This is a genomic window from Sphingobium sp. OAS761 (genome assembly GCF_024168485.1).
Lineage (GTDB): Bacteria > Pseudomonadota > Alphaproteobacteria > Sphingomonadales > Sphingomonadaceae > Sphingobium.
On the sequence record NZ_JALJVY010000014.1, the window covers coordinates 55,689 to 106,885 of the forward strand.

Sequence of the window (51,197 nt, forward strand, 5' to 3'; positions counted from 1 at the left end):
GCACCGCGTCGGTGACCGCCCTGGCGCCATGCGGCGCGGCTGCGTCAGCCGCTTGCGTGCGCCATGGCCGGGCGCCGATGCCACCGAACGCGAAGCGCGCCGTCCCGTCCTCGCCGAAGATCGCGCCGACCGACACCAGCGCGAACGCATAGGAGGCGCGATCGCGAACCTTGCGATAGACATGGGTGCCGCCCACCGGCTTGGGCAGGGTAACGGACGTGATCAGTTCCCCCTGTTTCAGCACCGTTTCCCGATTCGGCGTGTCGCCCGGAAGCAGGTAAAAATCGGCGATCGGGATAGACCGTGCGACGCCGTCCGCGTCCATCGTGTCGACCTGGGCATCCAGCAACCGCATGGCGACCGCCATGTCGCTGGGATGCTGCGCGATGCAGGCGTCGCTCACGCCCAATATGGCCAGGCTGCGGCTCATCCCCTCCATCGCGCCGCAACCTGTGCCGGGCTTGCGCTTGTTGCAGGGCATGCGCGTGTCGTAGAAATAGGGGCAGCGCGTCCGTTGCAGCAGGTTGCCGCCGGTCGTGGCCTTGTTGCGCAGCTGGCCCGACGCTCCGGCCACCAGCGCGCGACTGAGCACCGCATAGTCGCGGCGCACCGTCTTGTCCGCCGCTAGGTCGGTGTTGCGCACGAGCGCGCCGATCCGCAGCCCGCCCTCCGTCGTCCTTTCGATCCGGTCGAGCCCGAGATGGTTGACATCGACCAGATGCGTCGGCGTTTCGATCTGCAATTTCATCAGGTCGATCAGGTTGGTGCCACCGGCGATGAATCGCGCGCCCTGCACCGAAGCCGCCGCCTTTGCCGCCGCCTCTACGCTGGCAGCGCGCTCGTAGGTAAAGCTTTTCACGCCTGCGTCTCCCCGGCGACGTCGCGCATCGCGGCGATGATGTTGGGATAGGCGGCGCAGCGGCAGATATTGCCGCTCATCCGTTCCCTGTATTCCGCCTCGCTCGGCACGATCCTGTCCAGATCTTCCGTGGCATGGCTGGGGATGCCCGCCCTGATCTCCTCCAGCACCGACACGGCGGAACAGATCTGCCCCGGCGTGCAATAGCCGCATTGATAACCGTCGTGGGTGATGAAGGCCCGCTGCATCGGATGCAGCGCCTCGGGCGATCCCAGTCCCTCGATCGTGGTCACGCTGTCGCCGTCATGCATGACCGCCAGCGTGAGGCAACTGTTGATGCGCCGCCCGTTCAGCATCACGGTACAGGCACCGCACTGGCCGTGGTCGCAGCCTTTCTTCGTGCCGGTCAGCCGCAGATGCTCGCGCAGCGCATCCAGCAGCGTCGTGCGCGGATCGAGCTGGAAATGGACCTCCCGTCCGTTGACTGTGAGTTCGATCGGGATCATCGCGCTGCCTTTCTCGCTCCTGCTGCCATTTTCGGCCGCAACCGCGCGCCCCACCAGCGGCGACGCCGCCGCGACGGCCGCTGCGCTGCCCAATATGCCACGACGCGTGACCTCGTTTGCGGACATATGTTCCTCCTGATGGGACAGTTACGAAGCGCGGTCCAATTCGATCCTGCGCAGCCGCAAATATACATGAGCGCATCCCGTTCGCCGACACGCTCTGCCGCCGGATGCATCCGCGTCAACCCTGCCGGAAGCGCCCACAGCTTCTCTCATCGGAGGAATATCATTTTTGTGCGATTCCGCTCTTGCCCATCCCGGTTTCCACTGCTAGTTGCCCGCCTCACCCGCCGAGAGGGACATTTCCTCCGGCCGCCAGAGCGGGCGTAGCTCAGGGGTAGAGCACAACCTTGCCAAGGTTGGGGTCGAGGGTTCGAATCCCTTCGCCCGCTCCAGTTTTCCTAGGGAAATCCACGAATTAGCGGCTTTATGCCGCTTTTTTGTTGGAGACAGCACTCTCGGCAATGCCTGTTGTCTCCATAATGTCTCCAGAAAATAATCAAGGATGGGCCACTTCTGGCGTTGTCTGGCGAAGGTTGCGCCCGGTCCCTTGCGGTGCCCAATCGCTTTTTCGCCCGTGCAAGCAACCCGTCGTTTGAAGACAATGGCTCTGCCGGCTGGGGACAGTCGTCGGTGAAGTGCAAACAGCGCGTGCGTTAGTGCCGGTGCGACTGAGTGACAGCACACGATTTGAGCCCCCTCTCAATCTGTGGGGAAGAACGCCTGATTGGCTGCCGTTCAGCGGTTCAAGTTGGTTCCCCAAGAGCTGCCGCTTGTTCAGACGCGGGCTCGGGGCAGCAACTGGGCCGAAAGCGGAAATTCGGCTCTTTGAGCCGTTCGCTGAAGAAGCTGTCATAGCCCCAGCCGAGGGATTGGCGCCTAGTCTATTGCGGGCAAAAGATTTGCAGTAGTGCCCCGTAGAAGCGGAAGGCTCCGCACTGGTCGTCCCGACAGGGCGAACATCGCATTTGCAACCGCAGGTGCTATCGGTGCCACCCCGGGTTCGCCCATACCTGTCGGCAATTCCGCGGACGGCAAGATATGGGTCTCGATAGCGGGCATCTCGTTCATGCGGACAACGGGGTAATCATCGAAGTTCGATTGCTGGACCTGACCATCATTGATCGTAATGCAGCCGTACAGCGCGGCGGAGAGGCCAAACCCGATCCCGCCCTCTACCTGCGCTGCGATCTGATCAGGAGAAATCGCGATACCGCAATCGACCGCGGCAACCACTCGCCTCACGATCGGGCGTCCCTCAGTTAGTCTGACCTCTGCAACCTGAGCCACGAAGGAGCCAAAACATTCATGCACGGCAAGACCCCGGGCCCATCCGTCCTCCAGAGGGGTTCCCCATCCAGACTTTGCGCATGCTTCTTCGAGGACTCCCAATCTCCGATCCGCCCCGGCCCTGCGGTAAAGTTCGCGGCGATAGTCAGCGGGATCGCGGCCCGCCCGCGCCGCAAGCTGATCGACGACGTGTTCCATGGTCATAGCGGTGTGCGAATGGCCGACCGATCGCCAGAACGTGACGGGTATGCCGAGGTCGGGACTGGTTACGCGGCAATCGACTGTCGATGCGGTGGTAAAATAGGGTGAGCCTGCAACCCCTTCGCATGCTTCCGCATTGCCGCCTACCGGAAGCAGCGACTGCGAGACGATGTGATGTCGCCAGTCGGCCGGAAAACCGTCGTCGTCAAGAGCCACTGCGACCCGGTGATGTGCAAGGGGCCGGTAGTATCCCGCCGCCATTTCGTCCTCTCGCGTCCAGAACAGCTTGACGGGCCTGCTTTCGACACGGCGAGCAATGCGCATGCATTCGACCAGATAATCGCTCGAGAGTGCGCCGCGCCGTCCGAATGAGCCGCCTGCCATAAGGACATTGAGGTCGACGCGCCCGGGGAGCGTTCTCGCGTTGAAAGCTGCCAGCACCCGGTCAGCCGTCGCGTGATGCGCGCCGGACCACATCGTGACACGCGTACCGTCAACCTGGGCCACGCAGTCGAGTGTCTCCATCGGTGCGTGGGCCAGGTAGGGAAAATCGATGGTCGTTTCGAAAGCCCCCCGGTGCTGCGGAGCTTCGGCATTGCCACGACTTTCGAAGACGAGCGGTTCGACTTCGCCTTGTGCCTCACCGGCGGCGAGTTCGGCGTACCACGTGGAGATTTCGGCCGAGGATCGATGCTCGGCTTCTGCTTTTTCCCATTCGACGCGCAGGGCATCCCGGCCCTTGAGAGCAGCAGCGGTGTTTCGTGCGAGGACCGCGACACCCGTTTCGATCGCAAAGACATCGACCACCCCTGTAACCCTCCGAGCATCGCGGTCGTCGAACCGGGCCAGCTTGCCGCCGAAGCGAGGACTGTGCGCGACGACCGCCACCAGCATGTCGGGCAGTTGGACGTCCTGGGTATATGTTTGCGCACCCGTGCTCTTGGGCAGGCTGTCCTTGCGCTGCACGCGGGGGGTTCCGATCAAGGTGAATTGCTCCGGACGCTTCAGGGTCGGCTCCTGCGGAGGTGTCTGCCGCGCCGCGTCCGCCAGCAAGTCTCCGAAGGTTGCCCTTCGCGCCGATGAGGGATGGGACACGACGCCGTTGCTGACGGAGATTTCGCCTTGCCCGACTCCCCAGCGGGATGCTGCCGCAGCGACGAACATCGTGCGTGCAGCCGCGCCCGTTCGCCGCAGCTTGTCCCAGTGCGTGGCGATGCCTTGCGACCCTCCGGTCAGCTGCGGGCCGTACGCGGAGAAATCGACCGGTGCGGGCAATATCTCGACCTTGTCCCAATCGGCGTCGAGTTCTTCGGCGACGATCGCAGCGAGCCCCGCGTGAATGCCCTGTCCCATCTCCTGCTGTGGATTGACGATGCCCACCCTGCCGTCAGATTCGATGCGGATATACGGACCGAATGGGCCGGGCTCGAAGTCCCGCCCCCCGGCAGAAAGCAGCGCGCCGGCTGTTTCCATGGGGTGGGTGGCGACGTAGCCGACAAGCAGTGCACCTCCCGCGAGCGCTCCGCCGATGAGTAGCCTGCGGCGCGTCAGACCAGAGGCCCGCTTGTCATCCGCAACAGTCTCGCCGTCATCGTCCTGCTTCATCACTGTATCCTCGGTCATGCTGGACATTGCGCACCTGTCTCCAGCCACGCTTCGATGAGGTCGCCGAACTGTTGTTGCGTACCGGGGGCGGGCGTGCGGGTTCCGCCAGGGTGCCAAGCCCAGCCGACGAGGTCGTCGCGCACCATGTGCTCAAGCAGCTCAGCGCGGGTCATGTGGGATCTCGCGGGGTCGAGCAGTTGGCGACAGATTTCGCCCAGCGAACGGCCCTGCCAGGCCATTTCAGCCGGTGCGAGCGCCCATTTCGGATTGCCGGGAGTGCCCGAGCCTTCGAAGTTGCTGGCGTTGTGGCAGGTTGAGCACTGCAACAGCGGATCGCCGCTGCCGTCATCACCGCGAACGACCGCCGGCAAGTGGGGGCGCATGGCATCGGTCTGTGTGGGATGATCGCTGCGCGGGTGGCAGTTGAGGCAGCGGGGATGCTGAATGACGCGACCCGCCTCGATGAACATCGCAATGGAGCGTTCGGAGGGGTCGGCGATCGAAGCAAAGTCGGCAACTGACCTCAGCGCAAGCGCCGGCTGCGGTGTTTCCGTAGCGGGTAAAGTCGTGGCTTCGGGAAGACTGGCTGGACGCAGGGCAACGGCCGCGGAAACGACTGCTAGCGCAAGAGCTATCAATGCCAGAGTGCCGCATCCGGGCCGTCGTCGGCGCGTCATGCTGCGCCGCTCCGGAGACTGGCCGCTGCTGTGTGAATGCCGGCCCTGATGCGCGAATAGGTGGCGCACCTGCAGATGTTGCCGCTCATCGCGCGATCGATGTCCTGATCGGAAGGGTTCGGTCGTTCGCGGAGCAGCGCAATCGCGCTCATGATTTGGCCCGACTGGCAGAACCCGCACTGCGGCACATTTCCATCGACCCAGGCACGCGTAAGCGCACGGGCCTCGGGACCGGCGGGAGAACCCGTCGCGGCCTCGATCGTCTCGATCCGCCTTGACCCGACCGAAGCGACGGGAACCGAGCAGGACCGGACGGGACGCCCTTCCAGGTGGACGGTACATGCGCCGCACTGCGCCTTGCCGCAGCCGTATTTCGACCCTGTCAGGTGCAGACTGTCGCGCAGCACCCACAGGAGCGGCGTCTGCGGATCTTCGTCGACGCGGCGTCGTTCGCCGTTGACGGTCAGTTCGAATTGCATGGTCTCTGATGCCTTGGCGGTGATGAGCTTCCCGATTTCCACTCGAAGCTAGGCGGCGAGCGCGCCAGCACCATGTCGGAAATTCCGAATATCTTGCCCAATCATACAGCGCCGGCGGGAGGGCCGCGAACTAAGAGCTTGTCCACTAGACTGGCTGGGGAGCACCTGGGACCGATTCTAGATTCTGTTTTTCATTTTTCGTCAATTGTTTAGATAATCTTTAGCGCCCAAAGCCGTTCGGCATTGCACGCCGCAACTGCAGGAACTTGGCGGCCTTCTGAACAATGCATCTTGGCGCCGCAACGGGGCCGAGACCTTGCCTCTCCATGTGCGTAGGCTAATTTGCCAGCATGCACGGCACCTCTTCACCCGCGACCACGGAACGTGGTCCCAAGATGCAGGCAGCGCTCGTCGATGCCATCGAAACCTTTCTAGACATGCGCGGCGGCGGTCAGGGGCACTTCGAGACTGCCATGAGCGGTGTACACGTCATGCGGGCGTTTCAGGAAATTCCACCTATCCGGCGCATCTACAGTCCGTCGCTGTGCATCGTGCTGAAGGGGGCGAAAGAGATAGTGTTCGGCGAGACCACGCTTCACTATGCCGAGATGGAATGCCTGGTCGTCAGCATCGAAATGCCCGCGAGCGGGCGAATGATCGGCGCCACGCCAGAAACACCGTTCCTCGGCATCACGGTCGAGCTCGACGTCTCCTTGTTGCGCGAAGTCATGCAGCAGCTGTCCTCACAGCCGCAACGGGACGGCGCATCGGATGCGTGCGTATTTGTCGGTCAGGTGGACGGTCCGCTCGCCGATTGCGTGCTTCGCCTTGCCAACCTGGCTCAGACCCCCGAGGCGGCCCAGATCCTGTTCCCCGCAGTGATGCGCGAAATCTGCTATTGGCTACTGACCGGCTCGCACGGCGGCGAGGTGGCGAAACTCGCGCTCCCGGATACGCAGACCGTTAGGGTGGCGAACGCGATCTATTACCTGCGGGATCACTTTGCGCAGACGGTGCGGATGTCCGGCTTGGCCGATATCGCCGGGATGAGCCTGTCCTCGTTCCATCAGCATTTTCGCAGAATGACCGACATGACCCCGGTTCAGTATCAGAAGCAGTTACGTCTGCTTGAGGCACGCAGGTTGATGGTGTCGAACGGGGCCAGCGTATCCGAAGCCGCGTACGAGGTGGGATACGAAAGCCCATCGCAGTTCAGCCGAGAATACACACGCGCGTTCGGCACCGCGCCAAAGCGCGATGCGATGAACTTCAGGGCGCTCGTCGAAGCGGGAACCCGGTAGTACTGCATCGACCGGGCGCAGGATCGGGCAAGTCTTTCGCATTCCGCGCCATGGAGAAGCGGCGGCACCCCCGTATCTTTCGAACACACCAGATGATGGTTTTCGAAAGGATACAGCAATGTCGCATTGGACCGCAGCAGACATCCCCTCCCAGGTCGGCCGCACCGCGGTCGTCACGGGCACCGGAGGATTGGGCTATGAAGACGCCCTCGCTCTGGCCCGCGCGGGCTGTCGGGTCGTCGTCGCCGGGCGCAATCCAGAAAAAGGCCTTCAGGCTGTCGCCCGAATTCGGGCTGAGTTTTCCCAAGCCGATATCCGGTTCGAGCTCCTCGACCTGGCTCGCATTTCGTCGATACGGGCCTTTGCCGACCGGATGACCGAAATGGGCCAGCTGCACCTTCTCATCAACAATGCAGGTGTCATGGTTCCGCCCACGCTGACCGAAACGGCGGACGGGTTCGAACTGCAGTTCGGCACGAACTATCTGGGCCATTTCGCCCTGACAGGTTTGTTGCTTCCTTTGCTTCGCCAGAGCGAGAGGGCAAGGGTCGTGACGGTTTCCAGTATTGCCGCCCCGCAAGGTGAAATCGACTTTGACAATCTGAACGCCGAGCAATCCTACCACGCAATGACGGCCTATAGCCAATCGAAGCTGGCGTGCCTGATGTTCGCATTCGAACTGCAGCGACGGAGCGATGCACACGGGTGGAATCTCGCCAGCATCGCAGCGCATCCCGGCGTTGCACGGACCGAACTGCTGCATAACGGCCCGGGCCGGTTCAGCATTCATCGCATGGTGCGGGATCTGCTGCCATTCCTGTTTCAACCTGTCGCGCAGGGCGCGCTCCCGACCCTTTTCGCAGCGACCGCGAGCGAGGCTGAGCCCGCAGGATATTACGGCCCCAATCGTCTGGGAGAAACGCGAGGCTATCCCGTCGCAGCCAGGATCCCACCGCAAGCACTCGACGAGGAAGTGGCAGCGCGTCTCTGGGAGGTATCCGAACAGCTTGCCGGCGTGCAGTTCCGAGCGCAACCTTTGCCCCTGCAGGCATGTAGCAAGCCGCGCCGGATCGCGGGCTAGGCCAAACTTCCAGCACCGAGTTTCTGGAGCATTAGGCAACTCTGTTGGTGCTTCAGGCATGGGTAGAGCGGAGGCGAGCCATATAATCGGTCGCAATAAATCGGAGCGAAATCATGTTCTCAACCTGCGCCGGCGCAGACAGCCGCTACCAAGTAAGCGCTGGCGGTGTTTGGCCCACTTCGGCAACCAGCGATAGCGTCCATTTCTTGCGCGAATGGCTTCGCAATCCCACAAGTACCGCTGCACTCGCTCCGTCGAGCAAGGCGCTTGCCGATCTCATCACGAGCGAACTTGACGGTAGCACAGGCAAGGTACTTGAACTGGGGCCCGGAACGGGGTCTTTCACCAAGAGATTGCTCGCTCGCGGAGTTAAGGAAGAGGACCTGACACTCATCGAGCTGAACCCGTCATTCTGTGATCTGCTTCGAAGGCGTTTTCCCAAGGCAGAACTCAGATGCGTCGACGCGGGCTCGCTCGCCGATGGTGAGGACAATGGCACCCATTCCTTCGGTGCCGCGATCTGCGGCCTTGGCCTGAGAAGCATGGGGCAGGTGCAGGTTGAGGCGATCGTAAGGTCTGCATTCTCGCTGTTGCAGCCGGGTTCCGCTCTCTACCTCTTCACCTATGGCTTCCGCTGTTCTGTACCTCTCTCGGTACTTGAGAAGTTGAACCTGGCTTCGGAACGCATTGGGACGACGCTTCGGAACATGCCTCCCGCTTCCGTTTATCGGTTGACGACGTGTTCGGGTCTAGCGTGAATCATAGGAGCTGCGGGAGAATCGCCGAAACTTATACGTCTCAAGGACGATGACGGGATCCCCCTATCTGCTGGTATTCGGAGGCTGCGCTGATCGGAGCAAGGGGTGGGACTGTTGTGCATTTTTCTCGCCTGCGGTCAGTCAAGAAGTCACGGCTTTCGAGCACGCATCGAAAAGTAGGACCGGCTTCGGAAGCGCGCGCCCGCAATGAGAGACCGAATGCATTTGATCCCAACGTCTGCTTTTCGGTCCTGCTAGACACGCGCCCAATGTCCGCGATTGGGGCGCAAAGCCAACCGGCTGGTTTGCGGGACACGAATGGCGGGTTTCAGCAAGAGCCGCCGCTCACGTCAACGACGCTGAATGTCTTGAGCTGGTCGCCAGCGGCCACCGTTCAGTGACAAACGGAACCGCTGCTTACAAGAAACTCGACGTTTCGAAGCCGTCATTGGGCAAGAGAGCAGATAAGATATCAGACTGGTTCTCCGGCATCCTTCCATTCATGCATCGCCCGGATGAGCTCGACAGTGGGGTACTCGCGGATGTCCTCCTCGGATGATCCGGCAGCGATCTCGCGCTCCCAGTACCACTCCTGGAAGGCCAGATATTTCCCCTGGATTAGCGCCGATCCTACAGGCTGCGCACCAGCCTGCGCGATTAGCCAGGTGCGAACGTGGCGGACCGCCTTTTCGTGATCGCCGCTGTGAGCATGGATGTCCCAGCCTGCGATGTCGGAAAGCGCCCGCTGGTAATCATAGCGGGTGTGTTCAAGGATGAGGATCCGCTTGTCCGACAACGGGGGCGGTCCAAACCTGCGACACGCATGGTCAAGGCCAAGTTCGAAAGGCATGTTCATGCGCGCGTACTCATCCTGTGCCACAGACTTGCATCGGCTAAGGTCGTGGATGCCGTACTTTGATCCCCGGACGAGGTCGACAATGCGATCGAGCCGCGCCTCGCCGTTGTCGGCGTTCTCTGGCGCCAGCCTCGGGAAAAACTCCATATAGACGATACAGAACGCTACCGCCTGCAGGATCGGTGCGAAATCTTCATCGAAGGGGCAGTTGACGAAAACCGAGCGGTCGAAGGGTGGCGGCAAGATCAGCCCCTCGGCGGATGCGGGTCGTTTCCGTAGGAGTTTCGCTCTCTGATCCGACCATCACGACCGTGGATGTAGAGCTCGGTTTTCTGGTTCTGCGCGATCTTGGTGGCGGCTGCGATAGCGTCTGCCTGCGTGGCGTGAACGCTAGTCGCTCTCGAAGCGCCTGCCTTCTTCACGGCCCATCCGCCCGAAGAGTTCCGAACCACATGCTGACCCTGCTTTGCCATCGTATCTGACCTCCAACGCTTAAATAGCAGCACGATAGAACGGTTGCTAGGTCCGGGAGAAAACCAGTGCTCCCAAATTTCGTTTCGTCCGAATGAACCCGCCAGCGTGATGGTAGCTTGCGCATCGCCGAAAGGTCAGGGTGCCGCTAACCTCGCTGCTGCAAGATCGATGCTGGCTTGAAATCCGTGGCGCTCAAGCATGTGGAGGAGGTTAGCGCCGTTCATCAGGGTGATCGGCTTGCCGGTGGCAAACTTGTAGGCGTCAGGGCCGTAGTCCGCCGTGGACACAAGAATGCCGCGCGATGCGCCCTCATTCATGATAGTGCCGTACAGATCCCGCACCGCCGACACGCCAACGGTTCTGGTGTAGCGCTTGGCCTGGATGACGATCTTGCCGCCGGTGATCGGATCGGGGTCGAACGCGATGGCATCGACCCCTCCGTCGCTGCTCGATTGTGTGACCTTCACCTCGCCGCCGCGCGAGGCGAACTCCTTTTCGAAAACCTCGCGGACGAGGTGCTCGAAGTCTTCCCACGAGATCGCTGCCAGGTTAGTGCCCTGATCGAGTGCAGCGCCGACTTCCCGCGCCTCGATGAACCGGCGGTCCTCTGTGTCGAGTTCCATGACCGGGGCGATGGGCGCGAGGGAAGCCAGTGATGCTGCCGAGACGCCCTTCAGCGATTTGAAGCATGCCTTGGGATCGACGCGCGTAAGATCGATGGCGCAGAAGGATTCCCGATCGACAAGCAGCGACATTAGGCAGCTACGCTTCTGCTGACCGCTCGCCGGGTCGACGAATTCGACGAAGCCGTTGAAAAGGATTGCATCGATGTTCCCGGCCTCATCAGCCTCGAACAGCTCATGGATCGTGCGCAGGCAGACCTGATAGGCGACAGATTCGAAGTTGGCCTTCCTGTCGCGATCGGAGATGAAGTTCTCCTTCAGCTCTCCCGTCGCCTTCGCGAATTTCACCGCCTTCGTCGATGGCAGGACATCGATTGATGGCAGATCATAGGCGAGCTTCATGAGCTTGCGGACACGATCATACTGCAAGAGGTAGGACTTCTCGAAGAGGCCATCATAGTCCGATCGCTCCAGCACAAGCGAGGTATGCTCGATGACGGCTTCCTCTTCTCCGCTCGCAACCTCGGCCGCGAGCTGATCGACGAGGGCATGCGACGCTGCCTGCTCTGCCTTGAAGGCATCTTCCTTGGCTTTGTGTTCATCCCAGAAAGCCTTGCGACGCTCCTCCCATTGGGCAACCGCGTGAGCCAGAGCAACTTTTCGCCGGTCTTCTACCTCCTTCCATTGCTGTATTGCCGCCGCGTGAATCGCCTCGGCTTCAGCAAGAATGCCCGCTTTCTTGCCGAGGATAACCTGAAAGAAACCGACCTTCGGTTCGACATATTTCGGCTGAGGTGCCGGACTGCTCGCCGGCTTGGGCTCCGGGAAGTCCTTGGGATATTGGTATGCAGACCGATCCTTGAGGGTTTCCCAGTCGATTCTGTCATCGACGAGCGTCGTATGCGTGAGGATGCGGGTCAGCGATTCCAGTCTGAGCGCCGCCTCTGTTGTCATCTCGTCGGCAGCAGCTTGGCCGGAGAGCAAGGACTGGCGCTTAAGGTAGCCTGTATATTTTTCATCCCAGCTAGCGATCAACGCGTCGAGCTTGCTCTGCAGAATGAAGATTTCAGGCGCGCTGACCTCCTTGTGAAGGTTGAGCTTCTTGTGCCGCACGTCGATGTAGTACCGCAGGATCCGGTCTCCGCGCGCATTCCATTTCGTTTGCAGTGATCCCACCGCGATGTTTTCGAGATTGGTCGAATGGATCGTGACGTGTGCCACAGCCGCCCCCTTCTATGCCTGAATAGACAGACTTCTACAAAAAGCCGGATGTCGCGTTCAGATCAAGTGCGATGATCCTAGTTGGTTAGCTCAACACATGCCCGCCTGCTTCGCGGTAGGCAAATGGCCGGTTCCGGCACGAGCGGTCGTTCTTAGACCGGTCACTGAATGACCTGACCTGGTCGAGTGCCGCCATGCCGGGCTTGCTGATCCTAAGGCTGCCGTCGCTCCATACTCGCCAGTTCGGCATCGGCATATCCGGCCCTCTCGTCGTAAAGGAGCGGGCTGGTTATTGCAGCGATGAGGGTGTTTGAATTGGACAAGAATATTCTACCTAACCTTCGGGCACACCGCTATCCTGATGAAAGCGGCTTAATTGCAATCGAGTATAAGCGCCGCCTGTACTAAGCTGAGGGGGTGCGATTTTGAGCAGCGAGGCCACGGCGCCGTCGAGAGACGTGATCTTCCTAAGTCACGCGATGCCAGAAGATACAGAGTTTGCGGCGTGGCTCGGGATGCAGCTTGCGAATGCCGGCTATAGCGTCTGGTCCGAGGCGACGCAGCTGATTGGTGGTGAGCGCTTCTGGGTCGATATTGAAGAGGCCTTCGATACCGTAATCGGCAAGACCGTCGTCGCCATATCGAGCGTTACGCGTGACAAAAACGGCGTCCTCGATGAAATAGAGCGGGCGGTCGCAACGGCGGAAAACATTGGCGTCCAGCATACCGACTTCATTGTCCCGGTGACACTTGGCCGGCTGAAGCGCAGCAATATGCCGATTCAGCTCGGCAGGCAGAATGCAATTCCGTTCGATCCTTCGTGGGCGGATGGCCTCGCTCGTTTGTTGAAGTTACTGGACAAGGAAGGGTTTCCCAAGTCGGCTACGCCGAGCGCGGTCGGGCAATGGGTAGCGAACTGGTTTGAAGGCAGCCATCGCGTCATCGAGCGCGACAGCGAACTCATGACCAATTCCTTGGGAATATCCGAACTTCCTCCACGCGTGCGCTTTTACAATGTCGGCGTTTCGGCGGACGGCCTGAAACATTTGCCAAGCCGCCTTACGGTCCCCAGCGTGATCAATGGCGCGTTGCTAATCACCTTCGCCGCCGAAGACGAGATCCGGGAAATGCTCGGACCGGAAACAGCGCTCAGCTTGCGCGCGGATGTGAGCATCGAGGATTTTCTCGACGCCAGCGCCGAGAGAGGCACACCCATTGTATCGCGGCGCGACGCGTCCAATCATATCGTGAACATGCTTCGGCAAGCCTGGGACCGATTTTGCGAAGCGCGCGGTCTGCAGCCGCTTGAGCTCGCATCTAATCGGGTCGGATGGTTCCTTCCGCTGGGAATGGTCGATGGCCAGTACGTCCGGTTTACCGACTTCGACGGCCGCAAGCGGAAGCGTTATCTCTATGGCGTGAAGACAAAGAAGGTTGGCGACGAACGGGTGATCGGAATGCACTGGCACTATGCGCCGCGCCTCCAGTTCGCATTCGGAGACGCAGATGAAGCGCATGTTGAGGCGCATGTCGCTTTCACAATCAACGGCCGTGAGCTGCTGGGCGATCCCGACAAGGCGCACAAGATTCGCCGCAGCTTCTGCAAGCAATGGTTCAACGAGCAATGGCGCACTTTGTATCTCGCCTATTTCTCCTTTCTGTCCGATGGCACTGAACAGATAGAGCTGGCAGTATCGCGCGATCAAAGCTGCGTGATTGATTGCCGGCCCGAGCGATGGACATGCCCAGTTTCGTTCGACGCTCCGCCGCCAAAATCGAGAAAGAAGGTGGTCGAAGCGGAGGCGAGCCCTCCTTCTGGAGACGACGAAGTTCCCGAGGACGACATCGACGCGGATGAAGATGACAGCTTCGATCCTTGGGATGGTCTGGACGCGGAAGGCGACGAATGAGCGAAATCTGGTATATCCCCGAGCCGCGCTGCGTTTTCGGCTACGATCAGTCAATGGAGCATCCCAAGGACGGGCTGACCGCTTTTGGACCGGTGCATGATCGGCGCCAACCCAAGGAGTTGCGCGTCGGCGCCATCGGAACACCCGATGGGCTTCGCTATTTGCGGCAATGGGTGGCATCGATTCAGGGGCCTATCGCGGTCAGCAAGGCGGACGATCCTAAACAGTCCCTGTTCCCCGGCTTCGCGGCAACTTTTCGCTGTACTTGGTCGGAAACGCCTATCGCGAGCATCGAAATCGATCCCAAGGACATCGACGAGGCGCTGCGCCATGCAGACGGGCACCAGCGCATCTACAATACAGTCAGCCTCTACGAGAGCAGGATCGCCCAATATATCGACGAGGAGGAGTTTCCGGTTTCGCTTTGGTGTGTCGTCATTCCCGAGACGATCTATGAACGCGGACGACCCAAATCGCAGGTTCCCGTCGCCGAACGGACGCACAAGGATCAGGTCCTGTCGCGAAAGCAGGCCCGGTCTTTGAAATCAGAGCCTCTCCTTCCCTTTCTTGACGCAATCAACAAGGGTGCCGAAATGCACCGCTATGCGCGCGACTTCCGCGACCAGCTCAAGGGCAGGCTGCTCGGTTCGCGCGCGGTGATCCAGGTGATCCGCGAGACGACGCTCGCACCCCATGTATTTCCGCAGCGAAGATTGCAGGATCCAGTCGATGTCGCGTGGAACCTCGCGACGGGCGCCTTCTACAAGGGCGGGGGTCAGCCTTGGCGCCTCGACGGAATCCGGCCCGGCGTTTGCTATCTCGGGATGGTTTACAAGCGCCTCGACGAACATTCGGGAAGCCAGGCCTGCTGCGGCGCGCAGATGTTTCTTTCCGACAGCGACGGGCTCGTGTTCAAGGGGGCCATCGGCGATTGGTATTCCGACGAGACGCATGAATTCCATCTTGATCGCGCGCATGCTGAGGCGCTGATGCGCAAGGCGATTGGCGCCTATCGCAAGCAGCATGGCGAGGATCCACGCGAGGTCTTTATCCACGGGCGAGCGCGTTTCAATGATGTCGAATGGGCGGGCTTCGAGACGGCTGTGCCGACAACGACAAAGCTCGTGGGTGTGCGCATCAAACGCAACAGTATGCGCAAGCTCTACCGGGACGACAAATTCACATCGCTTCGCGGGTTGGCCCGCCCGTTCAACGCGAAATCGGGGCTGTTGTGGACCTTGGGCTTCGTCCCCCGGCTACAGACCTATCAGGGGCGCGAGGTTCCGAACCCGCTTCTGATCGACATCTGCCGAGGCGAAGCCGATCTGCGGACCGTGATGGCGGACGTCCTCGCGCTGACGAAGGTCAATTTTAATGCGTGTCTCTACGCCGACGGCATGCCCGTCACGCTCCGGTTCGCCGATCGCGTCGGGCGCGTATTGACGGCGATTCCGCCGGAGCTCGACCCGCCGCCGTTGCCGTTCCGGCATTATATCTAATCATAGCAAGGGAGCAGCCGGATGAATTCACCGCCCTCGCTGTCCGAGGAATCGCTCGTCCAGATGCGCCTCACGCATCTGGAGATGATTCAGGACATCATTGCGCGCCTGTCGGGTTTCAGCGCCAATGCGAAGAATTTTTGCATAACGGTGCTCGCCGCATTGGTCGCCGTGGCGTTTCAGAAACCTGTGCCGGAGCTGGTCTGGGCCGGCGTGGCGGTTCCTTTGCTGTTTGCGCTGCTCGATGCCTATTATCTGGCGCAGGAGAAGCGATTTCGGGATCTTTATGAGTTGACCTGCTCGGCGCCCCTGAGCAGCGCCGACGATATCAGCCTCAAGCCTAGGTCCCTCAATGCAAGGAGGATTGGCGCAGCTTTTTTCAGCTGGTCGGTTGCGGGAGTTTACGCAGCCCTACTGGTTGGCATGTCCATTCTCCTCTACATAGCAAGTCATGGACCAGCCGAACACAGACCTGCTGGAAATCATCGCCCGAGCGCTGGCGAACCCGCCACCTCGGGCGAACCATTTGGCGTCCCCACTCGCGGCGCTGCTGGGCACACCGAAGCCGGCCCCAAACCCGTTTCAACAGGTGGGCGTACCCCCGCGAACTAACGGTCTTTTCGGCAGCAGCGGCCAATCGGCCAAGGCGGCGCACCAGAATTTCCTCGGAGATATCCTCAAGGGTCTTGAGCTACCACCGCTGCAGCAGCCAGCGCGCGCAGCCATTAAGATCCGGAACGTGTTTTATTCGTTTCATTTCGGCGATGTGTTTCGTGTCAATCACGTCCGCAACTCGGGCAAGATCAGACCGGCCGACAAAGGTCGCCTTCTCACTCCGAATGATCGCAGTCTCTGGGAGCGGGTAAAGCGTACGAACCCGGCCAATCTCAGGCGCCTGATCGACAGAGGACTGCTCGGGACGTCTGTCACCTGCGTCCTCGTCGGCACTGAGACCTGGTCCCGCGAATGGGTTCGCTACGAGATCGCGCGCAGTCTCGCACGGGGGAATGGCCTCGTTGCGGTTCATATCGACAAATGTGAATGCCCACGCACGGGGTTTTCGCCGGCTGGGCTCAACCCGCTGGCGCAGATGGCGCTCGGCTGGGACTTTAGAATCTATGAGTTTGTCAACGGCGGCTGGCATCCCTATTCAAAAATTGCCCAGTCGCTGACGCGCTGGCCGCAGTGGTTGCGAAGGCCTTCTCCAGGCTGCGTCATGCCGCTCGATACCGGTACCGCCAGCTATGACTGGAAGCTCGATGACGGATATCGGAACCTGATCCACTGGACGGACGCTGCGGCTAAATCCGCAGGTCACTAATTCGCTCCCCCGGCTCCGCATCAGCAGGCTTAGAATCCTCGGCTTTGTCGCTCGTCACATCCGCCGCCGTGCGAATATCTGACAAAAGGTTCGGATCTGGCGCTATCCGTGACGATCGAATGATGGCTTTCGGGCACCGCCTAATCACGGCCGGAACGACTGACACGGGGCGCCAAACTCACACGCGGGCTCGCCGCATGGAATGTCCGCTATCCCAATCCGCGCTCCTGAAAGTAGACGTTCCGGACTGTCCAACTTTCCGGATGGATGTGTCTTTGCGGTCCCAATGGCCGCACTGATCATGGAAGGATGAGATTTAGTTTGGCAGAAACGGAATTACCGCTGGCGCGACTGTCAGCGCGCCGCTCGCCGGATCGGGCACGAGGATCGGCACCGCCGGATAGAGCGCGGGCCAGGTCGAATAGTTGGCGATCCACGCGGCCGCGCTCGGCGACAGCCAGCCGGTCAGGGTGGTAATGCTCGCATAGCGCTGGGCCAGCGGTTGCGCGACGATCGGCTCGTAATGGGCAATCCGGTTGCGCAGCAGCCGCAGCTCGCGCAGCTCCTGCGCGATCATGCCGCGCTGCACGCCCTTGGCCTGGAAGATCGGCCGCAGTGTCTGCCAGAGATGGTGCGCTTGGCGGCCGAACAATGACGACCAGAATCCGAAATTGAGTTCGGCGATGATCTGCGAGCGCACGGCCGGCTTGTTGGCCTGCTGGAGCGTCTGCCGCGCCTTGGCGATGCACCCGGTCTGATAGGCCGTGGTCAGCACGGCGGGATTGTCGAACCAGCTCTGGCCGTAACGCTGGATCAGCGCGGCATCGGCCATGTTCCGCAGGGCGATTTCCTGCATGTGCAGCGGCCCATAAAGCGCAGCCGAGAGCTGGACATTGTAGGTGTAGAGCCGTTCGGCGAGCGCCTGGTTTCCGCCTGTCCAGTTGAGGTAGGTGTCGAATCGTTCGGCGGAGAGGGCGGCGATGATCGTAGGCACGCGGCGGGTTATTCCTTGATTTTTCCGCCCCGATCGACTACATGGAGCCCGTATCCCCCGGTGGTCCCTGCTTCGCATACCGCCGGGGCACTTTATTTCTAGCCACAGCCGATAGTCTTCGCAACGCGCTTCCAGCGTGCGGATTATGCTGTTGTTGTCCTCATCCTATACAGTTTGAGGGGGAAAGCCTTCCCCTGCTGTCGAGCCCCAGGCGGGTCTCGTCAGACCCCTTTGAGCGGGGACACCCCGCAACGCCCCGATAGTGAGCGCGGGGATCCAGGGAGCGCACTCTGGCGGCTGGCGCCGCGCAGGGGGCGCGAGTCATTTTCCCCAGCGCAGCACTCTCGCTCTGGCCGGAGGGCACGGCGACGGCTGGCCCCCAGGCCCGCGCGCACGCCGCCGCGCCGGCCGTCCGCCGCAAGGGTGCGTCGTTTGTGGCGCCGCAAGCGGCGCGGTTCTTGGGGCTCCGCCCCCGGCGCACTTCGGAACGTCTTCCGCCCAGCTTCCTCCACCCCCGGATCAGGTCCGGGGGCTCCGTGCAGCCGGTTCCCCGCGAAGCCGTCCCTCCGTTTGCACCCCCGGTCTCGCCGACGGGCAGGGTTTCAGCGCGGCGCTTCCCGCTGCGCGGAAACCCAAGGAGTAAGGAAGATGACCGACAGCGTTCAAACCCGATCGACCGGGCTTGCCAGCGGCGAAATCCATGTACCGCTGAACAAGTTGAAGAAGTCCCCGCGCAATGCCCGCAAAGTGCCACACGGCGAAGCCGCCATCGAGGCGCTGGCCGCTTCGATCCAGCATAAGGGGTTGATCCAGAACCTTGTCGTTGAGCCCGAGGTCAAGGAGGACGGGACGCCGACCGGCAATTACCTCGTCACCGCTGGCGAGGGCCGCAGGCTGGCGATGCTGCTGCGCGCCAAGCGCAAGCAGATCAAGAAGTCGGAAGCTGTGCGCTGCTGGCTGGATACGGCGAACGACCCCGCCGAGATCAGTCTGGACGAGAACGTGACCCGGACCCCGATGCACCCCGCCGACCAGTTCGAACGGTTCCGCGAGCTTGCGGACGGAAAGGGCTGGGGCGCGGAAGAGATCGGCGCGCGGTTCGGCGTGTCGGCGGGCGTGGTGAAGCAGCGGCTTCGCTTGTGGGACCGCGATCCGGCGGTCGCAGCCGAGAAGCTGCGGCTCGCCGAGAAGGTCATCCAGGGCCGCGACTTCACCGTCATTCCCGAGGGTATGAACGCGATCGAGGCATGGCTGGGGAGTCTTCCGGGCCACGCCTACGCCAACGTCCGACAGCCACCGATCTCCACCCTCAATCTCGCCCACCTGATCCCCCTGTCAGCGGTGTGGGCGGGGCCGGAACGGGACGAGCACCTGCAAGCGCCCCCCTTGCTGTTCGGCAAGACCGAAGGCTCGACCCCGTTCCGGTTTTCCCTCCATGTCGGCGACGTCGGTCATGCGCTGATCGTCGGCCCGACCGGTGCGGGCAAATCGGTGCTGCTCGCGCTGATGGCGATGCAGTTCTGCCGTTACGCGAACGCCCAGGTCTTCGCCTTCGACTTCGGCGGTTCGATCCGCGCCGCCGCCCTCGGCATGGGCGGCGACTGGCAGGATCTCGGCGGAATGCTGGCGGACGAAGCCGGCGAAGGCGTGCAGCTCCAGCCGCTCGCGCATATCGACGATCCCGCGGAGCGCGCCTGGGCGGCCGAATGGCTGGCCGCGATCTTCGCCTCCGAAGGCGTCGCGGTCGATCCCCAGGCCAAGGAGCATATCTGGTCGGCGCTGGGCTCGCTCGCCAGCGCGCCGGTGTCCGAACGCACCCTGACGGGTCTCGCCGTGCTGTTGCAGAGCCAGCCGCTCAAGCAGGCGCTTGGCACTTATTGCGTCGGCGGTCCCTGGGGCCGGCTGCTCGACGCCGAGGCCGAGCGGATCGGCGAGGCGCGTTGCCAGGCGTTCGAGACCGAGGGTCTGGTCGGCGCCGGCGCGGCGGCGGCCGTGCTCTCCTATCTGTTCCACCGCATCGGCGATCGGCTCGACGGCTCACCCACGCTCATCATCATCGACGAGGGCTGGCTGGTCTTGGACAGCCCGGCCTTCGCGGCGCAGCTCCGCGAATGGCTGAAGACGCTGCGCAAGAAGAACGCCAGCGTCGTCTTCGCCACGCAGAGCCTCGCCGACATCGAAACATCCAGCATCGCGCCGGCGATCATCGAAAGCTGCCCGACGCGCATCTTTCTGCCCAACGAGCGGGCGGCCGAGCCGCAGATCGCGGCGATCTACGAACGCTTCGGGCTCAACGCGCGGCAGATCGAGATATTGAGCCGGGCGACGCCCAAGCGCGACTATTACTGCCAGTCGCGGCGCGGCAACCGCCTGTTCGAGCTGGGCCTGGGCGAGGTGGCGCTGGCCTTCGCCGCCGCATCGTCGAAGTCCGATCAGCTCGCCATCGCCGAAATCATCGAAACCCACGGCGCCGCCGCCTTCGCCGCCGAATGGCTGCGGTATCGCGGCTGCGCCTGGGCCGCCGAGCTGCTGCCCGACCCCGCGTCCGGCCTCCAGCCCGAACTCCCCCTCACGCCAGACATGGAGATCATCCCGTGAAATTGCTTCCGTTCCGCCGCGCCCTGATGACGGGCGTCCTCGCCGTCTCGGCCGTCACGCCGATGTTCATCGCCGCGCCGGCCCACGCGCAGTTCGGCGGGATCGTCTATGATCCCAGCAACTATGCTCAGAACGTGCTGACGGCCGCCCGGTCGCTCCAGCAGATCAACAACCAGATCCAGCAAATCCAAAACCAGACGACCTCGCTCCTCAACGAGGCCCGCAATCTGGCCTCGCTGCCGTTCAGCTCGCTTGCGACATTGCAGCAACAGGTGCAGCGCACCCAGCAGCTCCTCGGCCAGGCGCAGCGCATCGCCTATGATGTCCAGAACATCCAGCAGGCGTTCAACAGCCGCTACACCGGCACGGCGCTGACCGGCGATCACGCCCAGATGGTCGCCAACGCCAACGCCCGCTGGGAGGATAGCGTCGGCGCCTTCGAGGACGCGCTGAAGGTCCAGGCCGGCGCCGTCGGCAATATCGAGGGTGCGCGCACCTTGATGGACAGCCTGGTCACGGCCAGCCAGTCGGCGACCGGCGCCCTGCAAGCGGCGCAGGCCGGAAACCAGCTTCTCGCGCTGCAATCGCAGCAGATCGCGGACCTGACCGCGACCGTCGCCGCGCAGGGCCGGGCGCAGGCGCTCGAATCCGCGCGCCAGGCCGCGGAAGAGGCCGAAGGGCGCGAACGCTTCCGCCGCTTCATGGGCAACTGAGGCGCTCCCCATGCTGTATGGAACCTCGCGCACGGCAAAAATCGCAGGCGTAGCGGCATTGGTCGGTCTGATGATGGCGGTGGCGATCCTCGCCGTCAGCAGGGATCGCGCGCCCACTCCTCCGCCCATGCCTGCGATCGTGCGCGACACCGAAGGGCGCAGCCGGCTCGCCCGCGAGCTTGACCGCTGCGCCACGCTCACCATGCCGGACAGCGGCTGCGAGGCGGCCTGGGCGGAGAACCGCCGCCGCTTCTTCCACCAGGCCGAGCCCGAAGGCGCGGGGCGATGAACGACACCGGCGTCATCGACACATTCCTGGGCGTATTTGGAAGCTACATCGACAGCGGGTTCGGCCTGCTGGGCGGCGAAGTCGGCTTCCTGTCCTCGACGCTGATCGCGATCGACGTGACCATCGCCGGGCTGTTCTGGGCCTGGGGCGCCGACGAGGACGTGCTCCAGCGGCTCATCAAGAAAACGCTCTATATCGGCTTCTTCGCCTTCATCATCGGCAACTTCCACACCCTCGCGACGATCGTCTTCGAGAGCTTCGCCGGCCTCGGTCTCAAGGCCAGCGGCGACAGCCTCAGCCTCGCCGAGTTCATGAAGCCGGGCAGCATCGCGGCGACCGGGTTAGAGGCCGCCAAGCCGCTGCTCGATGCGGCGGGCCAGTTCTCCAGCCTCTGGGCCGTCTTCGCCAACCTCGCGTTGATCCTCGTGCTGCTGATCGCCTGGCTGATCGTTGTCCTGGCCTTCTTCATCATCGCCGTTCAGGTCTTCATCACCCTGATCGAGTTCAAGCTGGTGACATTGGCCGGCTTCGTGCTGCTGCCCTTCGCCTTCTTCAACCGCACGGCATTCATGGCCGAGCGCGTATTGGGCCATATCGTCTCGACCGGCATCAAGGTGCTGGTCCTCGCTGTCATCACCGGCATCGGCACCACGCTGTTCAGCCAGTTCACCGCTGCGGGTCTGGGCGTCGAACCCGACATCAACCAGGTCATGGCCATCGCCCTTGCGGCGCTATCGCTGCTTGGCCTGGCCATCTTCGGTCCCGGGATCGCCAACGGCATCGTCTCCGGCGGCCCGCAGCTCGGTGCGGGCGCGGCGGCGGGTCCGCACCCACCGCCGCGGCCGCTGGCGCCTCCGCATCCGGCCCCGCCGCGCCGCCTGCCTGGGCGGCCGCGATGAAGCGCCGCCAATCCATGACCCACAACGCGACCCTTGCCGCACACACGCTCAAAGCTGGCGACAGCCACGGCGGCGGCGGCGGTCCCGACATCCGGGAGAAAGACTAGATGTCCCGACGCCCTTCGATCCGCTTTGCTCAGACTCCCGAGCCCGTCACGCCCTATCAGGCCGCCCGGCAGGAATGGGATCGCCGCATCGGCGAGCCGGTCGTGCAGGGGAAGAACTGGCGGCTCGCCTTCTTCTGCGCGACGGCCTTGAACTTCGCCTTGACCGGCGGCCTGATCTGGCAGTCGGCACGGGGCCATATCGTCCCCTGGGTGGTCCAGGTCGACCGGCTGGGCGAGGCGCAGGCAGTCGCGCCGGCCGAGGCCGGCTATCAGCCTACCGATCCGCAGATCGCGTTCCATCTCGCGCGCTTCATCGAAAATGTCCGCTCGATCCCGGCCGATCCCGTCATCGTCCGCCAGAACTGGCTCAAGGCCTACGACTTCACCACCGACAAGGGCGCGCTCGCGCTCAACGACTACGCCCGCGCCAACGACCCGTTCACACAGGTCGGCAAGGTCCAGGTCGCCGTGGAGGTCTCCAGCGTTATCCGCGCTTCGCCCGACAGCTTCCGCGTGGCCTGGATCGAACGCCGCTATCAGGACGGCAGTCTCGCCGCCACCGAGCACTGGTCGGCCATTCTCACCATCGTCGTGCAACCGCCGCGCACCCCCGAGGGCCTGCGCAAGAACCCGCTCGGCATTTTCGTCAACGCCTTCAACTGGTCAAAGGAGCTGTCGCAATGACGCCTTTCCGTCGTTCCGCCTCGGCGGTCCTGCTCATGTCCGCTTCCGCCCTGGGCGGCTGCGCGACCACATCGGCCAAGCCGCCGACCATCGCTTATGACAATCCGCCGGCCGAGATCGCCGCAACGCTTGCGCCTGAGGCGCCCAAGCCCGTCGAGGTCGTGACCATCCCCGAGCCCTTGCCGCTGCCCGGCCAGTTGAAGCCGGCGCCGGCTGAACATGCGTCGCCGCCCGAGCCCGCCGATCCGCGCCAGCGGGTCGGTGCGGCCAATGCCGCCGCCCGGATGCAGCCCGTGCGCGATGGCTTCCTCAATGCGATCCAGCAATACCCATGGACCGAAGGCGCGCTCTATCAGGTCTATGCCGCGCCCGGTCAGGTGACGGACATCGCCCTTCAGCCGGGCGAGCAGCTCGTGGGCGCAGGCCCGGTCGCCGCCGGGGACACCGTGCGCTGGATCATCGGCGACACGACCAGCGGCAGCGGGCCGTCGGCGCGCGTGCATGTCCTCGTGAAGCCCACCCGGCCGGACCTTTCCACGAATCTCGTCATCAACACCGACCGGCGCACTTATCACGTGGAGCTGCGCGCGACGGCGGCGACCTACATGGCCTCGGTCTCCTGGACCTATCCGCTCGATGCGCTGATCGCGCTCCGGGCGCGCAACGCTGCGGCGGCCGCCGCTGCGCCGGTTGCGACCGGCGTGGATGTCGCCACACTCAATTTCCGCTACCGCATCGACGGCGACAACGCTCCGTGGAAGCCGCTGCGCGCTTTCGACGATGGCCGTCAGGTCTATATCGAGTTTCCTGTCGGGATTGCGCAGGGCGAGATGCCCCCGCTGTTCGTGATCGGCGCGGCCGGCGGCGCCGAACTCGTCAACTACCGCGTCCAGGGCCGCTACATGGTGGTGGACCGGCTGTTCGCCGCCGCCGAACTGCGGTTGGGCGACAAGCACAGCGAACAGCAAGTTCGCATCGAACGCGCCGACGGACGGAAGCGCCGGCGGTGACCGATGCCATTGAACCGCGGGCCGCTGAAGCGGCGTCGCCGCATCCCGATCCTGGGGCCTTCCAGCTCCGGGGCGATCCGCCGCGCGTCATGCGCTTGTCGCGCAAGGCCCTGGCCGTTGTCGGCGTCGCCGCCGGCCTCGGCATCGGCGGTTCGCTGATCTACGCGCTGCGGCCGCCAGCCGAGAAGCAGGCGAAGGAACTCTACAGCACCGAGACCCGCAACACGGCGGAGACAATCACTTCCGGGCCGAAGGACTATACGCAAGCGCCGCGGCTCGGCCCGCCGCTTCCCGGCGATCTCGGCGGCCCGATCGTCTCGGCCCAGCAACGCGGAACGGACGTGCCCGTGCCGGCGGTTGGAGCGAACGGACAGCGCGATCCGCAGGCGCAGGCCGCCGAGGCGGCGCGCCAGCGCGCCCAGCAGGAGCGCGAAGCCGCGCGCACCAGCTCGGTGTTCCTCGGTCACGGCGCAGCCAGGGCCGGCGCGACCGCGCCGCAGATCGCTGCTGCGCCCGACCAGGCGGTGGCGCCGCCGCAGACCAGCCCGGCCGCCCAAGGCGACCAGGCCGCCAAGCGCGCCTTCATGGCGCAGGCGTCTAGCCAGCGCACCGTCAGCGCCGAGCGGCTGACCGCGCGGGCCTCACGCAACATCGTGCAAGCCGGCAGCATCATCCCCGCCGCGCTCATCACCGGCATCCGTTCCGACCTTCCCGGACAGATCACCGCCCAGGTGACGCAGAATGTCTATGACAGCCCCACTGGCCGCATCCTGCTCATCCCGCAGGGCGCGCGGCTGATAGGCGAATATGAAAGCCAGATCACCGCAGGGCAGACCCGCGTGCTGCTCGCTTGGGATCGCTTGATCCTGCCGGACGGCCGCTCGATTGTTCTTGAGCGCCAGCCCGGTGCTGACGCGGCCGGCTATGCCGGCTTGCAGGACAAGGTAAACCAGCATTGGGGCGGCGTGCTCAAGGCCGCGATGATCTCGACCCTGCTTGGCGTCGGGACCGAACTGGCCACCGACAATGACAGCGACCTCGTGCGCGCAGTTCGGCTCGGCACGCAGGACACCATCAATCAGGCCGGCCAGCAGATCGTTCAGCGCCAGCTCAACATCCAGCCGACCCTCACCATCCGGCCGGGCTATCCTTTGCGCGTGATTGCTACCCGCGATCTCGTGCTCGAACCTATCGGAGGAACACGATGACGAAGCTGAAATTGGGGCCCCTGACCGACGACCGGCCCGTCAAACTGACGGTTGAACTGCCTGCCGCCGTTCACCGTGATCTTGTCGCCTATGCCGCCGCGCTAGCGGCTGAGACCGGCGACTCGCCTGCAGCGCCCGAGAAGCTGGTCGCGCCCATGCTCGCCCGCTTTATGGAAACCGATCGCGGTTTTCGCCGCCACCGCGCGCAGGAGGGCTGACCGCGCCGTCAGTTGCCCATGAAACGTTTGAAGCGATCATAATTTAATGGTCGTGGGGAGCTTCGCTCTCTTCGTGAGCGTGATCATCATGCATCTCTTCGTCATGATGACTGCTGTAGCCCGCATATTGCTCTGCCGGCATTCCGGGCAAGGCTTTCACGAAGGCGACGATGTTCCAGATGGTCTTGTCATCATGCGTGGGGCCGAAGGCGGGCATCCCGCTCATCTTCACGCCGTGTTTAACCAGCCAGAAAACTTCCTTGGGGTCCCATTCCTTGGCGGCCTCTGCCAGCGGCGGCGGTTTAGGGAGCATGACCTCCGCCCATTCGGCTCGGCTTTGCCCGACGCCCCCATGACAATGGGAACACATCGCTTTGTACTCGCCCGCCCCGGCGGCAATCATGGCCGGCGTGAACTCAGACGGAGGCCTGATATCGGCCGCCTGCCGTCGGACGGAATTGCCCATCGTTGTGGTAAGCGCCCACCCAACAATCGGATTGTGCCGATCGGTCGCGGCTACGTTAAAGCCACCGGTCAAAACGACGATCAGAGCGACGACGATCATCAAGATCAGCAGCGCGGCAGCGCCCAATATGGCGCCTTTCAGCGTCGCATTCATGCTTGGCCTCCTTTGAAGCACTGCATGTAACCCCGGTAGCCTATCTCTTCCTTGGCTCCCGGAGGTACGATGATCATTTCCGCAGCCTTGAGCCCGGCATTTCCGACTTCGTCGACCGGGCGAAGGACGACGAGCAGATCATCTGCCTCGAAGCGACCGGAGCTGGTCTTCGGCAGAACGATCAGCTTGCCGTTCAGCTTGATCGCGCCGGCACCATCCTGCCGGTAGAGAAACGAGGGAAAGCCGACTTCCGTCAACTTGATCGCACACCGGCCGGATTTACCCCCGAGTGCCTGCACATCGGCATCACTGATGGTCTCGGGTTTGATGGCGGCGGATTCCACATTCTGCAGGGCAGCGCCCGCTGCGACGATCGGCGCCGAGGTGGGAGCGGGATCGACCCGTGCCTCCCGGTCATTGCCTATGGAGGTGTTCTGATTGCATCCGACCAATGACACACTCAGCAAAGCCAATGGGAAGAGCAGTTTCATTTCTCGATCCCTTCCGGCAGCCGCTCCGTCGTCCGCACGCCGTTCTGTTCGATGTCGGCGATGAGGTATTTCATCTGGGCGATCTCCCGGCGCTGGGCCACTATGATGTCGTGCGCCAGCTTGCGCGCACGGGGATCGCGGATATGGGCACGCTCGCTGGTCATGATCGCGATTGAATGGTGCGGGATCATCGCCTTCATATATTCGGTGTCGGTCACGGTGATCTGACTGCGCACCAGCCAGAGCGCGACCGCGAAGACGAGCGCCGCGATTCCGAGGATGATGAAGTTCTTTTTCCGATCGCGATACATGCCCCACATGAAGAGGAGCATGACCACCATCATCATGGCACCCATGACGAACGTCATCCAGAAGCGGGTTTCGCTCCAGAAGATGTGATCCGCATCATAGGTGTTGGCATACATGAGGAAAAACATGATGACGGTGGATGTCGCCACCATCGCCATGAAGCGCCAGTAATTGGCGCCTCCGCCTCCCTCCATTTTATGACCGTTTGGCATACAGCCTCTCCTCCTTGTTCATGGTCGCGTAAACGAACTGGGCCGTGCAGCTGATCAGCAGAAAGCCGGTCAGGGATTCGATGCCGGTGATCGCGCGTAGGTGACCGGTGGGATAGATGTCGCCCAGCCCGAGCGTGGTGATGTTAATGAGCGAGAAATAGAAGAGGTCCATCCAGCTATCGAGGACCGGGCTTTCGAAGCCGCCGAGTCCCATTTGCGCGGCGAGAAAGAAACCTGCGGCGAAGAGGCCCGCGATCAGCAAATGGCTCGCCAGGATTATGAGGTATGACACACTCAGTCGAACCGCGCCGGGGCGGCTGGAGCGAAGGGTGATCTTGGCGAGGCCGATCAACCAAAGATGGATCCAGGCCGATATCAGGAACAGGGCGGAACCAAGGAGAATGGCGACGGTGATAGCGCGTTACCTCTCAGCCATGATTGTGTGATTGTGAGGCATCTGCCTCGTTGCGGCGAAGAAACACGGACTCGGCGGCGAACACCGCTGCGATGCCGGCAAACGCATAGACAACGATCGAAGGATCGCTTTGCAACTTCACCGCCGTGAAGGCCGCAAGAACGATGGCATTGGCAGCCAGCGCCCCGAGGAGGATCGAAGCCTTCGCGCCGACTTCGTGTCTGAGGCGACGATACACGCCCCAATGCACGAGCATGTCCATGACCAGATAGAAAAAGGCGCCGAGCGAGGCGATGCGCGACAGGTCGAACAGAACGGCCAGCGTTCCGGCAATTACTACCGTGTAGATCAGCATATGGCTGCGGATGCTCCCGCTCATGCCGAAATGGCTGTGCGGGATCATCTTCATGTCGGTCAGCATCGTCAGCATGCGCGAGACCGCAAAGACGCTGGCGATGACGCCCGAGGTCGTTGCGGCGAGCGCGATCACGACTGTGAAATAAAAGCCCGCCCCGCCGAGAGCCGGGCCGGCTGCGGCGGCGAGGGAATAGTCGCGCGCTTCCACGATCTCGCCGATCGTGAGGCTCGATCCCACTGCGACGGCCACCAGCAGATAGGTCGCGACACAGATGCCGATAGCGATCATGATCGTCCGGCCGACATTGTGATGCGGATCCTCGATCTCGCCGCCGCTGTTGGTGATCGTGGTGAAGCCCTTGAAGGCGAGGATGGAAACGGCGACCGAAGCGATAAAGGCTTCGGCGCCCTGCATTCCCACGGGCTCGGCGAACGCTCCGCCGGAGAACCCGCTCGCCCAGATCGCCGCAATGGCAAACAGGGCGATTCCGCTGATCTTCACTGCCGACATGATGAGCGAAATTCCGCTCACCGACCGGTTGCCTGCCGCATTGACGAGATAGGCGAAAACGATGAGCGCAACCGCGCCGATCGAAAGCAGAAGAGCGTTTCCTTCCTGGCCGAATGGCCGCAGCGCATATGTCGCGAAGGTTCGGGCCACCAGGCTTTCGTTGATCACCATCGACAGCGCCATGAGAAGCGAGGCCGAAGCCGCGATCGTACCCGGACCGTAGGCCTTTTGCAGGATCATCGCGATGCCGCCCGACGAGGGCCAGGCATTGGACATCTTGATATAGCTGTAAGCGGCGAGCGCGGTGACGAAGCCGCCCGCGATGAAGGAAAGCGGAAAGAGCGGTCCGGCGAGTTCAGCGATCTGGCCGGTGAGCGCAAAGATTCCGGCGCCGATCATCACGCCGGTGCCCATGGCGACGGCGCCGGTCAGCGTTATCGAGTTCCGGCTGAGATCGCTGTCGCCACCGACGGACAGATTAGATTGGCCGGACTTCACACCTTTACGGCCCTGAGCCTGAGGGAATTGAGCACGACCGAGATCGACGAAGCGCTCATCGCGAAAGCGGCGAACATCGGGCTGATGAGAATGCCGAAGAACGGGAACAGGACGCCCGCGGCGACCGGGACACCCGCGCTGTTGTAGATCAGCGCGAAGAACAGGTTTTGCCGGATGTTGCTCATCGTTGCGTAGGCAAGGCGCCGGGCGCGGACGATACCGTCGAGATTGCCCTTCACCAGCGTAATCCCCGCGCTCTCGATAGCGACATCGGCGCCGGTGCCCATGGCAATGCCGACATCGGCCTGGGCGAGCGCGGGCGCGTCATTCACTCCGTCACCCGCCATGGCGACTTTCTTGCCGTCTTGCTGCAACTCCCGGATGATCCGGGCTTTGTCCTCGGGCAGGACGTCGGCGCGGATCTCGTCGATGCCGAGACGTGCCGCGACCGCCTTGGCGGTTCGTTCGTTGTCTCCGGTCGCCATAATGATGCGGAGGCCCAGATCGTGCAGCGCCTTGATGGCGTCGGGCGTGGTTTCCTTCACCGGGTCGGTGACGCTCACTAGGCCGGCGATGGCACCGTCGAGGATGACGAACATCACTGTTTCCCCTTCGTCGCGCCGGGCATTGGCCTTCTCGGCCAGCCCCGAGCCTTCGAGCCCGAGATCGCGGACAAGCGCAATATTGCCGAGCGCGACGGTCTTGCCGTCCACCGTGCCCTTCACGCCCTTGCCGGTGATCGCCTCGAAATCGCTCGCCTCGTCCATCGCCACACCGCGCTCTTCGGCGCCGCGCACGATCGCTTCGGCGAGCGGATGTTCGGAGCCGCGCTCTAGCGTCGCGGCGAGGCGGAGCACTTCGCCTTCGTCATGTCCCGGCTCGGGCATCACCGCGACGAGCCTCGGCTTGCCTTCGGTCAGCGTTCCGGTCTTGTCGATCATCAGCGTGTCGATCTTCTCGAATCGTTCGAGCGCCTCGGCATTCTTGATGAGAACGCCTGCCTGCGCGCCGCGTCCAGTGGCCGTCATGATCGACATCGGCGTCGCCAGACCCAGCGCGCACGGGCAGGCGATGATCAGCACGGCGACCGCCGCGATCAGCGCATAGGAAAGCGCGGGTGCCGGTCCCCAGACGGCCCAGGTAATGAACGCCAGCACCGCGATGCCGATCACGACAGGCACGAAGAGTCCCGCGACCTTGTCGGCATATTTCTGGATCGGCGCACGCGAGCGCTGGGCATTCGAGACCATCTCGACAATCTGGGACAGCATGGTCTCCGAACCGACGCGGGTCGCCTCCATGACGAGACTGCCCGTGCCGTTGATCGTGGCACCGGTGACGGGATCGCCTGCGACCTTCTCGACCGGGACCGGTTCGCCCGAGATCATGCTTTCATCGACCGAAGAACGGCCATCGACCACCACGCCGTCGACTGGCACCTTGTCGCCTGGCCGCACGCGCAGCCGGTCGCCGACCTGAACATCCTCGAGCGCGACCTCTTCCTCGCTGCCGTCCGCGCCGATCCTGCGTGCGGTCTTGGCGGCGAGATCGAGCAGCGCCCGGATTGCCTTGCCCGTGCCTTCGCGGGCGCGCAGTTCCATGACCTGCCCGAGCAGCACCAGCGTGACGATCACGGCGGCCGCTTCGAAATAGACTCCGACATGCCCTTCCGCGTCTCGGAAGCCGTCAGGGAATATCCCCGGCGCCAGGACCGCGACCACACTGAACAACCAGGCGGCCATCACCCCCATGCCAATCAGCGAGAACATGTTCAGGTTCATCGTGCGGAAGGAGTTCCAGCCGCGCACCAGAAACGGCCAGCCGCAATAGAGCACGACCGGTGTGCCGAGGATCAGTTCGATCCAGAGTGTCGTGCGCTCCCCGAATATCTCCCGCACACCGCCAAGCCCGACATAGGGGCCCATCGTGAACACCAGCAGCGGCACGGTAAGCACCGCGCCAATCCAGAAGCGGCGCATGAAGTCGACCAGCTCAGGGTTCGGTCCTTCGTCCGCCATCGTGGCCGATTCCAGTTCCAGACCCATGCCGCAGATCGGACACGAGCCGGGCCTAGTCTGCCGGACCTCGGGGTGCATCGGGCAGGTATAGACCGCACCGCCATAGCCCGCGGGAACGGTGTCGTACTTGCCGCCCGCCACCGCTGCGGACTGATTCGACTTCTTTTCGCCGCAGCAATGCGAATGGTCGTGCCACGAAGCATTGTCCGCAGGCACGAGGTGCATACCGCATTTGGGGCAGTCGCCGGGACTCTCCTGCCGGATTTCAGGGTGCATGGGGCAGGTGTAGGTCGTCATCCCTGGATTCTCCGGCCGCTGCAGGCCCTCTCAGGCGCGCTCTCGATCATTGCGGCGTGTGTCCCTGATGCTGGCTGTGGTCGCCGCCCTGATGCTGGGCTTGGCCATCGTGACTCGTCGGAGGCTTGTCCGAGTTCCCACCCATCATGCCGCAATGCGCCATGCCGGAATGGTCGCCAGAGGCACCTTCAGTCATCCCCGCGCCACCCATCCGGCTGTGATCCATCGGACCGTTGCCCATTTGCGAGTGATCCATCATCGGACATTGCATTTTGCCATCCTTGTCCTTCTGGCAGCAGGCCATCTGGTCATGCGCTGGTGGCTCGGGCGCCCTTTGGGCCAGCAGCGCCGTGGGGACGGAAAGCGCGAGAGCGGTGGAACCGAAAATGAGCTTCTTCATTGCAGGGATTCCTTGAAAACCTTCGTGCGCGCCTGAAGGTCAGTTGTAGATGTTGAAGACGGAGCGCCCCGCCTTTCCGAAAGCGATGACCTGGTAGGGCTGGGTCTGGCCGCCCATCTCCATCCCCGGCGAACCGAGGGGCATGCCGACGACCGCAAGCCCCCGGACGCCGGCGGGCCGCTCCTTGAGCAACCGCTGGATATCCGCAGCCGGCACATGTCCTTCGATCACATAGCCGCCCACCACCATGGTATGGCAGGATCGCAATTCTTCTGGCACGGCCTTATCGTCCTTGACGGCCGCCATGTCGGCGCTGTCCTTCACGATGACCTGCACGTTCATCCCGTGGTGGACATGCGCGGCCCATCGCTCGCAGCAGCCGCAGTAGGGATCGCGATACATGGTGTACTCGGTGGCCTGAGCCGCATTCGAGCAAGCGCCGAAGGCCAGCAGAAGAGCCGACGCCATTGCGGGTTTCAAGCGGGTCGCGCGCGGCATTTGCACATCATTTCTCCGGCTGAGCCTGCCAAAATCATGGCCCTGTTATCTTCGCTACGCACGAGCCGACCTTGCCCCTCACTTTTTTGAGGGACGCGAGGCGTAGAGGCGTATGAGTGCTATGACGCGCAGATGCGTATGTGATTACAGTTGAAGGCGAGAAACGAGCGAGATGGATCAGGAAAGCCGATTGAACGATGCCCTGCAGTCCCTGGGCGACACGCAGGCGGACGTCGTCCCGGAGGGCTTTATGAACAGCGTCTGGTCGCGCGCCGGGGAAATGGCTGAAGCCGCGAACGCGCGCCGCCGCCTTGCCCTTTTCGCGGTCATCTTTGCTGCCGGAATGGGCGGCGGGATAGGCACGATCCAGACGCCGCCGGTTAAGGCCGAGACAACATCGTACCAGCTTTTTGCCGGCGCTGATCTGTCGCCCGCCGTTCTGCTGCACGTCGAGCCATGAAGCTGTCGGGCCTTCACATCGTTCTTGCCGTACTGCTCGCGGTAGCGGCAGGATGCCTGGGCGCGATGCTCGCGGTACAATGGGGTGGCTCCGCCCAGCGTAGCGGCCTCCATGAGTTCGTGCATGATAAGCTAGACCTCAGCCCGGGCCAGACCAGCAAGCTGGACCAGTTGGAAGCCCGGTTCGCGACGGAACGAGCAGGACATGAAGCAAGGCTGCGCGCCGCCAATGCCGATCTGGCCGCGGCCATGGAGCAGGAGCATAAATACGGTCCAAAGGTGGGTGCGGCGATCGACAGGGTGCATCTGGAGATGGGCGAACTCCAGAAGGCTACCGTGCGCCACGTCTTCGCAATGCGCGCACTACTCAACGAGGAACAGCGGCAGAAATTCGACCGTCAAATCTCGATATCCCTGACCGGCGATGGCCGCGAATGATCGCTCGTGGCGGAGGCAGGGGACAGCACCGAATCTGACCTGATCGTTCAGGTAAAATCAGGCGGACGACGGGCGTTTGATCGACTTGTCGAGCCTCATGCGCCGCGCCTGCTCGCTCTCGCCCGGCGGATGCTCTCGTCGCCATCGGAAGCCGAAGAAGCCGTGCAAAACGCGCTGGCCTCGGTCTGGATAAATCGCCGGCGCCTGGACGAAGGCCGGCCGGTCGGTGGTTATCTTACCACAACCACGCTCAATAAGTGCCGCGACCGCCTGCGGCGGCGCAAAGCGGCGAATTTTCTTGGATTTGGTCGAGGACTGGAAGAAATCACCGCATCTGACGACTCGCCCGGTCCGGAAGACGCCGCGCTGGATCGTCGAGAACTCGCCCGTGTACAGTCTGAGATCGAGCGCTTGCCGGTTCGGTTGCGCGAGGCGCTGGTGCTTGTCGCCATCGACGGGCGTAGCCAGAGTGAGGCGGCAGAGCTGCTCGGCGTGTCGGAAAAGACCATTGAAACCCGCATATACCGGGCACGCAACAGGCTGCGCGAGAGTTTGGAATTTTCCTGAGGGGTAGCAATGCCCGGCGCGTAACGAAGGGCAGAACCTCACGAACGGACAATCGCGATGACATCGATAAACCGCCGCAAATTCCTGCATTATGGGGCATGTGGCGCAGGTCTGGCGGGCCTTGCCGGCGCCATGCCCTCCTGGGCGCACGGCGGGCATGGCGGGACGCTGGCGCGCAAGGGCAGCGATGTTCTTTCCGGCGAACATCTGACGATGACGGTGGAGGACGCGCTGTTCACGACCGGCTCGCGCCGGGGAGCGGCCGTGACCGTCAATGGGACGCTGCCGGGCCCCCTGCTGCGCCTGCGGGAAGGACAGGACCTCACCGTCGACCTGATCAACAACGCCTCGGAGGGAACCTCGATCCATTGGCACGGGATGCTGGTCCCGTTCTTGATGGACGGAGTTCCCGGTATCACCATGCCAGCAGTCGAGCGCGGAGAAACCTTCCGCTACCGCTTCCCCATCCGCCAGGCCGGCACCTATTGGTGGCATGCGCACACGTTACAGGAGCCGATGGGCCATTACGGACCGATCGTGATCGATCCGGCAGAGCCCGATCCGTTTGAATACGACCGCGAATATGTGCTGATGCTGACCGACTGGTCGCCGATGAACCCGCACGAGATCATCCGCAAACTCAAAGTCGGCGAAGGTTATTTCAATTACCAGCAGACGAGCTGGACCGACGACTATCCGCTGACCGGCGAGCAGCGGCGCATGTGGGCGCGCATGCGGATGATGCCGACCGACATCGCCGATGTGACGGGCTCGACCTACACCTTCCTCGTCAATGGTCACGGACCTGAGGACGGCCTAGAGCTTGCCTATAATCCCGGCGAGCGCATTCGCCTGCGGATCATCAATGGTTCCGCCATGACGTTTTTCAACGTTCGGATTCCGGGTCTGCCGATGACCGTAGTGGCTGCAGATGGCCAGAATATCCGCCCGGTCGCAACCGACGAATTCCAGATGGGCAATGCCGAAACCTATGATGTGATCATCCAGCCCAGGGGCGCGGAGGCCTTCACCTTCGTTGCCGAGGCGATGGATCGTTCGGGCATGGGTGTTGCGACCCTGACGAGCAGGCCGGGTGCAAGCGCCGCAGTTCCCGCGCTGCGCAAGCCGCCGCTGCTCACCATGGCCGACATGGGCATGAGCGCTAGCGATCACGGCGCAGGCGGCATGACCGGGATGTCCGAGGGAGGCATGCACAATATGGAAGGCATGTCAGGCATGGCAGAAAAATCTGGCGAAATGGCTGGAATGGACATGTCGGGCGGCATGAACATGCGCGACACCTCACGGCTGCCGGACAATGTGAAGGTCGGCCCCGGGCTCGACATGGTGGCGATGAACCCGATCGACCGGATGGGCGATCCCGGAATCGGTCTGGATGACGTCGGGCACCGGGTGCTCGACTACAAACAGCTCGCCGCAGTGAAGCCGAACCTCGACGACCGCCGCCCGACCCGGATGAAGGAAATCCATCTCACCGGAAGCATGGAGCGCTATATGTGGTCGTTCGACGGCAAGAAATTCTCCGCCGTCACCGATGATCCAATCCGCTTTGCCTACGACGAGCGCGTGCGAGTGAAGCTCGTCAACGACACGATGATGGCGCACCCGATCCACTTGCACGGCCACTTCTTCGAACTCGTCAACGGCGCTCCTCCCGGCCACCAGCCGATGAAACACACGATCGTCGTGCAGCCTGGCGGCTCCGCCCAGTTCGATCTCACTGCCAATGAACCCGGCGACTGGGCGTTTCACTGCCACCTGATCTACCACATGCACACCGGCATGTTTCAGGTGGTCACTGTCCGCCCGCTCGGCGGAGGAGACGAGTGATGCGCCACGCGAGTCTTCTCCTGCCGCTGCTTGCGATCGCGACGCCAGCCCTGGCCCAGGATCATCAGGGCCACCCCGGCGAGCAGCAAAACCCGATGGACCACTCCACCATGGACCACGGCGGGATGGACCATTCCGGGATGGACCATTCGTCGATGGCCGCCCAAGCCGATGAGGCGATTCCGCAGGGACCGCCGCCGCACGAGGCCTTCGAAGGGCCGGCCTTTGCCGCCGACGCTGTGGTCGGTGCGGACCGCATGGCGACCTCCCGCACCAAAGTCGTGAAGCAGGTCAGCGGCGAAATGCCTGTCTATTGGTTCCAGGCCGACCGCGCCGAATATCGGGCGCGCGCAGGCAAGGACGGCTATCTCTGGGACCTGCAGGGCTATTACGGCGGCGATTACGACAAGCTGTGGCTCAAGTCCGAAGGCGAAGGGAGTTTCGGTGAAAAGCCCGAAAGAGCGGAAGTTCAGGCGCTGTGGAGCCATGCTATCGGCCCGTGGTGGGACCTTCAGACCGGCGTCCGGCAGGACCTTACCGGTCCGGCGCGCACGCATGCGGTTATCGGTTTGCAGGGGCTGGTCCCTTATCAATTCGAAGTCGATGCCGCAGCCTTCCTATCCCACAAGGGCGATCTGACCGCACGCGTCGAAGCGGAACTGGACCAGCGCATTACGCAGCGTTTGATCCTGCAACCGAGGGCTGAAGTGAACTTGTCCGCGCAGGACATCCCCGAACTCAGCATCGGCGCTGGTGTCGATACGGCGGAGCTGGGCGTCCGCCTGCGTTACGAATTTGTCCGCGAGTTCGCGCCGTACATCGGTATCGAACAGGAATGGAAGATCGGCAAAAGCGCGGATTATGCTCGCGCGGCAGGCGAAGACCCGGGTGTCACCAACTACGTCGTGGGCGTCCGCCTCTGGTTTTGACCATGCGCTTCTGCCTGAGGCTGAAACTGTAACGAACCGCTGCGGACTGCGTCAATTGATGTGAACGGACGATCATGACGAAGAACGAACGCAGATCGCCTACGTTCGCGCGTTTCATGGTAACCGATTGGGCCTTTCGTCGACATCACGCCCAAGCGACCTGAGGGAGCGGGGCCCCTATTTGCCCATGAAGCGGCGGAAGCGGTCCTTCCCTTCCGCTTCCGTCACCGCCTGCTCGGCATTGGCGCACTCGCTGCCGCGCACGGATCCTGCCTGGCACCCGGCCACGATCTGCCTCGCCTCGTCGAGATGCTTCGCGAAATATTGCGCGGCGCGCGGTTCGGTTGGAAGCGGGGCCGGAGCGATAGCGACGGTCTGCCCGGTCGGCAGGATCACCGGGCGCAGCACGAAGCCCGCAACGAAGCCCACGATCAATGCGACCACCACTATGACGAGAATCTTTCCCTGAATCATGACGTCTCCTTTCCCGGTTTCTCATGGGACGGCGGCGCCGGGGTCGGCGGCAGCGAGTAGCGGGCGACCACGAAATCGAGGAAGCGGCGCAGCACAGGATTGTCATTGTCGGCGCGCCAATAGCCGGAAAAGCCGGTCCGCATGTGGCCGTTGTTCTCATGGACCTCGCGGAAGACGACGCCGGGTATCTCAATCCCGAGCGCCGACTCCGCGACGATCGAGAGATGCTCGCCGAGCGCAACGGTGCTCAGCACCGTCTCGCGTGCGACATCATCAATCTCGATCTTTGGCGTGTAACCGGGCAGACCGAGCCTGCCCAACAGCATGTTGCGCGTCTCGGGGCCGGGATCGCGTTCGGTCAGGAGGAAGCGTTCGCCCACCAGATCGGACCAGTGAAGACGCTCGCGCGCCGCCAGCGGATGGCCCTGCGGCATCGCGACCAGAACGCGCTCGCTCCAGAACGGGCGGCTCGTCAGCCCCCGGTATGACGCTTCGCCGATCATGATGGCGATGTCGAGCAGACCGTTCTCGATCCCGGCCAGCAACAAGGTGCGGTCGCGCTCGCAGCGGCAAATCTTGACCTCGGGGAACTTGTCTTGGAACTCTCCGAGGGTGGCGCGCAGGTTGCCGGCCGAGAAGGAGGTATAGAAGCCAACGCCCAGCCGGCCGGCATGGCCGTTCTTCGTCGCCGCGACCCAGGCATTGATCTCGGCGAACTCTTTGACGACGCGCTGGACGGTGCGCAGATAGGTCTTGCCATTCGCGGTCAGTGTCGCGCCCCGCGTCCTGCGATCGAACAGCACCATGCCCAGCCGCTTCTCCACAAGGGCGATGTGCCGGCTGAGCGTTGCCTGCTTGATGTTGAGGATGCGTGCGGCGCGACTGAAACTGCCCGCCTCAGCCGCAGCAATCAAATACCTCAACTGCCGTAGCTCAATCATGAACAGATATAAGTGTATTTTTATTGGGAGAATGGTTTGGTTCCCGATAGGCGAGCAGTCGAAGTGCATTGAAGACGACAATCAAGGTCGATCCTTCGTGCATCGCTACGGCGGGACCGATGCCCAGGCCGAGAATTGTGGCCGGCACCAAGACCGCCACGACGCCCAAGCTCACGAACACATTCTGACGGATCACAGTGCGCGTTCGGCGGCTCAGCCCGACCGCAAAGGGAAGATGCGACAGATCGTCAGCCATCAACGCAACATCTGCCGTTTCTAATGCCACGTCGGAGCCTGCGGCGCCCATCGCAACCCCCACCGTCGCGCTGGCCATAGCAGGAGCGTCATTTACGCCGTCACCCACCATCGCAACCTTTGTTGCGGCGCGAAGCTTTTTGATCGCTTCCACTTTGTCCTCGGGCAATAGATCGCCCCAGGCTTCGTCAATCCCGACTTGCTTCGCCACAGCCTCGGCGACACGTTGGTGATCGCCCGAGATCATGATCATTCGCGCGATCCCGATGCGACGGAGACGATCGAGCGCGTCTCTTGCGGCCGGGCGCGGCGTGTCCATGAGCCCGATTGCTCCTAAGTCTTGCTGATCCCGCCGGACTACCATGCTCGTCTGTCCGGCAGTCCTCAGCCTTTCGATTGCCTCCTTCATTTCCTGCGACAACGGGGCGATGCCGTCAGTGCCGAACATCTCCGCCTTGCCGATGAGGACCTCGTCCTCACCAACAAGGGCTGAGACGCCGCGCCCAGTCAGGCTCTTCAGACTTTCAGCTCGCGGGATAGAATTTTGTCCGACATGATCGCGTCCATCGCGCGCGATCGCCTGCGCAAGTGGATGGTCGCTCAGACTTTCGACCGCGATGGCGATCGCCATGAGGTCTTCCTTCAGCACGCCATCGGCCGGGATAACTTGTTGGATTCTAGGCTCGCCTAAGGTGAGCGTTCCAGTTTTGTCGAAGGCTATGGCGTCGAGCGATCCAAGCAGTTCGAGTGGAGCGCCGCCTTTGACAAGCACGCCGCCCCGTGCCGCGCGCGCGACACCGGAGAGCACCGCGCTCGGGGTGGCGATCGCCAGTGCACATGGGCTTGCCGCCACAAGGACTGCCATCGCGCGATAGAAGCTGTCCCGGAATGGCTCGTCGACAACGACCCAGGCAAACAGCAGCATGAATGCGACCGCTAGGACCGCAGGCACGAAGAAGCGTTCAAACCTGTCAGTAAATCGCTGGGTCGGCGATTTCTGGGTTTCGGCTTCACTGACGAGCTGAATAACTTTCGCTAGTGTACTTTCGCTCGACGAGCGCGTTACCTCAATTTCGATAAGCCCGCTGCCGTTGATCGTGCCTGCGAAAGCTCGATTTGCAGCATCTATGCGATCGGGATTTGCCCTCGCCGCCGCATCGTCCATCACGGGCCGCTTATCGACTGGCATGCTCTCGCCTGTCACAGGGGCTTGATTGATGCTCGTGGTACCTTTGACAAGAAAGCCATCTGCGGGAATTCGCGTGTCAGGCTTCACCACGATGAGATCGCGAGGGACCAACTCTTCAACAGCGACCTCTTCCGTGCTGCCGTCTTCGAGCCGAAGGAGCGCCGTTCGAGGCGCCAGTTCAGCCAATGCCTCAATTGCGCGTTTGGCGCGGCCCATCGCGTAGTGCTCAAGGGCGTGGCCGAGACTGAATAGAAAGAGCAGGAGCGCGCCTTCGGCGAAAGCGCCTAGCGCTGCGGCGCCGGCCGCCGCCACCAGCATGAGAGTGTCGATCTCGAATTTCCGCAGTCGGAGATTGTCGATCGCCTCGCGCACGGTGAAGAAGCCGCCGGACAGGTAAGCTCCGATATAGAAGGCAATCGGTAGCCACGCGGGTACGCCAGCGTCGAGCTTGTCGATTGCAAAGCCAATCCCCAGCAACGCCCCACAAGCCACCGCAAAGAGTAATTCCGTATTGGAACCGAGAACTCCGCCGTGGCCATCGCCGTGTGCATGGTCGGCTCTCACATCCTCCCGACCTGCGCTATAACTGTTCCCGGCTTGGGCTCCGCCTGGAGCGGCGGTAGACCGCCGGACGCCCAATCGCGACAGCGCATCCACAATCTGCTTTTCGGACACCTGCTCGCGGTCGAACTCCACGCGCACTAGGCCCGAGGCATTGGCATCTGCTTCAAGTACGCCCGGCATGGCGTGCAGTTGCTCGTTGACCGTACGCGCTTTTCTTTGGTGGCCGATCCCGCTCACCGGCCACAGCGCATGACCGTAGCGCTCGGCAATCGCAGCTCCCGCCGAGCGGGTGATCTCGCGGATGCGCGAAAGCGACAGCGTGTCAGAATCATAATGGATACAGAGCAGTGCGGGCTTGTCTCCTTCGGCCGGAACGACATGCGCCTTTTCGATGCCGGCGCGCGCTGAGAGATCGGCCGTCAGCCGAACCACACAGGCATCATCGGCATTGGGGATGTCGGGTAGGATAAGCGGAATTTCGAGTTGCATCTGGTCCGTCATGAAACCTCCTCAATGTTGCTCGGGCCTCGTTCCGCGCCCATGCAGAAGTGCCAAGGCGCGTCCGGGTGAGGGAGGCGGACGCCCGTCTCGTGGCTGATTGGAAGCGGCGCGCTCGCAGACTTGCGCTTTCGCGTGGGCGCGGATGACGGCCAGCATAGATCGCAGCAATTACGCGTGCGTGCGAGCGGCGGCTTGCAGGGCCTTGCCGCCGATCACCTCGACGGCTTCCAGGGTGATGATCCCGATGTCGGGAACGTCCGTGAGCAAAGCGACAAACGCCCGCAGCGCATCCTCGACATCGATGATCTCGATGACCACTACGCGGTTGCTTTCGAGCACATGGCGGCGATGGAGCTGCGCCGAGCCGCCAAAACCCATCAAGGCTTCCAGGACGGTCACACCGGCGATCTTCTGATCACGCGCCAGCGAAGCGACATATTCGAAGACCTTGCGGTCGCCGATATAGGCCGCTTCGTCGGTGTAGATGCGCAGCAGCTTCTGGCCATTCTTTTCCATCATACCTCTCCTTCAGCGGCAGCCGGCGGCTCACCGGCTTCCGGTTCTGTCTCTCTTCTCTTCCATTGGATGTTGAGGCCGAGGACGACCTTGGCGATCGCCGGCAGCACCAGCAGCGTGAGGATGGTCGCCGCGATGAGGCCGCCGATGACGGTCGTCGCGAGCGGCTTCTGGACCTCGGCGCCGGTGCCGTGCGCGAGCGCCATCGGCACGAAGCCGATCGCCGGCACGAAGCCGGTCATCACGACCGCGCGCATCTTTTCGGCCATGCCTTCGCGAATGGCCTCGGGCAGCGCGAGCCCTGCCTCCAGCCGCTCGCGGATGGCGGTCATCACGACGAGACCGTTGAGCACAGCGACACCCGCCAGGCAGATAAACCCGACCGCCGCCGACACGGAGAAGGCGATGCCGGTCATGGCGAGGGTGAACACGCCGCCAGCAAGCCCCAACGGGACTGCGAGGAACACCGCCGCGGCACGGCCGAATCCGCCGAGCGCCATATAGAGCAGCCCAAAGATCGCCAGGAAGCAGAGCGGAACGACGATCGACAGACGGTCAGCGGCGGCCTGAAGATTCTGGAACTGGCCGCCCCACTCCAGATAATAACCTGCAGGCAGCTTGATCTGCGCCACCTTGGCCTGCGCCTCCGCGACGAAGGAGCCGGCATCGCGGCCTTGCAGGTTCGCTTGGATCACGACTCTGCGCTTGCCGTTCTCGCGGCTGATCTGGTTCAGCCCTTCGGTGAACCTGATCTGGGCAACCTGCGACAGCGGAACCGAGCTGCGCGCATGGCCTTCCTCCTTGGGCAGCATCACCGGGAGCGCGAGTACGTCATCGAGGTTGACCCTCGTGGCATCCGGCACGCGCACGGTGATGTCGAACCGTCGGTCGCCCTCGAACAGCAGTCCTGAAGCGCGGCCGCCCATGCCGGCGGCCACGGTATCGGCGACCTCCTGAACCGTGAGGCCGTACCGGGCGATGGCCGCGCGGTCGAACCGGACGTCGAGCGTCGGCGCGCCGCCTGTCTGGTCCGCCTTGACACTGGAAGCGCCGGGGATCGACTGGAGTACACGCACGATCTCGTCGGCAGACGCCGACATCTTATCGAGATCGTCGCCATAGAGCTTGATGGCGACGTCGCCGCGCACACCGGCGATCAGTTCGTTGAAACGCAACTGGATGGGCTGGCTGACCTCATAAAGCTGGCCCAACTTGCTGCCGGCCGCTTTCTCGATGCGCTCGATCACGTCCGCCTTGGACTTGACGTCCTGCGGCCATTGATCTTCCGGTTTCAGGATCACGAATCCATCGGAGATGTTCGGCGGCATCGGATCGGTCGCAACTTCCGCCGTGCCGGTCTTCGAGAACATCAGTTCAACTTCGGGCAGCTGGGTCACGGCCTTTTCAACGCCGCGCTGCATGGCCAGCGATTGTTCGAGGCTGACGGAGGGCACGCGCGTCGACGCCAATGCCAGGTTCTTCTCGTCGAGCTGGGGAATGAACTCAAAACCGAGCAATCCGAACACCGGCACGGCCGCAAGGAAGAAGACCAGCCCTCCGGCGATGAAGGGCCAAGGCCGTGCGACCGCCTTGTCGAGCAGTGGAAGATAGCGCTCCTTCGACTTGCGGATCAGCCACACTTCCTTTTCAGCGACTTTGCCCCTGATAAGCAGGGCGACCAGCGCGGGGACCAGCGTGATGGCAAGGATAAACGCTGCCACCAGCGCGAGCATGATGGTGATCGCCATGGGCGAGAAGGTCTTGCCCTCGACCCCGGTAAACATCAGCAGCGGGGCGAAGGCGAGCAGGATGATCGCCTGACCGAACACGGTCGGTTTGATCATTTCCTGACTGGCGTGCATCGTCTCTTCGAGACGCTCGCGCAAGCTGAGCAAGCGGCCTTCATGCTCCTGGCGATGCGCGAGACGGGCCAGACAGTTCTCGATGATGATCACGGCACCATCGACGATCAGGCCGAAGTCGAGCGCACCGAGACTCATGAGGTTGCCGGGCACCTTGAAGGCATTCATGCCCATTGCCATCATCAGGAAAGAGAAGGGGATGACGAGGACGGCGATGATCGCCGCACGCCAATTGCCGAGCAGGAGGAACAGCGACGCGGCCACCAGCAAGGCGCCTTCGGTCAGGTTTCGCTCGACAGTGCCGACCGTAGCGTTGACCAGCTTTGCGCGGTCAAGCACCACCTTGACCTCGACACCTGTCGGCAGAGTCGACTTCACCTGATCGAGCTTTGCGTTCACAGCCTGCGCCACGACCCGGCTGTTTTCGCCGATCAGCATCAGGGCCGTGCCAACGACTGCTTCCTGGCCGTTCATGCTGGCCGCACCCGTCCGAAGGTCGCCGCCAATTCGTACATTGGCGATCTCGCCAACCGTGATCGGGACCCCGCCGCGTGTTGCGGCAACGGCGTTGCGAATTTCATCGACCGAGCGAATGCGTGCATCGGCGCGCACCAGATAGGCTTCGCCGCCGCGGTTGAAGTAGTTGGCGCCAACCGCGAGATTGGCGGCTTCGAGCGCTTCGCCCAATTCGGTATAGGAAATGCCGTAGCTCGACAGCTTCACCGGATCAGGCTCGACCACGAAGGTCTTCGCATAGCCGCCAATTGAGTCTACGCCGGCTACACCGGGGACCGTGCGCAACTGGGGGCCGATGATCCAGTCCTGCACCGTGCGCAGATAGCCGGCCTTCGCGACTTCGTCGGTAAGGCGGGCACTTTCGGCCGTCAGATAGCTGCCATCAGATTGCCAACCGGGCTGACCGTCAACTTTCTTCGCGCCTTGCCCGTCGGGATGGGTATAGCCGACCGTATACATCACGACTTCGCCCAAGCCCGTCGTCACCGGCCCGATTTGCGGCTGTACGCCCTCGGGCAGATTTTCCTGCGCCTGAACGAGCCGCTCACCGACCTGCTGCCGAGCGAAATAGAGATCAGTCGAATCCGAAAAGATCGCGGTGACCTGACTGAAACCATTACGGGACAGCGAGCGCGTAGTTTCGAGCCCAGGAATGCCGGCCAGCGCCGTTTCAATCGGATAGGTAACGAGTTTTTCCATTTCGACCGGCGACAGACCGCGGTCGACCGTGTTGATCTGGACCTGGTTGTTGGTGATGTCCGGAACTGCATCGATCGGCAGCTTGGTGAGTTGCCAAACGCCAAGCCCGGCGATCGCGAGGAAGAGGAACAGCACCGCCCACCGTGCGCGGACTGACAATGCCATAAGGGATGCGATCATGGCTTAATCCTCCTCGCCCGCGCCCTTGCCGAGTTCGGCCTTGAGCAGGAAAGCGTTGCGGGTGGCGACCGTCGCGCCGGACTTCAGTCCGGAGACGATCTCGACCCGGCCTGCACTGCGCTGGCCGAGCGTTACGAATTGCGCGCGGAAACCCTGGGCGGTGCGAAGGAACACTGCGTCACGACCGTCGACGCTCTGCACGGCATCTTCCGGAACCACGATCGCGTTCGTCGGCGCGCCCTGGCTGGGCATGAGGCGGACCCGCACACCGAGGCCGGCCTGCAGAATGCCGCCCGGCACTTCGATGAGCGCCGTGGCAGCGCGGGTTTCTCCGCTCAGAGTCGGCGTGATGGCACGTATCCGGCCCTCGACCGTTCGACCGTCAATAAGTTCGATGATGGCGCGATCACCGGTCGCGAGACGTGCCACATCGCCGGGATTTATCGCTGCCTCGACCTGAATTTTGCTTGGATCAGCAACCCGAAACAGCTCGGCTTCTGGCTGGACATATGCACCGAGGCTGACATTCTCGGAGGTCACTCGCCCGGCGATCGGGCTTGCCACGATAACGCCGCGGCCGTCCTTGGTTACATTAGCAGCGCCAACCGATACTTGTGCCCGCCTCGCTTCGGCTTGCGCTGCGGCGGCTTCCGCTTCCGCGCGTTCGAGATCGACACGCGCCGAGACTTTCTGCTCGAACAGGTAGCGCTCGCGAGCAAGCGCTTTCTGCGCAAGAACAGCCCTGGCCGATGCGGCCGCGCGATCTGCGGCGATCTGTGCCGCATCGCGGCTTTCGACGATCGCCAGCGCCTCTCCGGCGCGGACCGGATCGCCGAGCCGCTTGAATATTCGCGTCACGGCGCCGCCCGCGCGTGCTGTTACCAGCGCTTCGCCCGTGGGTGAGGCTGTAACCTGGCCTTGCACCAGTATCTCCGAGCCGAGGCCGCCGGCTCGAACAGTCTCGACGGCAATTCCGGCATCGCGGATTGCATCCGGCGTGATCGCCAGACTGTCTGACGCAGTTTCGCTTTCAGCGCTGTCTTCGGCGGGCGCGGATGCCACTGACGGATCAGCTGTACAACGTGCGACGCTGAACCCGCCGATCGCGGCCAACAGAATTGCGCCGGTGACACCGCCAAGGAGTCGCTTGTCCTGTGTTATCATTAAAGATCTCCGAAGCGGATCGAGCAGCGGCCAGTCAGGGGCGCGTTCAGCTCGGAATGGGGAATGGGGAAGGTGAGGATCAGCGAGGCAGACGCGGTCATGGCGTTGTTCCCGCCACATCGGGCGCCGGTGTCGTCAGATGCGCCAGACGCGCCTCGGCGTCGTGATAGGCGACCAGCGCATCGACAAATGCGCCTCTCGTGTCGGCAAGAGTTCTCTCCGCATCGAGCAGATCGAGCTGGCTGAAACGGCCTTGCGCATAACCTATCCTGGCGATGCGGGCCGCTTCGCTTGCTGCCGCGAGCGCGGGTCCACCCGTCGAGCGCGCGGTTGCGGCCGCGTTGGCAAGCTCGGCCTGCGCGGCGGCGAGCGCCTGTTCGGTGTCGAGGACGGTGACCCGTCGCTTTGCATCGACCGCCTGCCGTTCGGCCTGCGCTTGGCTCAATGCAGCACGACCGCTGTTGAACAGCGGAAAGGGAATGCTGACCCCGAATACCGCCGCCGTGTCGCCTGTTGCGGACAGCCGCCGTGCCCCGGCGCTTAACGTGACGTCGGGGATACGTTGCGAGCGAGCGAGACGCACTTGTGCGCTTGCCGTGGCCACGTCGGCTTCGGCGGCGGCCAGGATGAGCGTTCCGTCTGCTGAAGCCGGTCGCGTCGGGCCATATCCGCCGACCTGCTCAAACCATTCGGTATCCAGTGGACCTGCTACCGGTTCTCCGATCAGGCGTCCCAGATTCTCCCGCGCAACCGCCGCTTCCCGCCTTGCCCGGTCGAGCGCGACGTTGGCACTGACTCGCTGGACGTCGGCACGCTGCTGTTCAATCGGAGATGCAGCGCCAGCGGTCACGCGCGTACTTGCAGCGCGAAACCCTTCGTCTGCGAAGCTGGCGAGCTGAACCGCAATCTCAACCCGCCGTTCGGCCGCCGCCGCGGCGATATAGGCCTGCGTTACACGCTCGCGCAGATCGGCGAGTGCAATGGCAGCTTCGAGACGTGCGCGCAGGCTGCGCGAATCGGCAACGGCAATGCGCGCTGATCGTTTGCCGCCAAGTTCGATCGGCAAGGCAAGGCCGGTGGTAATTTCGGCATTTTGCGTGCCGCTATAAGGTCCCGATCCTGCGACATTCTCGACATCCACTTGGACTTCGGGATTGGGTCTGAGACCCGCAACTGTCCGTGCTGCTCTGGCTGCACGAACGCCGGCGTCGGCGGCCTCGAGGGAGGGTGATGACGCCCCGGCTGCGTCAAGGGCACGGTCGAGCGTAAATGGGGGTGCCGAATCCGGCGGCGACGCGACCGTCTGCGCCTGCACGATCGACGCGCAGGACGCCACGGCCAGCAGGGCCGCGACAAAGCGATGCATGATTTAAAGACTCCTGACAGTTTCCAACGAGCCCCACGGAGTGGGGTCAAAAGGACGCTGTCAGGCGCGTGGAGGACGGTAGGCGGGGTCTGTCGGTGTCGAAGGACCAGCGGCAGCCCTGCTCAGAGGAAGCAAGGACTTGATCATGCTGACAAGACCAATCCCGCTATCGCGTGCCGGTTCGGCGAGGTGATGGCCATGGCAAGGTGCATGGTGGTGCGGCGTGCCCTTGTCGGCATCGGAAGGCACTTCGTCGCGATCGCCTTCAAAATGCCCAAGCGCCGAAGCAGACTCACTGTCGATGCAGGTAATTGGCTCTGCGGCATGGGCCATCACACCCGATGTCAGAGACACCGAGAGCAGGACCGCAAGCATGACAGAAAGCCATCGCATGAAAATCCGCTATCACGCATCGGCGCGCGAAGCAAAAACAATGTGCGTTCACAATCATATCTGAGGCACAAAAAGTTATAACATATCTAACTCAAAAGACGTGACATGATTGCAAGCAAGGCTTATGGACACTATCCGTAGCTTGATCCATATTGAAAGCTTTATCCTATATCCCAATTTAATTGAGATGATATTTTTAATACCCGTCGCAATGGCTCCGAATAACTGCGATCTTGTTTTTGTGGCGAGGCTATCACTGGCCTTGATGACTTGGTAGCAATGCGTGGATCAGGCAGCTTCTACAACATGGGCCTCGATCGCAACTCCAAGGCGCTTGCGTACCGCTCCGAAAATGGCCGCGAGATTGTCCATGCTCGGGTTGCCCTTTTCCGACAGCATCCGATGCAGGCTCTTGCTTGGCCGGTTAGTTTCGGCCGCCAAAGCTTCAAAACCCACCGATGCGTTCACCAGGTCACGCAGGATCAAACGCGCGACATGCGGTTCGCCGTTGAGGAAGGCCGTCGCAGCTTCGTCGAGCATGGCCTTGGCGAAAGCGGGATCGCGCGCTGCGCGCTCCTTTACCGTTTCCTTGAAATCCCGTGTCAGCACCATGTTGCTATTTCCTGGCCTTCTTCGCCGTGGCCTTGCGGCCCTTATACTCGCTTAACAATGCAGCGGCCTCGTTGATATCGGCCTGCTGTCGCTTCTTCGTTCCGCCGACGAACAGGATGATCAGCTCATTCCCGTCCTGCGCCAGATAGAGCCGATAGCCCGGTCCCCAATTGATCCGATATTCTCCGAGCCCGCCGCCGATCCATTTGATGTTCGACAGATTGCCCAGTTCCAGCCGGACAATCGCCGTCGCAACCTTTGCCCCGGCCTGAGAATCGAGATCATCGAACCAGGATCGGAACGGGCAGGACCCATCCTCGCGGATATACTCCTGTACGATCAACTCACAGCCTTTCAAGTAACGTATATGTTACCATTTGTCCAGCTCCCATTGTCGCTCAGGCCACGAGCCGCAGCCGGTCGAGCTTGGCGGCGCCTTGGGCGAGCAACTTGGCGATCTCGTCGGACGTACGTCGCACGGCCAGTTTCAGCGCTTCATCGACGTGGATGTAATCCTGCGTCACGTTCTGCGAGGCGTGTCCCAGCATGGCGCGGATCGTCAGTTCCGAGAAGCCAAGTTCAGCGGCGATGCTCGCAAAGGTGTGCCGCAGCACGTGGGGCGTGACACCCGTGATGCCAGCAAAACCGCAAACGCGCTGCAGGCAGGCGCTTACAGCCGTGAAGGGGCCATCGCCCGTGGTCGCCGCAAACACATAGGGATTGCCGGCGATCTGGGGCTGCGCCACGATCATCTTGATCGCTTCCGGCCCGATCGCCCGGATCTGCTCGCCCGTCTTGGTGTCGGGGAAGGCAACGAAGCCGCCCATCGGATTGACCCATTCCCGCTGCATGGCTTGCCCTTCTTCGCGGCGATATCCGGTCAGAAGCAGCAGCCTGATTACAGCGATCCCGGTCGGACTGACGCCTTGCTGTTCCGCATAGACCATCGCCTTGCCCAGCGTTTCGATCTCAGCGACGCTGAGGCGTCTTGTTCGATTGTTTCCGGCGAGCTTTTTGGCGCCCTTGGTCGGATGCTCAGTGAGCAGGCCTTTATGTTTCGCATGCCCCAGGATCGCCTGGATCGTGGTCAGGCAGCGCGCCGCGCCCCCGCGGCCGCCGGTCGCCTTGCCGCCGCGACCCCCGGTGCGAGGCTTTCCGGTCTTTCCCTTCGCTACATCGTCCTGCATCGCTTCGACATCGGCAATCGTCAGATGGCGGGCGATGCGCTTGCCAATCAGTGGGTTGATATGGGTCCGAATCCGGCTCTCATCCATCGCAAGCGACGATTCCTTGATCGGCCGGTTTCGGCGACCAAGGATTCTGCCTGCGCGTGCTTCAGTCAGATACCAGTCGCACAGCTCAGCGACATTCATCTCGTTGCGAGCGCGGCGCGCGTCTTCGGCCGGGTCTTCCCCGGATGCCACCGCACCGAGTTTGATCTTCGCGAGATCGCGAGCCTGGTCCACTGTCAGCACGCCGAAGCGGCCAAGATTGACGCGGCGCTTGATGCCTTCGGCGTTTCGGTACTGGATGATGAACGTCTTGAGCCCAGACGGCAGCACCCGAATACCGAACCCGCGGATCTCATTATCCCACAGGACGAACTGCTTTTCCGCTGGTGGCTTGAGCGCATCGATCGTGCGCTTGTTCAGCTTGGCTGTCGGCATTGCCGCCTCCATTTGGAGACAAAGCTCCGGAGAGCACCTTTTGTCTCCATATTGTCTCCAGAATACGCCGTTTCGTGGCGAATTGCAGGATATGGCGGCGAAGAAGAAAATCAATATCTATTTGAAATTGCGTAGAAAAGCGTATAAACGAAAACTGTGGCGTAAGGTTAGAATCGGATTGCCAAGGTTGGGGTCGAGGGTTCGAATCCCTTCGCCCGCTCCAGTTTTTCTAGGTCATTTCAAGAACTTAATGGGAAATCGTCCCGCTTTCGCAGCGGTGGATCGACCGTATTTTCTGCCTCAGCCACCACCTAGCCACCACCGACGGAGCGTATGAACGGCGGTCTCCGAGTGATATGGAGCGCACGCCTGCAGGTCTGACCGGATTGCGCTGGGTCTCGCAAGGACGAGTCGATCGGCATGCTCGACAACTGGCCGGAACGGTTCCCAATGGACAGGGTCGTGATGTGGTGAGACCTTCAACAAATGCGTGAAGAGCCCGCCTTTGCATCGTGGAGAAGCTATTGGAATTTCGCGCGTGAAGTTTCCCATCAGCGCCGTTACCTCCTGTCTTCATCGAGCCGAGCCTTTCTGGATGAACTGATCCGCACTTCCGAGAAGCGTCAAAGCCGCCTGCCCGCCGGGCATCGGCTATGCCGAGCACAGGTCGCCCACGGCGAGTTAGACGACCCCGATGTCGGACCACTTCCGCGGCCCGCCCCGCCGGCGCGCATGGTCCCGTTGCCCTATTCTGCTTCGGACGGCCGCGCCAACCCGCGCGGAATTCCTTGCCTCTATATGGCCGATGACAGGCACACGGCGATCGCCGAGGTACGGCCATGGATTGGATCATTGGTCTCCGTAGCAATCATGCGGACGCTTAAGGACCAGCGGCTTGTGGACGTACGCGACGACAGCGGCCGCCAGCCAATCTACCTTGAGGGGGAACCCTCGCCAGATGAACGCGAGGCAGCGGTATGGAGTCACGTCGCACGAGCCTTTCGCGAGCCGGTCCTCCGCGAGGATAATCGCGCCGGATATGCGTCGACACAGATCATTGCCGAGGCGTTTCGAAACCACGGATATGACGGCATCGCATATGGCAGCGCCTTTGGTGAAGGCCGGACGAACATCGTCTTGTTCGATATCGGCGCGGCTGAACTAGAGGCTTGCGAGCTTCACGAGATCAAGAATGTGCAACTGATCCACGAAGAGACTGAGAACCCCTATTTTGTGCAGAAGGCAGGGGATGGCACTACATCCTTGGTGCGCAATGTGATCACGGCAATTGGGCCGATCGACGGCCCGATGACTCCGCTGACCTCCGAGCCCGATGCATCATGACCTCTAGGACCGATCAGGTCGCGTCGAACGTCGCGATACGTGACGGAGCGACCGCTGGCCTTCTGGAGCCATGACACGCCCCCCAGCTTGAGAAAGACTTTGTATGGACGAGCAGACCATCAAGCAAATATTGTCGGTCGCAGTGGCTACCCTCCAGGAAGAGGAAGCGACGATCCTGCAATTTGATGTCGGCGAACGAACGATCTGCGCCTGCCTCGCCGCGATCCTGAAGCGTGCGTTCGACAATCACTCGGTTCATGTCGAATATAATCGGCATGGGGTTTATCCGAAGGAAATCGAACTGCCCGATGGGGCAGGCCAACTCACTGACAAACGTATCTTCCCCGACATCATTGTCCACAAACCAGGGCACGACGATGCCAACCTTTTGGTGGTGGAAGTGAAGAAAACCACCAATCCCGTGAGCGACGATCTCGACATCGCAAAGCTTCAGCAGATCAAGCAGCAGATTGGCTATGTTTTCGCCGTATTTCTGCGGTTGCCGACCGGCCCGAATGCCGATTCGGCCGGCCAGCGCATCGTCTGGATCTAGGCTCAGGACTCATTGATCGAGCCAGAAGATGACGGTTGCGGCGATGCAGATAGCGGACATGAAGGTGTGCGCGCAGCGATCGTAGCGGGTG

Annotated in this window: 48 protein-coding genes, 1 tRNA gene and 3 pseudogenes (1 of these 52 only partly in view); 24 read left to right on the forward strand and 28 right to left on the reverse strand. The window is 62.5% G+C overall.

From position 1 onward, the window contains the following. Both J3E64_RS17635 and paoA read right to left on the reverse strand, forming a co-directional pair. Window positions 1-859, reverse strand: partial view of a xanthine dehydrogenase family protein subunit M gene (locus J3E64_RS17635; protein WP_253344355.1) — the 5' portion only. The gene continues 98 nt to the left of window position 1, outside the view; the window shows 859 of its 957 coding nt (coding positions 1-859); it begins with the start codon at window positions 857-859; its stop codon lies beyond the left edge, outside the window. Beyond that, complete coding sequence (paoA, locus tag J3E64_RS17640) at window positions 856-1,491, reverse strand: aldehyde dehydrogenase iron-sulfur subunit PaoA (RefSeq protein WP_253344356.1); 636 nt, start codon at window positions 1,489-1,491, stop codon at window positions 856-858. Before paoA ends, J3E64_RS17635 begins: the two co-directional genes overlap by 4 nt. Before the next feature lie 254 nt (window positions 1,492-1,745). On the opposite strand from paoA, the gene J3E64_RS17645 reads away from it, so the two are divergent. Next, window positions 1,746-1,820: transfer RNA gene (locus J3E64_RS17645), tRNA-Gly, on the forward strand. Between the two features lie 484 nt (window positions 1,821-2,304). Here the strand turns inward: J3E64_RS17645 and J3E64_RS17650 are convergent. From J3E64_RS17650 to J3E64_RS17660, 3 genes are all read right to left on the reverse strand, one after another. Further along, complete coding sequence (locus J3E64_RS17650; RefSeq protein ID WP_253344357.1) at window positions 2,305-4,548, reverse strand: xanthine dehydrogenase family protein molybdopterin-binding subunit; 2,244 nt, start codon at window positions 4,546-4,548, stop codon at window positions 2,305-2,307. Further along, complete coding sequence (locus J3E64_RS17655; protein ID WP_253344358.1) at window positions 4,536-4,991, reverse strand: Isoquinoline 1-oxidoreductase subunit; 456 nt, start codon at window positions 4,989-4,991, stop codon at window positions 4,536-4,538. The genes J3E64_RS17650 and J3E64_RS17655 overlap by 13 nt, the downstream gene beginning before the upstream one ends. Before the next feature lie 203 nt (window positions 4,992-5,194). Further along, complete coding sequence (locus J3E64_RS17660) at window positions 5,195-5,677, reverse strand: (2Fe-2S)-binding protein (protein WP_253344359.1); 483 nt, start codon at window positions 5,675-5,677, stop codon at window positions 5,195-5,197. A 350-nt stretch (window positions 5,678-6,027) separates the two neighbouring features. Here J3E64_RS17660 and J3E64_RS17665 point away from each other — a divergent pair, with 350 nt between their 5' ends. The 3 genes from J3E64_RS17665 to J3E64_RS17675 all read left to right on the forward strand — a co-directional run bounded on the left by J3E64_RS17665 (window position 6,028) and on the right by J3E64_RS17675 (window position 8,817). Beyond that, window positions 6,028-6,978, forward strand: coding sequence for an AraC family transcriptional regulator (locus tag J3E64_RS17665; protein WP_253344360.1), 951 nt, complete (start codon window positions 6,028-6,030; stop codon window positions 6,976-6,978). Between the two features lie 118 nt (window positions 6,979-7,096). After that, window positions 7,097-8,059, forward strand: a complete 963-nt coding sequence (locus J3E64_RS17670) for an oxidoreductase (protein WP_253344361.1) — start codon at window positions 7,097-7,099, stop codon at window positions 8,057-8,059. A gap of 113 nt (window positions 8,060-8,172) precedes the next feature. Continuing rightward, window positions 8,173-8,817 (forward strand): class I SAM-dependent methyltransferase, encoded by a 645-nt coding sequence (locus J3E64_RS17675; protein WP_253344362.1) that lies wholly within the window; start codon window positions 8,173-8,175, stop codon window positions 8,815-8,817. Window positions 8,818-9,289: 472 nt separating this feature from the next. Here J3E64_RS17675 and J3E64_RS17680 read toward each other — a convergent pair whose 3' ends face one another. From J3E64_RS17680 to J3E64_RS17690, 3 genes are all read right to left on the reverse strand, one after another. Then, the gene (locus tag J3E64_RS17680; protein WP_253344363.1) at window positions 9,290-9,916 is read right to left on the reverse strand and encodes a hypothetical protein; all 627 of its coding nucleotides are present in this window, start codon (window positions 9,914-9,916) and stop codon (window positions 9,290-9,292) included. Between the two features lie 2 nt (window positions 9,917-9,918). Further along, window positions 9,919-10,146, reverse strand: a complete 228-nt coding sequence (locus J3E64_RS17685) for a DUF2188 domain-containing protein (RefSeq protein ID WP_253344364.1) — start codon at window positions 10,144-10,146, stop codon at window positions 9,919-9,921. A gap of 135 nt (window positions 10,147-10,281) precedes the next feature. Then, entirely contained in the window at window positions 10,282-11,991 is a 1,710-nt protein-coding gene (locus tag J3E64_RS17690) for a restriction endonuclease (RefSeq protein ID WP_253344365.1), read from the reverse strand. A gap of 425 nt (window positions 11,992-12,416) precedes the next feature. Between J3E64_RS17690 and J3E64_RS17695 the strand changes: the two genes are divergently transcribed. The 4 genes from J3E64_RS17695 to J3E64_RS17710 are packed head-to-tail and all read left to right on the forward strand — an operon-like array spanning window position 12,417 to window position 16,721. After that, window positions 12,417-13,901 carry a toll/interleukin-1 receptor domain-containing protein gene (locus J3E64_RS17695; RefSeq protein ID WP_253344366.1) on the forward strand — a complete coding sequence of 495 codons (1,485 nt, stop codon included), beginning with the start codon at window positions 12,417-12,419 and terminating at the stop codon, window positions 13,899-13,901. After that, window positions 13,898-15,400, forward strand: a complete 1,503-nt coding sequence (locus tag J3E64_RS17700; protein ID WP_253344367.1) for a hypothetical protein — start codon at window positions 13,898-13,900, stop codon at window positions 15,398-15,400. The genes J3E64_RS17695 and J3E64_RS17700 overlap by 4 nt, the downstream gene beginning before the upstream one ends. 21 nt (window positions 15,401-15,421) lie before the next feature. Next, on the forward strand, window positions 15,422-16,012 hold the full coding sequence (locus J3E64_RS17705; RefSeq protein ID WP_253344368.1) for a hypothetical protein: 591 nt from the start codon (window positions 15,422-15,424) through the stop codon (window positions 16,010-16,012). Further along, complete coding sequence (locus tag J3E64_RS17710) at window positions 15,927-16,721, forward strand: TIR domain-containing protein (protein WP_253344369.1); 795 nt, start codon at window positions 15,927-15,929, stop codon at window positions 16,719-16,721. Before J3E64_RS17705 ends, J3E64_RS17710 begins: the two co-directional genes overlap by 86 nt. Window positions 16,722-17,037: 316 nt before the next feature. On the opposite strand, the gene J3E64_RS17715 is transcribed toward J3E64_RS17710, so the two are convergent. Next, complete coding sequence (locus tag J3E64_RS17715) at window positions 17,038-17,715, reverse strand: hypothetical protein (RefSeq protein WP_253344370.1); 678 nt, start codon at window positions 17,713-17,715, stop codon at window positions 17,038-17,040. 648 nt (window positions 17,716-18,363) lie between these two features. Here J3E64_RS17715 and J3E64_RS17720 point away from each other — a divergent pair. From J3E64_RS17720 to J3E64_RS17760, 9 genes and pseudogenes are all read left to right on the forward strand, one after another. Then, window positions 18,364-18,705: pseudogene (locus J3E64_RS17720) on the forward strand (ParB/Srx family N-terminal domain-containing protein); the annotation flags it as partial. A gap of 147 nt (window positions 18,706-18,852) precedes the next feature. After that, window positions 18,853-20,313 (forward strand): annotated as a pseudogene (locus J3E64_RS17725) (conjugal transfer protein TrbE); the annotation flags it as partial. Then, the gene (gene trbJ, locus J3E64_RS17730) at window positions 20,310-21,026 is read left to right on the forward strand and encodes a P-type conjugative transfer protein TrbJ (RefSeq protein WP_253344371.1); all 717 of its coding nucleotides are present in this window, start codon (window positions 20,310-20,312) and stop codon (window positions 21,024-21,026) included. The pseudogene J3E64_RS17725 and the gene trbJ, both read left to right, overlap by 4 nt. Before the next feature lie 10 nt (window positions 21,027-21,036). Further along, the gene (gene trbK-alt, locus J3E64_RS17735) at window positions 21,037-21,315 is read left to right on the forward strand and encodes a putative entry exclusion protein TrbK-alt (RefSeq protein WP_253344372.1); all 279 of its coding nucleotides are present in this window, start codon (window positions 21,037-21,039) and stop codon (window positions 21,313-21,315) included. Continuing rightward, window positions 21,312-22,321 (forward strand): annotated as a pseudogene (gene trbL / locus J3E64_RS17740) (P-type conjugative transfer protein TrbL). Before trbK-alt ends, trbL begins: the two are co-directional and overlap by 4 nt. Beyond that, window positions 22,322-23,005 (forward strand): conjugal transfer protein TrbF, encoded by a 684-nt coding sequence (gene trbF / locus J3E64_RS17745; protein WP_253344373.1) that lies wholly within the window; start codon window positions 22,322-22,324, stop codon window positions 23,003-23,005. Continuing rightward, complete coding sequence (gene trbG / locus J3E64_RS17750; RefSeq protein ID WP_253344374.1) at window positions 23,002-24,015, forward strand: P-type conjugative transfer protein TrbG; 1,014 nt, start codon at window positions 23,002-23,004, stop codon at window positions 24,013-24,015. The genes trbF and trbG overlap by 4 nt, the downstream gene beginning before the upstream one ends. Further along, complete coding sequence (locus tag J3E64_RS17755) at window positions 24,012-25,223, forward strand: TrbI/VirB10 family protein (RefSeq protein ID WP_253344375.1); 1,212 nt, start codon at window positions 24,012-24,014, stop codon at window positions 25,221-25,223. Before trbG ends, J3E64_RS17755 begins: the two co-directional genes overlap by 4 nt. Beyond that, window positions 25,220-25,441 (forward strand): DUF2274 domain-containing protein, encoded by a 222-nt coding sequence (locus J3E64_RS17760; RefSeq protein WP_253344376.1) that lies wholly within the window; start codon window positions 25,220-25,222, stop codon window positions 25,439-25,441. Before J3E64_RS17755 ends, J3E64_RS17760 begins: the two co-directional genes overlap by 4 nt. 43 nt (window positions 25,442-25,484) lie before the next feature. Here J3E64_RS17760 and J3E64_RS17765 read toward each other — a convergent pair whose 3' ends face one another. From J3E64_RS17765 to J3E64_RS17800, 8 genes are all read right to left on the reverse strand, one after another. After that, window positions 25,485-26,060, reverse strand: coding sequence for a cytochrome c (locus tag J3E64_RS17765; RefSeq protein WP_253344377.1), 576 nt, complete (start codon window positions 26,058-26,060; stop codon window positions 25,485-25,487). Beyond that, window positions 26,057-26,551, reverse strand: coding sequence for a DUF6692 family protein (locus J3E64_RS17770; protein ID WP_253344378.1), 495 nt, complete (start codon window positions 26,549-26,551; stop codon window positions 26,057-26,059). The genes J3E64_RS17765 and J3E64_RS17770 overlap by 4 nt, the downstream gene beginning before the upstream one ends. Beyond that, complete coding sequence (locus J3E64_RS17775) at window positions 26,548-27,012, reverse strand: DUF305 domain-containing protein (protein WP_253344402.1); 465 nt, start codon at window positions 27,010-27,012, stop codon at window positions 26,548-26,550. Before J3E64_RS17775 ends, J3E64_RS17770 begins: the two co-directional genes overlap by 4 nt. A 43-nt stretch (window positions 27,013-27,055) precedes the next feature. Continuing rightward, entirely contained in the window at window positions 27,056-27,424 is a 369-nt protein-coding gene (locus J3E64_RS17780; RefSeq protein WP_253344379.1) for a potassium channel family protein, read from the reverse strand. Between the two features lie 76 nt (window positions 27,425-27,500). Then, a complete protein-coding gene (locus tag J3E64_RS17785; protein WP_367398643.1) occupies window positions 27,501-28,853 on the reverse strand; it encodes an APC family permease in 1,353 nt (450 codons plus the stop codon). Next, window positions 28,850-31,168 carry a copper-translocating P-type ATPase gene (locus J3E64_RS17790; protein ID WP_253344380.1) on the reverse strand — a complete coding sequence of 773 codons (2,319 nt, stop codon included), beginning with the start codon at window positions 31,166-31,168 and terminating at the stop codon, window positions 28,850-28,852. The genes J3E64_RS17785 and J3E64_RS17790 overlap by 4 nt, the downstream gene beginning before the upstream one ends. Before the next feature lie 46 nt (window positions 31,169-31,214). After that, entirely contained in the window at window positions 31,215-31,568 is a 354-nt protein-coding gene (locus J3E64_RS17795) for a hypothetical protein (protein ID WP_253344381.1), read from the reverse strand. A 39-nt stretch (window positions 31,569-31,607) separates the two neighbouring features. Further along, window positions 31,608-32,066, reverse strand: a complete 459-nt coding sequence (locus J3E64_RS17800) for a DUF411 domain-containing protein (RefSeq protein ID WP_253344382.1) — start codon at window positions 32,064-32,066, stop codon at window positions 31,608-31,610. Window positions 32,067-32,256: 190 nt separating this feature from the next. Here J3E64_RS17800 and J3E64_RS17805 point away from each other — a divergent pair, with 190 nt between their 5' ends. The 5 genes from J3E64_RS17805 to J3E64_RS17825 are packed head-to-tail and all read left to right on the forward strand — an operon-like array spanning window position 32,257 to window position 36,310. After that, the gene (locus J3E64_RS17805) at window positions 32,257-32,526 is read left to right on the forward strand and encodes a hypothetical protein (protein WP_253344383.1); all 270 of its coding nucleotides are present in this window, start codon (window positions 32,257-32,259) and stop codon (window positions 32,524-32,526) included. Next, on the forward strand, window positions 32,523-32,963 hold the full coding sequence (locus tag J3E64_RS17810; RefSeq protein WP_253344384.1) for a periplasmic heavy metal sensor: 441 nt from the start codon (window positions 32,523-32,525) through the stop codon (window positions 32,961-32,963). Before J3E64_RS17805 ends, J3E64_RS17810 begins: the two co-directional genes overlap by 4 nt. Window positions 32,964-32,969: 6 nt before the next feature. Beyond that, window positions 32,970-33,530 (forward strand): RNA polymerase sigma factor, encoded by a 561-nt coding sequence (locus J3E64_RS17815; RefSeq protein ID WP_253344385.1) that lies wholly within the window; start codon window positions 32,970-32,972, stop codon window positions 33,528-33,530. A 57-nt stretch (window positions 33,531-33,587) separates the two neighbouring features. Further along, a complete protein-coding gene (locus J3E64_RS17820; RefSeq protein ID WP_253344386.1) occupies window positions 33,588-35,381 on the forward strand; it encodes a copper resistance system multicopper oxidase in 1,794 nt (597 codons plus the stop codon). Continuing rightward, on the forward strand, window positions 35,381-36,310 hold the full coding sequence (locus J3E64_RS17825) for a copper resistance protein B (protein ID WP_253344387.1): 930 nt from the start codon (window positions 35,381-35,383) through the stop codon (window positions 36,308-36,310). The genes J3E64_RS17820 and J3E64_RS17825 overlap by 1 nt, the downstream gene beginning before the upstream one ends. Before the next feature lie 177 nt (window positions 36,311-36,487). Here J3E64_RS17825 and J3E64_RS17830 read toward each other — a convergent pair whose 3' ends face one another. From J3E64_RS17830 to J3E64_RS17880, 11 genes are all read right to left on the reverse strand, one after another. Beyond that, window positions 36,488-36,784: a hypothetical protein gene (locus J3E64_RS17830; protein ID WP_253344388.1), complete on the reverse strand. Its 297-nt coding sequence runs from the start codon at window positions 36,782-36,784 to the stop codon at window positions 36,488-36,490. After that, window positions 36,781-37,725: a LysR family transcriptional regulator gene (locus J3E64_RS17835; protein ID WP_253344389.1), complete on the reverse strand. Its 945-nt coding sequence runs from the start codon at window positions 37,723-37,725 to the stop codon at window positions 36,781-36,783. Before J3E64_RS17835 ends, J3E64_RS17830 begins: the two co-directional genes overlap by 4 nt. After that, complete coding sequence (locus J3E64_RS17840; protein WP_253344390.1) at window positions 37,718-40,234, reverse strand: heavy metal translocating P-type ATPase; 2,517 nt, start codon at window positions 40,232-40,234, stop codon at window positions 37,718-37,720. Before J3E64_RS17840 ends, J3E64_RS17835 begins: the two co-directional genes overlap by 8 nt. A 168-nt stretch (window positions 40,235-40,402) precedes the next feature. Then, window positions 40,403-40,750, reverse strand: a complete 348-nt coding sequence (locus J3E64_RS17845) for a DUF190 domain-containing protein (protein ID WP_253344404.1) — start codon at window positions 40,748-40,750, stop codon at window positions 40,403-40,405. Continuing rightward, window positions 40,750-44,007: an efflux RND transporter permease subunit gene (locus J3E64_RS17850; RefSeq protein WP_253344391.1), complete on the reverse strand. Its 3,258-nt coding sequence runs from the start codon at window positions 44,005-44,007 to the stop codon at window positions 40,750-40,752. Before J3E64_RS17850 ends, J3E64_RS17845 begins: the two co-directional genes overlap by 1 nt. Before the next feature lie 3 nt (window positions 44,008-44,010). Next, window positions 44,011-45,171, reverse strand: a complete 1,161-nt coding sequence (locus J3E64_RS17855; protein ID WP_253344392.1) for an efflux RND transporter periplasmic adaptor subunit — start codon at window positions 45,169-45,171, stop codon at window positions 44,011-44,013. Window positions 45,172-45,268: 97 nt separating this feature from the next. Continuing rightward, complete coding sequence (locus tag J3E64_RS17860; protein WP_253344393.1) at window positions 45,269-46,537, reverse strand: TolC family protein; 1,269 nt, start codon at window positions 46,535-46,537, stop codon at window positions 45,269-45,271. Between the two features lie 60 nt (window positions 46,538-46,597). Further along, complete coding sequence (locus tag J3E64_RS17865; protein WP_253344394.1) at window positions 46,598-46,912, reverse strand: hypothetical protein; 315 nt, start codon at window positions 46,910-46,912, stop codon at window positions 46,598-46,600. 306 nt (window positions 46,913-47,218) lie between these two features. Next, window positions 47,219-47,542 (reverse strand): DNA-binding protein, encoded by a 324-nt coding sequence (locus J3E64_RS17870; protein WP_021227775.1) that lies wholly within the window; start codon window positions 47,540-47,542, stop codon window positions 47,219-47,221. 4 nt (window positions 47,543-47,546) lie between these two features. Continuing rightward, window positions 47,547-47,885 carry a type II toxin-antitoxin system RelE/ParE family toxin gene (locus tag J3E64_RS17875; protein ID WP_253344395.1) on the reverse strand — a complete coding sequence of 113 codons (339 nt, stop codon included), beginning with the start codon at window positions 47,883-47,885 and terminating at the stop codon, window positions 47,547-47,549. 55 nt (window positions 47,886-47,940) lie between these two features. After that, a complete protein-coding gene (locus tag J3E64_RS17880; protein WP_253344405.1) occupies window positions 47,941-49,209 on the reverse strand; it encodes a site-specific integrase in 1,269 nt (422 codons plus the stop codon). 486 nt (window positions 49,210-49,695) lie between these two features. Here J3E64_RS17880 and J3E64_RS17885 point away from each other — a divergent pair, with 486 nt between their 5' ends. After that, on the forward strand, window positions 49,696-50,553 hold the full coding sequence (locus J3E64_RS17885) for an RES family NAD+ phosphorylase (RefSeq protein ID WP_253344396.1): 858 nt from the start codon (window positions 49,696-49,698) through the stop codon (window positions 50,551-50,553). Between the two features lie 103 nt (window positions 50,554-50,656). Then, window positions 50,657-51,106 (forward strand): hypothetical protein, encoded by a 450-nt coding sequence (locus J3E64_RS17890; protein ID WP_253344397.1) that lies wholly within the window; start codon window positions 50,657-50,659, stop codon window positions 51,104-51,106. The last annotated feature ends 91 nt before the right edge of the window (window positions 51,107-51,197 follow it).

Coding starts and splice junctions, on each gene's coding strand:
- J3E64_RS17775 (WP_253344402.1), bottom strand. CDS start 27,012: ATGGTGGCGACATCCACCGTCATCATGTTTTTCCTCATGTATGCCAAC.
- J3E64_RS17650 (WP_253344357.1), bottom strand. CDS start 4,548: ATGTCCAGCATGACCGAGGATACAGTGATGAAGCAGGACGATGACGGC.
- J3E64_RS17830 (WP_253344388.1), bottom strand. CDS start 36,784: ATGATTCAGGGAAAGATTCTCGTCATAGTGGTGGTCGCATTGATCGTG.
- J3E64_RS17705 (WP_253344368.1), top strand. CDS start 15,422: ATGAATTCACCGCCCTCGCTGTCCGAGGAATCGCTCGTCCAGATGCGC.
- J3E64_RS17790 (WP_253344380.1), bottom strand. CDS start 31,168: ATGACGACCTACACCTGCCCCATGCACCCTGAAATCCGGCAGGAGAGT.
- J3E64_RS17820 (WP_253344386.1), top strand. CDS start 33,588: ATGACATCGATAAACCGCCGCAAATTCCTGCATTATGGGGCATGTGGC.
- J3E64_RS17665 (WP_253344360.1), top strand. CDS start 6,028: ATGCACGGCACCTCTTCACCCGCGACCACGGAACGTGGTCCCAAGATG.
- J3E64_RS17845 (WP_253344404.1), bottom strand. CDS start 40,750: ATGGAAAAGAATGGCCAGAAGCTGCTGCGCATCTACACCGACGAAGCG.
- J3E64_RS17870 (WP_021227775.1), bottom strand. CDS start 47,542: ATGGTGCTGACACGGGATTTCAAGGAAACGGTAAAGGAGCGCGCAGCG.
- paoA (WP_253344356.1), bottom strand. CDS start 1,491: ATGTCCGCAAACGAGGTCACGCGTCGTGGCATATTGGGCAGCGCAGCG.
- J3E64_RS17655 (WP_253344358.1), bottom strand. CDS start 4,991: ATGTTCATCGAGGCGGGTCGCGTCATTCAGCATCCCCGCTGCCTCAAC.
- J3E64_RS17795 (WP_253344381.1), bottom strand. CDS start 31,568: ATGAAGAAGCTCATTTTCGGTTCCACCGCTCTCGCGCTTTCCGTCCCC.
- J3E64_RS17800 (WP_253344382.1), bottom strand. CDS start 32,066: ATGCCGCGCGCGACCCGCTTGAAACCCGCAATGGCGTCGGCTCTTCTG.
- J3E64_RS17890 (WP_253344397.1), top strand. CDS start 50,657: ATGGACGAGCAGACCATCAAGCAAATATTGTCGGTCGCAGTGGCTACC.
- J3E64_RS17855 (WP_253344392.1), bottom strand. CDS start 45,171: ATGATAACACAGGACAAGCGACTCCTTGGCGGTGTCACCGGCGCAATT.
- J3E64_RS17765 (WP_253344377.1), bottom strand. CDS start 26,060: ATGAATGCGACGCTGAAAGGCGCCATATTGGGCGCTGCCGCGCTGCTG.
- J3E64_RS17810 (WP_253344384.1), top strand. CDS start 32,523: ATGAAGCTGTCGGGCCTTCACATCGTTCTTGCCGTACTGCTCGCGGTA.
- J3E64_RS17675 (WP_253344362.1), top strand. CDS start 8,173: ATGTTCTCAACCTGCGCCGGCGCAGACAGCCGCTACCAAGTAAGCGCT.
- J3E64_RS17885 (WP_253344396.1), top strand. CDS start 49,696: ATGCGTGAAGAGCCCGCCTTTGCATCGTGGAGAAGCTATTGGAATTTC.
- J3E64_RS17760 (WP_253344376.1), top strand. CDS start 25,220: ATGACGAAGCTGAAATTGGGGCCCCTGACCGACGACCGGCCCGTCAAA.
- J3E64_RS17835 (WP_253344389.1), bottom strand. CDS start 37,725: ATGATTGAGCTACGGCAGTTGAGGTATTTGATTGCTGCGGCTGAGGCG.
- J3E64_RS17850 (WP_253344391.1), bottom strand. CDS start 44,007: ATGATCGCATCCCTTATGGCATTGTCAGTCCGCGCACGGTGGGCGGTG.
- trbF (WP_253344373.1), top strand. CDS start 22,322: ATGTCCCGACGCCCTTCGATCCGCTTTGCTCAGACTCCCGAGCCCGTC.
- trbK-alt (WP_253344372.1), top strand. CDS start 21,037: ATGCTGTATGGAACCTCGCGCACGGCAAAAATCGCAGGCGTAGCGGCA.
- trbG (WP_253344374.1), top strand. CDS start 23,002: ATGACGCCTTTCCGTCGTTCCGCCTCGGCGGTCCTGCTCATGTCCGCT.
- J3E64_RS17825 (WP_253344387.1), top strand. CDS start 35,381: ATGCGCCACGCGAGTCTTCTCCTGCCGCTGCTTGCGATCGCGACGCCA.
- J3E64_RS17770 (WP_253344378.1), bottom strand. CDS start 26,551: ATGAAACTGCTCTTCCCATTGGCTTTGCTGAGTGTGTCATTGGTCGGA.
- J3E64_RS17670 (WP_253344361.1), top strand. CDS start 7,097: ATGTCGCATTGGACCGCAGCAGACATCCCCTCCCAGGTCGGCCGCACC.
- J3E64_RS17660 (WP_253344359.1), bottom strand. CDS start 5,677: ATGCAATTCGAACTGACCGTCAACGGCGAACGACGCCGCGTCGACGAA.
- J3E64_RS17840 (WP_253344390.1), bottom strand. CDS start 40,234: ATGACGGACCAGATGCAACTCGAAATTCCGCTTATCCTACCCGACATC.
- J3E64_RS17685 (WP_253344364.1), bottom strand. CDS start 10,146: ATGGCAAAGCAGGGTCAGCATGTGGTTCGGAACTCTTCGGGCGGATGG.
- J3E64_RS17860 (WP_253344393.1), bottom strand. CDS start 46,537: ATGCATCGCTTTGTCGCGGCCCTGCTGGCCGTGGCGTCCTGCGCGTCG.
- J3E64_RS17700 (WP_253344367.1), top strand. CDS start 13,898: ATGAGCGAAATCTGGTATATCCCCGAGCCGCGCTGCGTTTTCGGCTAC.
- J3E64_RS17880 (WP_253344405.1), bottom strand. CDS start 49,209: ATGCCGACAGCCAAGCTGAACAAGCGCACGATCGATGCGCTCAAGCCA.
- J3E64_RS17865 (WP_253344394.1), bottom strand. CDS start 46,912: ATGCTTGCGGTCCTGCTCTCGGTGTCTCTGACATCGGGTGTGATGGCC.